At 42.8% G+C, this 56627-nt stretch carries 60 protein-coding genes, 1 tRNA gene and 3 pseudogenes (1 of these 64 running past the window's edge); 37 read left to right on the top strand and 27 right to left on the bottom strand.

All coding sequences use genetic code 11. The annotated features are described in order from the left end of the window. Both AABK37_RS08515 and AABK37_RS08510 read left to right on the top strand, forming a co-directional pair. Window positions 1–479, top strand: partial view of a YqiA/YcfP family alpha/beta fold hydrolase gene (locus AABK37_RS08515; RefSeq protein ID WP_432551150.1) — the 3' portion only. It extends 157 nt beyond the left edge of the window; 479 of the gene's 636 nt are visible here — the last part of the coding sequence; the start codon falls outside the window, past its left edge; it ends in the stop codon at window positions 477–479. 130 nt (window positions 480–609) lie between these two features. Then, window positions 610–1752, top strand: coding sequence for a histidinol-phosphate transaminase (locus AABK37_RS08510; RefSeq protein ID WP_432551149.1), 1143 nt, complete (start codon window positions 610–612; stop codon window positions 1750–1752). A gap of 103 nt (window positions 1753–1855) precedes the next feature. Here the strand turns inward: AABK37_RS08510 and AABK37_RS08505 are convergent, their stop codons facing one another. Next, window positions 1856–2407 carry a hypothetical protein gene (locus AABK37_RS08505; RefSeq protein ID WP_432551148.1) on the bottom strand — a complete coding sequence of 184 codons (552 nt, stop codon included), beginning with the start codon at window positions 2405–2407 and terminating at the stop codon, window positions 1856–1858. A gap of 434 nt (window positions 2408–2841) precedes the next feature. On the opposite strand from AABK37_RS08505, the gene AABK37_RS08500 reads away from it, so the two are divergent. Continuing rightward, on the top strand, window positions 2842–3063 hold the full coding sequence (locus tag AABK37_RS08500; RefSeq protein ID WP_432551147.1) for a hypothetical protein: 222 nt from the start codon (window positions 2842–2844) through the stop codon (window positions 3061–3063). A gap of 314 nt (window positions 3064–3377) precedes the next feature. After that, window positions 3378–3515: a hypothetical protein gene (locus AABK37_RS08495; RefSeq protein ID WP_432551146.1), complete on the top strand. Its 138-nt coding sequence runs from the start codon at window positions 3378–3380 to the stop codon at window positions 3513–3515. A 5-nt stretch (window positions 3516–3520) separates the two neighbouring features. Here AABK37_RS08495 and AABK37_RS08490 read toward each other — a convergent pair whose 3' ends face one another. Together AABK37_RS08490 and AABK37_RS08485 are read right to left on the bottom strand one after the other, a co-directional pair. Then, window positions 3521–4135 carry a GNAT family N-acetyltransferase gene (locus tag AABK37_RS08490; RefSeq protein WP_432551145.1) on the bottom strand — a complete coding sequence of 205 codons (615 nt, stop codon included), beginning with the start codon at window positions 4133–4135 and terminating at the stop codon, window positions 3521–3523. 145 nt (window positions 4136–4280) lie between these two features. Further along, window positions 4281–4454: a hypothetical protein gene (locus AABK37_RS08485; protein WP_432551144.1), complete on the bottom strand. Its 174-nt coding sequence runs from the start codon at window positions 4452–4454 to the stop codon at window positions 4281–4283. A 1269-nt stretch (window positions 4455–5723) separates the two neighbouring features. Here AABK37_RS08485 and AABK37_RS08480 point away from each other — a divergent pair. From AABK37_RS08480 to AABK37_RS08470, 3 genes are all read left to right on the top strand, one after another. Then, entirely contained in the window at window positions 5724–9374 is a 3651-nt protein-coding gene (locus AABK37_RS08480) for a response regulator (protein ID WP_432551143.1), read from the top strand. A 206-nt stretch (window positions 9375–9580) separates the two neighbouring features. Beyond that, complete coding sequence (locus AABK37_RS08475) at window positions 9581–10993, top strand: hypothetical protein (RefSeq protein ID WP_432551142.1); 1413 nt, start codon at window positions 9581–9583, stop codon at window positions 10991–10993. Window positions 10994–11054: 61 nt separating this feature from the next. Next, a tRNA-Gly gene (locus AABK37_RS08470) sits at window positions 11055–11125 on the top strand. A gap of 140 nt (window positions 11126–11265) precedes the next feature. On the opposite strand, the gene pstB is transcribed toward AABK37_RS08470, so the two are convergent. From pstB to pstS, 4 genes are all read right to left on the bottom strand, one after another. Then, window positions 11266–12072: a phosphate ABC transporter ATP-binding protein PstB gene (gene pstB, locus AABK37_RS08465; RefSeq protein ID WP_432551141.1), complete on the bottom strand. Its 807-nt coding sequence runs from the start codon at window positions 12070–12072 to the stop codon at window positions 11266–11268. A gap of 154 nt (window positions 12073–12226) precedes the next feature. Next, window positions 12227–13135, bottom strand: coding sequence for a phosphate ABC transporter permease PstA (gene pstA / locus AABK37_RS08460; protein ID WP_432551140.1), 909 nt, complete (start codon window positions 13133–13135; stop codon window positions 12227–12229). A gap of 17 nt (window positions 13136–13152) precedes the next feature. Next, window positions 13153–14103, bottom strand: a complete 951-nt coding sequence (gene pstC, locus AABK37_RS08455) for a phosphate ABC transporter permease subunit PstC (RefSeq protein ID WP_432551139.1) — start codon at window positions 14101–14103, stop codon at window positions 13153–13155. 175 nt (window positions 14104–14278) lie between these two features. Continuing rightward, a complete protein-coding gene (gene pstS, locus AABK37_RS08450) occupies window positions 14279–15457 on the bottom strand; it encodes a phosphate ABC transporter substrate-binding protein PstS (protein WP_432551138.1) in 1179 nt (392 codons plus the stop codon). Between the two features lie 797 nt (window positions 15458–16254). Between pstS and AABK37_RS08445 the strand changes: the two genes are divergently transcribed. Together AABK37_RS08445 and lspA are read left to right on the top strand one after the other, a co-directional pair. Next, window positions 16255–16845 carry a biotin transporter BioY gene (locus AABK37_RS08445; RefSeq protein WP_432551137.1) on the top strand — a complete coding sequence of 197 codons (591 nt, stop codon included), beginning with the start codon at window positions 16255–16257 and terminating at the stop codon, window positions 16843–16845. A 79-nt stretch (window positions 16846–16924) separates the two neighbouring features. Beyond that, a complete protein-coding gene (gene lspA / locus AABK37_RS08440) occupies window positions 16925–17449 on the top strand; it encodes a signal peptidase II (RefSeq protein WP_432551136.1) in 525 nt (174 codons plus the stop codon). 243 nt (window positions 17450–17692) lie between these two features. On the opposite strand, the gene AABK37_RS08435 is transcribed toward lspA, so the two are convergent. Beyond that, window positions 17693–18670 (bottom strand): hypothetical protein, encoded by a 978-nt coding sequence (locus AABK37_RS08435; RefSeq protein ID WP_432551135.1) that lies wholly within the window; start codon window positions 18668–18670, stop codon window positions 17693–17695. A gap of 422 nt (window positions 18671–19092) precedes the next feature. On the opposite strand from AABK37_RS08435, the gene AABK37_RS08430 reads away from it, so the two are divergent. Beyond that, window positions 19093–21360, top strand: a complete 2268-nt coding sequence (locus tag AABK37_RS08430) for a transglycosylase domain-containing protein (protein ID WP_432551134.1) — start codon at window positions 19093–19095, stop codon at window positions 21358–21360. On the opposite strand, the gene AABK37_RS08425 is transcribed toward AABK37_RS08430, so the two are convergent. Genes AABK37_RS08425 through AABK37_RS08415 form a run of 3 tightly spaced genes read right to left on the bottom strand, consistent with a single transcriptional unit; the run spans window position 21336 to window position 23630 of the window. Further along, window positions 21336–21542: a hypothetical protein gene (locus AABK37_RS08425; RefSeq protein WP_432551133.1), complete on the bottom strand. Its 207-nt coding sequence runs from the start codon at window positions 21540–21542 to the stop codon at window positions 21336–21338. The genes AABK37_RS08430 and AABK37_RS08425 overlap by 25 nt on opposite strands. Before the next feature lie 7 nt (window positions 21543–21549). After that, window positions 21550–23004 (bottom strand): DUF4335 domain-containing protein, encoded by a 1455-nt coding sequence (locus AABK37_RS08420; RefSeq protein ID WP_432551132.1) that lies wholly within the window; start codon window positions 23002–23004, stop codon window positions 21550–21552. Further along, window positions 23001–23630: a DUF3038 domain-containing protein gene (locus tag AABK37_RS08415; RefSeq protein ID WP_432551131.1), complete on the bottom strand. Its 630-nt coding sequence runs from the start codon at window positions 23628–23630 to the stop codon at window positions 23001–23003. The genes AABK37_RS08420 and AABK37_RS08415 overlap by 4 nt, the downstream gene beginning before the upstream one ends. Window positions 23631–24127: 497 nt before the next feature. On the opposite strand from AABK37_RS08415, the gene AABK37_RS08410 reads away from it, so the two are divergent. Beyond that, the gene (locus AABK37_RS08410) at window positions 24128–24646 is read left to right on the top strand and encodes an adenine phosphoribosyltransferase (RefSeq protein ID WP_039753728.1); all 519 of its coding nucleotides are present in this window, start codon (window positions 24128–24130) and stop codon (window positions 24644–24646) included. Window positions 24647–24730: 84 nt separating this feature from the next. Beyond that, complete coding sequence (locus tag AABK37_RS08405; protein ID WP_432551130.1) at window positions 24731–25777, top strand: ABC transporter permease; 1047 nt, start codon at window positions 24731–24733, stop codon at window positions 25775–25777. On the opposite strand, the gene AABK37_RS08400 is transcribed toward AABK37_RS08405, so the two are convergent. Next, window positions 25774–25944, bottom strand: coding sequence for a histidine kinase (locus AABK37_RS08400; RefSeq protein ID WP_432551129.1), 171 nt, complete (start codon window positions 25942–25944; stop codon window positions 25774–25776). The two genes, AABK37_RS08405 and AABK37_RS08400, sit on opposite strands and share 4 nt — an antisense overlap. Before the next feature lie 23 nt (window positions 25945–25967). Here AABK37_RS08400 and AABK37_RS08395 point away from each other — a divergent pair, with 23 nt between their 5' ends. Continuing rightward, entirely contained in the window at window positions 25968–26249 is a 282-nt protein-coding gene (locus AABK37_RS08395; protein WP_432551128.1) for a hypothetical protein, read from the top strand. A 140-nt stretch (window positions 26250–26389) separates the two neighbouring features. Here AABK37_RS08395 and purF read toward each other — a convergent pair whose 3' ends face one another. Together purF and purL are read right to left on the bottom strand one after the other, a co-directional pair. Then, window positions 26390–27865 carry an amidophosphoribosyltransferase gene (gene purF / locus AABK37_RS08390; RefSeq protein WP_432551127.1) on the bottom strand — a complete coding sequence of 492 codons (1476 nt, stop codon included), beginning with the start codon at window positions 27863–27865 and terminating at the stop codon, window positions 26390–26392. Window positions 27866–28129: 264 nt separating this feature from the next. Next, window positions 28130–30616, bottom strand: coding sequence for a phosphoribosylformylglycinamidine synthase subunit PurL (gene purL, locus AABK37_RS08385; RefSeq protein WP_432551126.1), 2487 nt, complete (start codon window positions 30614–30616; stop codon window positions 28130–28132). A gap of 201 nt (window positions 30617–30817) precedes the next feature. Here purL and AABK37_RS08380 point away from each other — a divergent pair. Further along, window positions 30818–31090 (top strand): annotated as a pseudogene (locus tag AABK37_RS08380) (Npun_R1517 family heterocyst differentiation transcriptional regulator); the annotation flags it as partial. A gap of 236 nt (window positions 31091–31326) precedes the next feature. After that, window positions 31327–31722 (top strand): type II toxin-antitoxin system death-on-curing family toxin, encoded by a 396-nt coding sequence (locus tag AABK37_RS08375; RefSeq protein WP_432551125.1) that lies wholly within the window; start codon window positions 31327–31329, stop codon window positions 31720–31722. Window positions 31723–31809: 87 nt separating this feature from the next. Here AABK37_RS08375 and AABK37_RS08370 read toward each other — a convergent pair whose 3' ends face one another. Continuing rightward, window positions 31810–32628, bottom strand: a complete 819-nt coding sequence (locus AABK37_RS08370; protein ID WP_432551124.1) for an Rpn family recombination-promoting nuclease/putative transposase — start codon at window positions 32626–32628, stop codon at window positions 31810–31812. 543 nt (window positions 32629–33171) lie between these two features. On the opposite strand from AABK37_RS08370, the gene AABK37_RS08365 reads away from it, so the two are divergent. Beyond that, the gene (locus AABK37_RS08365) at window positions 33172–33294 is read left to right on the top strand and encodes a hypothetical protein (protein WP_432551123.1); all 123 of its coding nucleotides are present in this window, start codon (window positions 33172–33174) and stop codon (window positions 33292–33294) included. A 146-nt stretch (window positions 33295–33440) separates the two neighbouring features. Here the strand turns inward: AABK37_RS08365 and AABK37_RS08360 are convergent, their stop codons facing one another. After that, a complete protein-coding gene (locus AABK37_RS08360; RefSeq protein ID WP_432551122.1) occupies window positions 33441–33926 on the bottom strand; it encodes an allophycocyanin in 486 nt (161 codons plus the stop codon). Between the two features lie 81 nt (window positions 33927–34007). Here AABK37_RS08360 and rlmD point away from each other — a divergent pair, with 81 nt between their 5' ends. Next, window positions 34008–35417: a 23S rRNA (uracil(1939)-C(5))-methyltransferase RlmD gene (gene rlmD, locus AABK37_RS08355; protein WP_432551174.1), complete on the top strand. Its 1410-nt coding sequence runs from the start codon at window positions 34008–34010 to the stop codon at window positions 35415–35417. 98 nt (window positions 35418–35515) lie between these two features. Here the strand turns inward: rlmD and AABK37_RS08350 are convergent, their stop codons facing one another. After that, a complete protein-coding gene (locus AABK37_RS08350) occupies window positions 35516–35665 on the bottom strand; it encodes a hypothetical protein (RefSeq protein ID WP_432551121.1) in 150 nt (49 codons plus the stop codon). 173 nt (window positions 35666–35838) lie between these two features. Here AABK37_RS08350 and AABK37_RS08345 point away from each other — a divergent pair, with 173 nt between their 5' ends. Next, entirely contained in the window at window positions 35839–36288 is a 450-nt protein-coding gene (locus AABK37_RS08345) for an ATP-binding protein (protein WP_039753715.1), read from the top strand. Between the two features lie 129 nt (window positions 36289–36417). Here AABK37_RS08345 and AABK37_RS08340 read toward each other — a convergent pair whose 3' ends face one another. Continuing rightward, window positions 36418–36693 (bottom strand): DUF6439 family protein, encoded by a 276-nt coding sequence (locus tag AABK37_RS08340; RefSeq protein ID WP_432551120.1) that lies wholly within the window; start codon window positions 36691–36693, stop codon window positions 36418–36420. Between the two features lie 45 nt (window positions 36694–36738). On the opposite strand from AABK37_RS08340, the gene AABK37_RS08335 reads away from it, so the two are divergent. The 3 genes from AABK37_RS08335 (at window position 36739) to AABK37_RS08325 (ending at window position 39105) form a co-directional block, all read left to right on the top strand. Continuing rightward, a complete protein-coding gene (locus AABK37_RS08335; protein WP_432551119.1) occupies window positions 36739–37098 on the top strand; it encodes a hypothetical protein in 360 nt (119 codons plus the stop codon). Between the two features lie 322 nt (window positions 37099–37420). After that, complete coding sequence (asnS, locus tag AABK37_RS08330) at window positions 37421–38812, top strand: asparagine--tRNA ligase (protein ID WP_432551118.1); 1392 nt, start codon at window positions 37421–37423, stop codon at window positions 38810–38812. A gap of 149 nt (window positions 38813–38961) precedes the next feature. Further along, window positions 38962–39105 carry a type II toxin-antitoxin system ParD family antitoxin gene (locus tag AABK37_RS08325; RefSeq protein ID WP_432551117.1) on the top strand — a complete coding sequence of 48 codons (144 nt, stop codon included), beginning with the start codon at window positions 38962–38964 and terminating at the stop codon, window positions 39103–39105. 294 nt (window positions 39106–39399) lie between these two features. Here AABK37_RS08325 and AABK37_RS08320 read toward each other — a convergent pair whose 3' ends face one another. Then, window positions 39400–40077 carry a response regulator transcription factor gene (locus AABK37_RS08320; RefSeq protein ID WP_039753708.1) on the bottom strand — a complete coding sequence of 226 codons (678 nt, stop codon included), beginning with the start codon at window positions 40075–40077 and terminating at the stop codon, window positions 39400–39402. A 1037-nt stretch (window positions 40078–41114) separates the two neighbouring features. On the opposite strand from AABK37_RS08320, the gene groES reads away from it, so the two are divergent. Continuing rightward, the gene (groES, locus tag AABK37_RS08315; RefSeq protein WP_432551116.1) at window positions 41115–41426 is read left to right on the top strand and encodes a co-chaperone GroES; all 312 of its coding nucleotides are present in this window, start codon (window positions 41115–41117) and stop codon (window positions 41424–41426) included. Window positions 41427–41658: 232 nt separating this feature from the next. Beyond that, window positions 41659–43296 (top strand): chaperonin GroEL, encoded by a 1638-nt coding sequence (groL, locus tag AABK37_RS08310; RefSeq protein WP_432551115.1) that lies wholly within the window; start codon window positions 41659–41661, stop codon window positions 43294–43296. 123 nt (window positions 43297–43419) lie between these two features. Here groL and AABK37_RS08305 read toward each other — a convergent pair whose 3' ends face one another. From AABK37_RS08305 to AABK37_RS08290, 4 genes are all read right to left on the bottom strand, one after another. Further along, window positions 43420–43620 carry a hypothetical protein gene (locus AABK37_RS08305; RefSeq protein ID WP_432551114.1) on the bottom strand — a complete coding sequence of 67 codons (201 nt, stop codon included), beginning with the start codon at window positions 43618–43620 and terminating at the stop codon, window positions 43420–43422. Then, on the bottom strand, window positions 43617–43802 hold the full coding sequence (locus tag AABK37_RS08300) for a hypothetical protein (RefSeq protein WP_089126159.1): 186 nt from the start codon (window positions 43800–43802) through the stop codon (window positions 43617–43619). The genes AABK37_RS08305 and AABK37_RS08300 overlap by 4 nt, the downstream gene beginning before the upstream one ends. 118 nt (window positions 43803–43920) lie before the next feature. Then, window positions 43921–44970 carry a hypothetical protein gene (locus AABK37_RS08295; protein WP_432551113.1) on the bottom strand — a complete coding sequence of 350 codons (1050 nt, stop codon included), beginning with the start codon at window positions 44968–44970 and terminating at the stop codon, window positions 43921–43923. A 125-nt stretch (window positions 44971–45095) separates the two neighbouring features. After that, window positions 45096–45305 carry a hypothetical protein gene (locus tag AABK37_RS08290; protein ID WP_432551112.1) on the bottom strand — a complete coding sequence of 70 codons (210 nt, stop codon included), beginning with the start codon at window positions 45303–45305 and terminating at the stop codon, window positions 45096–45098. Window positions 45306–45552: 247 nt separating this feature from the next. Between AABK37_RS08290 and AABK37_RS08285 the strand changes: the two are divergent. The 6 genes and pseudogenes from AABK37_RS08285 to AABK37_RS08260 all read left to right on the top strand — a co-directional run bounded on the left by AABK37_RS08285 (window position 45553) and on the right by AABK37_RS08260 (window position 50316). After that, window positions 45553–46338, top strand: a pseudogene (locus AABK37_RS08285) (class I SAM-dependent methyltransferase). A 160-nt stretch (window positions 46339–46498) separates the two neighbouring features. Further along, a complete protein-coding gene (locus AABK37_RS08280; RefSeq protein WP_432551111.1) occupies window positions 46499–47419 on the top strand; it encodes an SPL family radical SAM protein in 921 nt (306 codons plus the stop codon). Further along, window positions 47412–48734, top strand: coding sequence for a photosystem II assembly protein (locus AABK37_RS08275; protein WP_432551110.1), 1323 nt, complete (start codon window positions 47412–47414; stop codon window positions 48732–48734). The genes AABK37_RS08280 and AABK37_RS08275 overlap by 8 nt, the downstream gene beginning before the upstream one ends. Before the next feature lie 19 nt (window positions 48735–48753). After that, the gene (locus AABK37_RS08270; protein ID WP_432551109.1) at window positions 48754–49635 is read left to right on the top strand and encodes an urease accessory protein UreD; all 882 of its coding nucleotides are present in this window, start codon (window positions 48754–48756) and stop codon (window positions 49633–49635) included. Window positions 49636–49677: 42 nt separating this feature from the next. Continuing rightward, window positions 49678–49980: an urease subunit gamma gene (gene ureA, locus AABK37_RS08265; protein ID WP_432551108.1), complete on the top strand. Its 303-nt coding sequence runs from the start codon at window positions 49678–49680 to the stop codon at window positions 49978–49980. Window positions 49981–50010: 30 nt separating this feature from the next. Further along, window positions 50011–50316, top strand: a complete 306-nt coding sequence (locus tag AABK37_RS08260) for an urease subunit beta (RefSeq protein WP_432551107.1) — start codon at window positions 50011–50013, stop codon at window positions 50314–50316. 212 nt (window positions 50317–50528) lie between these two features. On the opposite strand, the gene AABK37_RS08255 is transcribed toward AABK37_RS08260, so the two are convergent. Next, on the bottom strand, window positions 50529–50906 hold the full coding sequence (locus tag AABK37_RS08255; protein ID WP_432551106.1) for a GxxExxY protein: 378 nt from the start codon (window positions 50904–50906) through the stop codon (window positions 50529–50531). Between the two features lie 122 nt (window positions 50907–51028). Here AABK37_RS08255 and ureC point away from each other — a divergent pair, with 122 nt between their 5' ends. Genes ureC through AABK37_RS08240 form a run of 3 tightly spaced genes read left to right on the top strand, consistent with a single transcriptional unit; the run spans window position 51029 to window position 53649 of the window. Next, window positions 51029–52756, top strand: a complete 1728-nt coding sequence (gene ureC, locus AABK37_RS08250; RefSeq protein WP_432551105.1) for an urease subunit alpha — start codon at window positions 51029–51031, stop codon at window positions 52754–52756. Between the two features lie 3 nt (window positions 52757–52759). After that, window positions 52760–53416 (top strand): hypothetical protein, encoded by a 657-nt coding sequence (locus AABK37_RS08245; protein ID WP_432551104.1) that lies wholly within the window; start codon window positions 52760–52762, stop codon window positions 53414–53416. Window positions 53417–53433: 17 nt separating this feature from the next. Beyond that, entirely contained in the window at window positions 53434–53649 is a 216-nt protein-coding gene (locus tag AABK37_RS08240; protein ID WP_432551103.1) for a hypothetical protein, read from the top strand. A 171-nt stretch (window positions 53650–53820) separates the two neighbouring features. Here AABK37_RS08240 and AABK37_RS08235 read toward each other — a convergent pair whose 3' ends face one another. Continuing rightward, complete coding sequence (locus AABK37_RS08235) at window positions 53821–54150, bottom strand: hypothetical protein (RefSeq protein WP_432551102.1); 330 nt, start codon at window positions 54148–54150, stop codon at window positions 53821–53823. A 220-nt stretch (window positions 54151–54370) separates the two neighbouring features. On the opposite strand from AABK37_RS08235, the gene AABK37_RS08230 reads away from it, so the two are divergent. Continuing rightward, a complete protein-coding gene (locus AABK37_RS08230; RefSeq protein WP_432551101.1) occupies window positions 54371–54508 on the top strand; it encodes a hypothetical protein in 138 nt (45 codons plus the stop codon). Between the two features lie 90 nt (window positions 54509–54598). Beyond that, the gene (locus AABK37_RS08225; protein ID WP_432551100.1) at window positions 54599–54952 is read left to right on the top strand and encodes a tyrosine-type recombinase/integrase; all 354 of its coding nucleotides are present in this window, start codon (window positions 54599–54601) and stop codon (window positions 54950–54952) included. Between the two features lie 128 nt (window positions 54953–55080). Here the strand turns inward: AABK37_RS08225 and AABK37_RS08220 are convergent, their stop codons facing one another. Next, window positions 55081–55356 carry a hypothetical protein gene (locus tag AABK37_RS08220; protein WP_432551099.1) on the bottom strand — a complete coding sequence of 92 codons (276 nt, stop codon included), beginning with the start codon at window positions 55354–55356 and terminating at the stop codon, window positions 55081–55083. Window position 55357: 1 nt separating this feature from the next. Beyond that, entirely contained in the window at window positions 55358–55552 is a 195-nt protein-coding gene (locus tag AABK37_RS08215) for a hypothetical protein (protein ID WP_432551098.1), read from the bottom strand. Window positions 55553–55761: 209 nt separating this feature from the next. Between AABK37_RS08215 and AABK37_RS08210 the strand changes: the two genes are divergently transcribed. The 3 genes and pseudogenes from AABK37_RS08210 to AABK37_RS08200 form a co-directional block, all read left to right on the top strand. Then, the gene (locus tag AABK37_RS08210) at window positions 55762–56100 is read left to right on the top strand and encodes a transposase (protein WP_432551097.1); all 339 of its coding nucleotides are present in this window, start codon (window positions 55762–55764) and stop codon (window positions 56098–56100) included. Between the two features lie 3 nt (window positions 56101–56103). Continuing rightward, a complete protein-coding gene (locus tag AABK37_RS08205) occupies window positions 56104–56487 on the top strand; it encodes a hypothetical protein (RefSeq protein WP_432551096.1) in 384 nt (127 codons plus the stop codon). 38 nt (window positions 56488–56525) lie between these two features. Then, window positions 56526–56627 (top strand): annotated as a pseudogene (locus AABK37_RS08200) (Uma2 family endonuclease); the annotation flags it as partial.

Raw genomic sequence — 56627 nt, 5'->3', positions numbered from 1 at the left:
AAGTTGCTGCTGAATTTCCCTTAAATGGTGCTGAGGTGACTTTGATCGGTTCGAGTTTGGGTGGTTTAAGCGCAGCTCATTTAGGACAACAATATTTACAAGTGCAGCGTCTGGTTTTGTTGGCGCCTGCTTTTGGATTTTTATCTCATTGGTTGCCAAAGTTGGGAGATGAAAAGTTGCAGCGTTGGCAACAAGAAAGATATTTAGAAGTTTACCACTATGGTGAAAAGCGATCGCTTCCCCTTGATTACGAATTCGTTACAGACGCGCATCAATATCAAGAAAAAAACCTGCAACGTCCCATCCCTACCCTAATTTTGCATGGAAAAGAGGATGAAGTTATCCCGATTCAAGCTAGCCGCGACTTTGCAATTTTACGTCCTTGGGTAGAATTAATTGAACTTGACAGCGATCACGCTTTAGGCAATGTCACCTCAGAAATTTGGCAAGCAATTAGATTGTTTTGTATATTGCCATAAAGCTGTAAAATATTAAGTTCTCACATAACCAATTTTCGTAAATCAGTAGTCCAAAGTTTTCACACCATTGACTTTTAACTTTTGTACAGATGCGAAATTTCGCGTCTCTACTGCTAACTCCTAACTAACTATGCTGCCTTTTATCCGTTCAGATTTAGCTAAATTTAGCGCTTACAAACCCCACCCCGGTAGTAGCACGGCAGAACCAGTTCCATTGCAGTTGGATCGGCTGGATACGAATGAAAGCCCTTATGATTTGCCACCTGAGTTAAAAGAAAAGCTTGCTTGGGAGTATCAGCAGATAATTGAAACGAACCGTTATCCTGATGGCGGACATGAGACACTGAAGAATGCGATCGCTCTCTATGTCAATGAATCAGCTAATGTCTTTTCATCTTTTTTCACTGCTGCGAATATTTCCGTTGGCAATGGTTCAGATGAACTAATTCGCTCAATTTTAATTGCCAGTTGTGTTGGGGGAGAAGGTTCGGTTTTAGTTGCTAATCCGACTTTCTCGATGTACGGGATTTTGGCGCAAACTTTGGGTATTCCCGTTGTGACGGTGGGTAGAAATGAAGCGAATTTTGAAATTGATTTACAAGCGGCTGATAAAGCTATAGAACAAACGCAAAATCCGCCGATTCGGGTGATTTTCGTAGTTCATCCTAATTCCCCCACTGCCAATGCTTTAACTGCGGCAGAATTAGCATGGTTAAGAAATTTGAGCGATCGTATTTTAGTAGTAATTGATGAAGCTTACTTTGAATTCAGTAAGGATACCTTAGCTAGCGAATTACCACAACGTCCTAACTGGATAATAATGCGGACATTTTCTAAAGCCTTCCGCTTGGCTGCTCATCGCGTTGGCTATTGTCTGGCTCAACCTGAGTTGATCGCTATTCTAGAAAAAGTGCGCTTACCTTACAACCTTCCCAGCGTTTCTATCGCTGCGGCGTTAATTGCTCTGCAAAACCGCCAACTGTTATTGAATTCAATTCCCCTTCAGCTCGTTGAACGAGCCAAACTTATCGAAGCTTTATCTCAATACCCAACATTACAAGTTGCCGAAAGCGCTGCTAACTTTGTTTACCTGCGACTAAAACCAAATGCTTTGAACCAAGAAGACGATTATTTAATAAATCTTACCCAAAAGCTGAGAACTGCCGGCACTCTTGTGCGACACATCAGTGGAGGATTGCGAATTACAGTAGGAACCCCAGAGGAAAACCTCCGCACGCTGAGTCGCCTACAAACTGCTTTAACAAATCTTTAATATTAACAACCAGCTTTCAAAAAGGGGAAAGGGGAAAGGGGAAAGGGGAAAGGGAAGAAAAATTTTTAATACGTGCTGGGAAAGCGCAGTTTATGTTGGCTAGTTAATTAAATCGGGTATACTCATCGCTGCCCAAACGCCGTACTATTCCCACTGTTTGTGGCAGCACACCTACCAAAAGAGCAAAGGCAATATCAGGCAACTTATCCACCGTTTCTGGTGGAAAGTATTGCTCAAATTGATCGAGAATCTTTTGGACTCGTTGCTGTGGCAGTGGGTTTTCTGTAATTTGCTTGATTAACCGAATCCACTGGCGTCTAATCAAGTAAGCTTTCTGACGCTCGTCATAAGAGTCGAGAGTCAATAGCTGCAAATTACCTATCGGCAATAAATTTTGACAATCGCGATCGTAATCACCTCCCACTGCTGCGCCGGGTCCTGCAAATTCTGCATGGTAGCGTTTGAATAGTATTAACCCATTTCGCCGACGACTGTTAACGATAAAGACCTTTCCACTATGCAGCTGTGTGAGGATATCCGAGCCTGGAGATTGCTCAGTTCCATCAGGCATGACAATATAGTCAAGGAAACTAGTTTCAGGGTAACAAGTTGATACCATAGCAGTTTGATAGCGCTGGCGCTTTTCGCTATCCATATTTTTTAAAAGCTTCAAAGAATTTGGTAGTAGTCTGCACTTCAACACTTAACTTGATTTAAATCAAAATGATTGGTTTTATCTTAATTATCAAGACTTTTTGCTTTATTTAACTAAGATAAAATTAAATGGACTTTTTTCAGCAATTAAGTAATCATATTTTATGAGATTTAACTGACTTTGTCTTGATTTAAAGGAGTTGTTTTTTTAAAGTTTTTATAAAGATGAATATCTCAAATGCAAAGTTATTATGAGGAATTTAAACTTCTTTCTCGTATTTTTACTGATATGACAATCACAATCACTTTATTTGTATTGAAATAAAATTATATTTTAATATTTGGATATCTCAAATTCATATCATATAAATAAGCTAAATATTACATGATTATTGAATTTTTATTAATTAGTATATTTCGGAAAAAACTATAAGAGTGATGCATAAAAATAAAGCGTTTTCTCCGTATGATTACTACCACTTAGGTACACTCCTCGATCGCCTAGCGCGTCTTGATAGCGCGACGGTTCGACGGACAGAATCCTCAACAAACGTACACGTCGCCCAGTTGTGCTTTGCACAAATGCCTATGGCAAAGCAACGAGAAAGGCATTTTTTCAAAAATGCCTCGGCAGTATACGGACGATCGCGCTTATAAACCCGATTCGGCACTGAGAGTGTTCGCCGTGTCGATGTGGCATCACAATACGTATAAGCACGTATGCACGTATAAGCATTTATTTCTTCTTTCTTGGCGTTCGCGGAGCGTGTCGCAGACAAGCGCCTCTTTCTTTGGGAGAAGGGGAGATGCGTTGCGCGTTGGTATTATGCGATCAGAAAAATTATTCCTTTTAATTGTCACAAAGTACATATGTGAATGACAAAATCTTTGATAAATTAATATTTTGTAAACTTAATTAATAACTATTTATTTATGCATAAAGAAACGAAAAGATATAATTTATTGTAAAAATGAAGCATTCAGAAAATATCCCTCTCTATTGCCAGAATGCGAACAGCAAGTTACTTGGCGACGCACTCCTGGCGATGCGTCAAGCGGTTGTTCGCATTCAAAGAGTGCGATCGCTCACTGACAATTTACAAAACTGAAAAATTTAGATAGTCTCAGAATGTGGCAAGTACTTGTGCAAGAATATCTGTCGGGAGCGCCCCAGAAAAAAGGTATTCCAATAAGATTCGACTTGATGCACCTGATATCCCGCCTTAAAATAAAGCTGCCGTGCCTGATGGTTATTTTCCAAAACGTGGAGGTATAAGTCTTTAAAACCCCACAACAGGGCAACTTTTTCACAAGCTTTAAGCAACTCCGACGCAGCACCCAGCCGACGATATTTTGGGTGAACAGCTAAATTAGACAAATAAGGAAAACTCTTGCCAACAGCCGTCCAAGAATCACCAAAACGCACACCGAGTTCTACAGTTCCAACTAAGTTATCAGTTGTAGCAGTAGTATCAACGGCAACTAAACAAACGTGATGGGGCGTGCTTGATGCTAAACGATGCCTTAAGTCTTCGTAAATACCCAAACGTAGCAACGGGAAAGCCCATCCCCACATACCATTTGGGGAATGAAAACTTTCGGTAATGATTTCGGCAACATTAGTCAAATCAGCAGGGGTAGCCGCACGAATTTGGAATTGGTTAAAAGGTTGATCGGCGGCAAATACTTGCAGTTGGTGGGATGGGTGAAAAAACCAGGGTGTCGTCAAAGCTAATTTAGTATTGATTTTATTCTGTGGAAAATCTTATATAATATCCCAAAACATCGTCAAATCAGGAACAATAGCGTTTTTCTATTAAGCATTTAACGCACAACGCGCTCGTATTTGAATTTTGGCGCTTTATATGAGGAATTCAGTGTATCCCCAAATTCATTTTATTTGGTGCGATCGCTCTTCGTTGTGTACTTCTACAAAACTTGACAGCAATGCAATTGCGGTTGAAAAGTGAAGCAAAGCTTTGCGTCATAGGGACGCGGTAGCCAATTAAAATGGCAAAAAACCAGTTTGTCAGGACTTTATGCTTCATTTGAAGAAGCTGCATTCGCATCTATCTAAATAAAGGTTTAAACATTCCCAGCAAAGGTAAAAGCATAAAAACCATAGAAATAAGCTTTTTGGTCATATTCTGATGTGTGATTATTTTTGACAATAATATAACTCAATCATCCTAAACTGTGCTTGCAGTATCTGCCATCAATCCGTAGCAAGCGATCCGGATTAAAACTGAGCGCCATCTTTTTTGCTCAAATATTGACATCAAGATAATTTAGCATTTTATTATAGATGTATTTGTCTTCTCTAATAGTTAAGTTTTGTGAAAAAATAACTGGATTGGAAATCAACTTACTAGCGAAATTTTGATCTGATGTCAAGCCCAATTCAGGCTTTGGGTGTTTGACTAGAGGACGCTTACTTATACAATACAATCGCCCGCAATCGCCAAAAACTCGGTTTTTGCGTTCGTTATGGCAGGCGATCGCTCTTCGTGCCGCCAAGAGATTTTCGGAAAGTAGCGTTCGTTTAGCTTGAGAACGCGATCGCGAAATGATTGTTTTCTTAGTAACTAAGTTTCAACAATGGCGCGTATATTCCTAGTAATCTTCAATTTTCCTGCACTACCACCTGACTAATGGTTCTCATTGCTCAATTGTCAATCTTATACTTGTCTAATAGTATACTGAGGTTTGAAATATTATTCTTGTAATATTGCTGATACCATGACTGCCATAAATAAAATTAAGGCGCAAATGTTAGTGCAACTGTTGCGGGGGGAAAACTTAATATGCAGCTCCGACGTGGATTTTTAAGCCAGATTGGAGATCTGTATCGCGATAGAAGGTGAAGGGATTAGCAAGCAAATATGTATTCTGTAACAGTAATGACAACCAAATTGATTGGGGTGCATCAAAGCAAATGGCGATCGGCATCTTCTATTGAGGCGAATTACTGTGAGTAAACGCTTTAGAACGAAGCCGTCATGTAGCCAAACAGCCTATGGAGTCGAAATGTGCTATTACCTGACCGAACTATGCAGGGGAGCAGGGGGCGCTTCGGTGCAGGGGGAAGAAAGAGGATCATCAATATCGCGCCCGTCCCCTGCTCCCCTGCAATATGGTCGCAAGCCTCCGAATTTATTCGTGGAGCCTCCCCTTTTCTCCCCATCCCCCCTACTCATTTGTGGGGTTTCCCCGCAACTTCGAGCCCCCTTCCCCTCTGCCTCTGAAGTGACTCAGAAACATTCTCAAGAGATCGGATTATTCTTTAACCGACTGCCGTTGCAGCAGGAAAGCGGTGCATGAAATCCCAATCAAACAGTAAGCCGAAAATTTTGGTTGTCGATGACGAACCAGACAACCTTGACTTGCTTTACCGCACCTTCTATCGCGACTATAAGGTGCTTAAGGCATCTTCTGGTCCAGCGGCATTAGAACTGCTTCAGCAAGAAGGAGAAGTCTCCGTGATCATCTCCGATCAGCGGATGCCAATGATGAGCGGTACAGAATTTTTAAGCCTAACCGCGACTCAGTATCCAGATATCATCCGGATTATCTTAACTGGCTACACCGATGTCGAAGACCTGGTGGAAGCAATTAATGCTGGTAAAGTATTCAAATATGTCACCAAACCGTGGGAAGCAGAGGAACTCAAAGCAGTGGTACGCCAAGCTTTGGATACCCATAACGTCCTCAAAACCCGCACCCGCGAACTTACCCGCACCCTGCGTCAAGAATCGCTGCTGAACACCGTCACAAACACGATTCGCAGCGCCTTAGACTATCGGCAAATTCTGCAAGCAATTGTGGATACCGTCGGTCATATGCTGGAAGTGGATGTCTGCTTGTTGCGTCCTTTCCAAGATGGGCAGTTGGTGGATGAAAATTTTATTTACCAAAGAGGAGCTCAAGAGGACTTTTTGGAGATAGGGGGACGACTTGGGGACAAGGGAGACAAGGGAGATAAGGGAGACAAGGGAGACAAGGGAGACAAGGGAGACTATTCTTTCTCCCCATCCCCACGCCAGTCGCTACAACGGAGGGAACCTCCGCAACGCGCTGGCTCCCCTCTCCCCATCTCCCTCTCCCCCACTCCCCCCTTCCCCCACTCCCCCCATCCCCCTCTACTAGCGCAGACAGTATGGGAAATCCGGGAAGTGCAGGTGATTCATGATGTAGCAAAAGATGAGCGTATTCAGGGCGATACTGCCGAACTATTGAGTCGGGCTGCTGCTTTTGCTACAGCTAAAATTTGCTCTAGCTTGGTAGTTCCACTGATTTGCCGACAAGAACTTATGGCAGTGCTGGCGCTACATCAGTGCAAGCAGCCCCGTTTGTGGTCAACAGACGAGGTGCAGTTAGTGGTGATGGTGGCGGATCAGGCAGCTTTAGCTTTGTCTCAAGCTTATGCTTACGAGCAAGTGCGGGCTTTGGCGAAACGGGAATCGCTAATTAATACGATTACTAGTGCGATTCGCTCTAGCTTAGATCCTGAAGATATTTTTGCAGCGATCACCCAACAATTAGGACAAGCCTTGCAAGTCGATGGCTGTGTTTTGTCTTTGTGGACAGAGGAAGATGAGTATGTCAAATGTGTGGGTTTGTATGAAAGTTCTTACAGTTCAGAGGATTCTTTCAAACTAGATCATCCTTGGGAAACAGGTAGTCATAATTACATAGACAATCAGGAATTCCCTCAATCTCAGTCACCGATTCAGGGAAATCCAATTCTGCAAGAAATGTTGCGGACACAAGAACCGGTGGTAATTACGGATATGAGCCAATGTCCGCCAGAAATCAAGGGGTTTGATTTGCCCTTAAGAGGAAAAGCACGATCGCTCATGGTGGTTCCTTTATTGGCTGATGGCAAAAGCATCGGTAGTATTACTCTGCGTCAAGATAGCAGATCGCGCAAGTGGCAGGCTACAGAAATTGAGTTAGCAAAAGCAGTCGCAGCTCAAGCGGCGATCGCTGTACAGCAGTCACATTTATACCAAAAAACTCGCGAACAAGCTGAACGCTTGCTGCAATTAGACAAACAAAAAACCGAATTTTTCCAAAATATTTCTCACGAGTTCCGCACGCCTATAACCTTAATTCAAGGACCCCTAGAATCAGCGGTAGCGACAAAAGAAGGATTATCATACGCCCAAAGTGCGATCGCCTTACGCAACTCAAGACGCTTGCTAAGACTGGTAAATCAACTACTCGATTTGCAACGTCTGGATGCTGGAAGAATGCAGCCTAGTTTCCGTCCCTGCGATTTAGTTGAATTTGTCAACCAAATTGTCGAATCGTTTCGCCCCTATTGCGAGAAAAAGGGACTGAATCTGATTACCGAACTAGAAGCATCTCCTAAAGTATATTTGGATATGGAAAAATTCGACAAAGTGGTTTATAATCTGCTGTCGAATGCCATGAAATTTACAGACATAGGTGGTAGTATTACTGTGAGATTGCAATCTCAAGGCGATCGCTGTAGATTGCAAGTACAAGATACGGGAATTGGCATTGTTAAAGAACAAATTCCCCACTTATTTGAACGCTTTCGCCAAGCTGAAGGAACTGAAAATCGCTCTTATGAAGGTAGCGGCTTAGGTTTGGCTTTAGTTAAAGAACTCGTGGAAATGCACGGCGGTAAAGTCACTGTAGAATCAGTTTACGGCAAAGGTACTACCTTTAGCTTATGGCTAATCGCCGGAGGCGCTCATCTACCTAAAGAACAGTTGCTAGAAGCGCCTTGTGAATTGAACATCAGCCGCGCTAACGTTGAATTAGCTGATTTAGAATTACAATCAATAGAAGAATTTGAAAGTATTAAAAAAGACTTATTAAATAGTGTTAACACCCAAGAAAATGAACTGAAAATTGGCGAATCAATTTTGGTCGTAGACGACAACCCAGATTTGCGGACTTATGTATCAGAAATTCTCCGCGCCAACGGCTATCGAGTGCATACAGCGCGTAACGGTTCCGAAGGATTCCTGATGGCTAAGGAAATAATACCACGCCTGATTGTCAGCGACTTGATGATGCCTTTGGTGTCAGGTATGGAGATGATTCGGATGATCCGCAACGAGGAAAAGTTGAAAGGAATTCCAATTATCCTGTTAACGGCGAAAGTTGATGAAGAAACCCGCATCGAAGGTACAGAAAAAGGTGCAGATGCTTATTTAGCTAAACCATTTAACGATCGCGAACTTCTAGCTGAGGTGCGAAATCTTTTAGCTTTGAAAGAAAATGAACGCCGAGTTTTGGAGTTAAATACTTACCTAACAGAATCGGTGCTTAAGCGCTTTTTACCGAGTGCGTTAGTGCAAAAAGCCGCAACCGGAGATTTAGTTTTGGATTTGCGACCGGAACCGCGTTTGATTACAGTTTTGTTTAGTGACATTGTGGGTTTTACCCAACTATCAAACACCCTCAGGTCGCGACGTGTAGCGGAATTGCTTAATGAATATTTAGAATCAATGACCAAAGTGGTCTTTGAGAATGGCGGCACCATCGATAAATTTATGGGGGATGCTATCTTAGCTTTATATGGAGCGCCGGAAGAACTAACGCCTAATGAACAGGTGCGTCGGTCGATCAACACAGCAAGAGGAATGCATCGTTCATTGAGTGAGTTAAACCAGCGTTGGCGAGAACAAGGTATATTTGACTCCGACGGACGTAATGGCTTACAGTTTCGCTGTGGTATCCACCAAGGTACAGCAGTTGTCGGGATGTTTGGTAGCGCCGAACGTGCCGATTATACTGCGATCGGTCCGAGTGTGAATATTGCCTCTAGATTGCAAGTTGCTGCTGTTCCTGGTACTATCCTCGTTTCTGCTGCGGTTGCAGATTATTTAGATGAAGATGAAATCATTAAAGGTAGTCCGCTAGAACTTAAAGGAATAGATGAAACAGTTCTCACGTTTGCTGTCAAACCAGAAGTAACAGTTAGTCGATAATGGTTAGTGGTTAGGAGTTAGGAGTAGGAGTTAGTAGTTAGTAGTTAGGAGTTGTAGAGACGTTCCGGCGGAACGTCTGTACTAAAGTTAGGAGGAGCGGAGTTAGTAGTTAGTAGTTAGTAGTTACTGGTGAATATTTTTTTACCAATTACCAATTACCAATTACCAATTACCAATTACCAACAACCAATTACCAATTATCTAATATGACTCAATCGGTTGACCAAACTGCAATAAAAGATGTAACATCAAGGCGACACAACGATCCGCCGGGTTTGTGGATTGCTGTAGTCACGAGTTCAGTTGCTTTGCATTTGCTGGTGTTCTGGCTAATGCGCTATAGTAATGCGTTTAGTCTGTGGTTTCCACGAGATAGTCAAGCAATTGTTCCGATTGAGATTATCGAGATTTCTCCTTCCTCATCAAAAGCTAAACCAGCTAAACCACAATTAAAAGCTAAAACAGTCTCTCCACCTTCAGCAAATCAACAATCTTCAACAGTCACGCCAAGAAATGAAAATTCTGGCGGGATAAATTTTGGTGCAAGTCGTCAACAAAGAAAAAGAAACACTTTTGTCTCTAAATCTAATACTCAACTCGTTCCTAAACAATCAGTTTCCACACCCACACCGATATTCACACCCACACCCACACCAACACGAACACCGACACAGAAATTCACACCAACACCCACACCAACACCGATACCGACACCAACACCGAAACCCACATCATTTGGTAATCTTCCTTGGAAACGCTTTCGTGAAGAAATCAGTTTAGGAAAGCCGACACCGTTACCAAAATTTACACCAGTTGAACCATCTCAGCCAATTGGGGAAGATTCACCAACTCAAAGTCGGAGAACTCCACGTCAACCAACATCGGAAGATTCACCAACTCAAAGTCGGAGAACTCCACAAAAGCCAATTGGAGAAGATTCACCAACTCAAAGTCGCAGAACTCCACCTCAACCAACATCGGAAGATTCACCAACTCAAAGTCGGAGAACTCCACGTCAACCAACATCGGAAGATTCACCAACTCAAAGTCGCAGAACTCCACGTCAACCAACATCGGAAGATTCATCAATTCCAAGTCGGAGAACTCCACAAAAGCCAATTGGGGAAGATTCGCAAATTCCTCAAGGTCGGAGAACTCCACGTCAGCCAATTGGAGAAGATTCACCAACTCCTACTACCCGCAAAACTCCTCAACCTTCAACAGGAGGAGGATTGATAGCTACTTTGCGTTTTTTAACTCCAAACGAACTAACTCCAGACGAACAGAGGATTTTGAACCGAGATCCTTTACCCGAAGGTCTGATTTTACCGGAACATATAGGTAGTAACTCAAAACAAATTGACTCGCTTTCTATTAAACCTAATTTGGATCTTCCAGATAAAGAGTTCTTAACTACCTTGGTGATTGATAAAGCTGGCAATTTAGTCCAAGTTTTAGTTGAAGATCCAGCGATCGCACCAGCAGAAAGAGCTAAATATCAACAATTCGCTAACTCTATTTTTCAAGGCGAAAAATTTCAGCCTGCTCGCTCCACAAATGGTACACCAGTACCAGATTTTGCTAATCGCTTTGTCCGGGTCAAAATACAGCAGCGTTAATTTTGATTAATTGCTTGAACTATTACCACGCATTGTGTTATATTATTGAGGTTGGAAACTTGCGGGCGTAGTTTAGTGGTAAAACTTTAGCCTTCCAAGCTAATAATGCGGGTTCGATTCCCGCCGCCCGCTTTGTAAATACAACAAATTGGACGTTGTTTCTACCGTCGTATGAATCGTAGAGACGTTCCAGCGGAACGTCTCTACAATACGTTGAATTAATTAACGTATAATGCTGCATTTATTACAGACGCAGCATTATTATACAATTTTTAACCGAAGCGACCGCTAATGTACTCTTGGGTTGCTTTTTGCTTGGGGTCGTTGAAAATTAATTCTGTTCTGTCGTACTCGACTAAATAGCCCATACGAGCGCCTTTTTCTGTGGGTTCTACGTTGAAAAATGCTGTCATATCTGACACCCGTGTTGCTTGTTGCATGTTGTGGGTGACGATGACGATGCTATATTGCTCTTTGAGTTCGTTAATCAGTTCTTCAACTCTGAGGGTGGAAAGCGGGTCAAGTGCCGAACAAGGTTCATCCATCAGGATAACATCTGGCTGTACAGCGATCGCTCGCGCAATACACAAGCGTTGCTGTTGTCCACCCGACAAAGATAAACCACTTTGCTTGAGTTTATCTTTAACTTCATCCCACAAAGCTGCTTTTCTCAGACTGGTTTCTACCAATTCATCCATATCACCTTTGTAGCCGTTTATTTTTGCGCCAAAAGTGATATTGTCATAAATTGATTTCGGAAATGGATTCGGTCTTTGAAACACCATTCCAATTCTACGCCGCACTTCTACCGGATCGATGTCTGGGGCGTATAAGTTATTACCACAATAAAAAATTTTACCTTCTGCCCGGAAGCTGTCAATTAAGTCGTTTAAGCGGTTATAGCATCGCAACAATGTACTTTTACCACAGCCAGACGGACCAATAAAGGCTGTTACCTTGTTTTTGGGGATATCTAGCCAAATGTTTTTTACAGCTAGGAAATCGCCGTAATAAACGTTCACACCCTCCGTCCGCAATACTGTATCCGTGTCTTTTACCGTACCAATGTTAGTAGTCATAAAGGAAGGTTTAATTTTTGTAAAACAGGGTTGCAAGCGTTCATTGTCAGTTTGGCTGAAATATTTCCATCGCTATATCAAAATCTTCCCATAGGAAGATGTCAATCCACAATTATTTTTCCAAATTCTGAATTATATCAATTCGCGCAACTGACTAAACTTTCTGACGAGTCGCCCAACGAGTGATAATGCTGGTTAATAAAACCAACAGCACTAATATTAAAGAAGCTGCCCAAGCTAGTGACTGCCAATTTTTAAATGGAGATATAGCATAATTGTAAACCAAAACAGCAAGGGAAGCTGTGGGTTTGAATAAGCCATCGGGCCAGAATGGAGAAAATAAAGCTGTGAAAAGTAGTGGGGCTGTTTCTCCAGATGCGCGGGCGATCGCTAGCGTCGATCCAGTTACAATTGCGGGTAAAGCTGCTGGCAAAACTACCTGCGATACTGTTTGAAACTTAGTTGCACCAATACCTACAGCTGCTTGTCGCAAATCTTGTGATACTAATTGTAAAGCTTCATCCGTAGTTCGCACGATAATCGGTAACATCAAAATTGACAGAGCAGCGCCTCCGCCCAAAGCTGAGTAAGAACCTAACCCCAGCTTAGTCAATGTCAAAACCACAATCCCGTAAGCAAATACCCCGGCAATAATTGACGGAACTCCACTGAGAACGTTGGTAGCAAAACGTATTACACGCGCTGTCTTGACAGAGCTAAACTCTGTCAAATAAATTGCCGCCATCACTCCCAAAGGAATGCTAATTGCTGCGGCGATTCCTACCATTAAAATTGTTCCCAAAATGGCATTACCAAAGCCCCCACCTTTTCTTAAAGGTGGTGGTGGCAGTTCGGTAAATATGCTGAGATTGAGACTGCTAAAGCCTTGAAAGATAACGTAACCTAGCACCGCAACCAACGGTATAATCGCCATTACCGCACAAATAAAAGCGACAACGGTCATGATTGTGTTGAACATCGTCCGGGGAGACGAAGGAGTGCGAGTTAGACTACCGCTGCTGTATCCGCTGGGAGAATTTTTGGAAGAATTAGTAGAAGCCATAATTTAACATCAATTATTTACAGCCGCTTGACTCGAAGAACGATTAACTCTGCCAAAATGTTGACAATCAGCGTCAAGACAAATAGCACTAAAGCAGCATACATTAAAGCGCCAACTTGTAAACCACTAGCTTCAGCGAATTGGTTTGCCAGTAGAGAAGAAATCGTATTTGATGGGGCAAATAGCGACGTACTAATATTGTTGGAGTTACCAATCAACATGGTGACAGCCATAGTTTCGCCCATTGCCCGACCGAGTGCAAGCATCACAGCACCGACAATGCCAGAAAAAGCTGCTGGGATGAGAACTTTCAAAATTGTTTCCCAGCGAGTTGCACCCAGTCCAATAGCTGCTTGACGCAAGCTAGGAGGTACGGAAATCAACGCATCGCGGGAAATTGCGGTAATAATTGGCAAAGTCATAATCGCGAGGATAAATCCCGCAACCAGCAAATTTGGACCTGTAGGAGGACTGCTAAAAATTGGCAAAAAGCCAAAGGAAGCATTCAGCCATTTTCCGAAGTTAGTTAATGGGGGAACTAACACGAAAATACCCCATATCCCGTAGACAACGCTGGGAATTGCTGCTAGTAGTTCTACTAAGAAAACTAGTACCAGCTTGACTTTAGGTGGAAGAAAATTTTCGCTGAGGACAACAGCGGTACCAACACCAATGGGTACAGCTATCAACAAACCGATAAACGAACTCATGAGAGTTCCGTAAATTTGAGGTAGTACGCCATAATCGTCATTGACTGGGTTCCAAGCGCTTTTACCTAAGAAACTTAGACTAAACTTTTGGATTGCTGGTATAGCTCCGACGAATACTTGGAATGCTATCCATAATAAAGTAAAGGCGATCGCGAAAGCAAAAATCCGAGTCAGCCAAACAAAGCCAATATCTAGTGACTTTTCTGTTTGCGATCGTTGTCTAAGTCCTGATGGAATATTCTGGGGTTGTGTGGTCATACGAACGCAAAAATCAAATAGTTGCGAAAATGCGGGAGCGAACCTTTATTAGTCAATGGTCAATGGTCATTGGTCAAAGTTGGTCATTGGTCATTGGTTTTGGACTCAAGACTATTGACTCTTTGGACTTTCGACTCTTGACTCAAGACTATTGACTCAAGACTATTGGCGATCGTTATTTGCTAGCGCTGTTATTATTGGTAGCTCCAACAGCTATTTTATAATCTGGGCTGATGGCATCGGCTGCTGCTGCTACTTTAGTAACCACCGTTGCAGGTAGAGGAACATATCCTAGTTCTACTGCCTGCTTTTGACCTTCAGTCAAACCGTACTCAATCATGGCTTCCACCGCTTTGGCTTTTGCTGCATCAGCATATTTTTTGTGAGCCAAAATCCAAGTGTAGGTAACGATAGGATAAGAATCTGCGCCTTCTGGATCGCTAATAAAGGCACGGAAGTCTGCTGGTAAAGTTACTGATTCTAAGGTTTTCGCTGCGGACTGTTCGTCAGCGACAACTATTTTGCCAGCTTTGTTTTCCAATGCAGCAAACTTGAGTCCATTTTGTTTGGCATAGCCGTACTCAGTGTAACCAATTGCACCTTGAGTTTGTGTAACTTGCGCTGTCACGCCTTCATTACCCTTTGCACCAACTCCCACGGGCCATTTTACACTTTTGCCATCGCCTACTTTAGCTTTCCACTCTGGGCTAATCGCGCTGAGGTGTTTTGTAAACACGCCTGTAGTACCGCTACCATCAGAACGATAAATAACTGCGATTGGTTGGTTGGGAAGTTTAGCACCAGGATTAGCCGCAGCAATTTTCGGGTCGTTCCAAGACTTAATTTTGCCGAGTAAAATATCTGTGTAAACTGCTCGTGGTAGCTTCAGGTCTGGAACATCTGGCAAATTATAAGCCATAACAATGCTACCAGCAGTCATTGGCAGCAAAAGTACACCTTGATCGGCTGGTATCTTGCTGATTTCTTCATCCTTCATCGCTACGTCGCTAGCACCAAAGTCTACAGTACCTTTGGTAAATTGCTCAACACCAGCACCGCTACCTACTGATTGATAGTTTACTTTCAAGCTGGGATATTTTTTGTTTAATCCATCAAACCAACTCAGATAAAGCGGTGCGGGGAAAGATGCACCTGCACCAGTTAAGGTTACGTTTCCACCTAAATCTAATTTAGCTGGGCTGGAAGCTGTAGTCTCAGTAGCAGTACCAGAAGTAGCACTTGGATTTTCTGCGGTTTGCTGTCCGCCGCAAGCTGCTAGGCTCATGGAGAGTGCTAACACTGAGATTGAAGCTGTTAGACGATTACTTTTGATTACATTTAGCCGTGATAGCATTGCTGTCAACTTTATGTAAATTTTTAGGTAGCGCTTTTAAGATACCGCCCCAAGGTAAACACAAGGTTAACAAAGTAAAAAATACTTAGGTTGTTTATTGAAAAATCAAAAATTAAATCATCCCATTTAGTGATATAATCTGGATGTAAAAGTATCAATTATGACATTGTATTTTTAAATACATATTCAAGTCAGCGTGCGAAAGCGGGAATTTTAGATTATAACCAAGATAAACCCGGTTTATTGTAGAAACCGGGTTTATAAGTAGGGTGCCGTACTCTCGTAAGATCGCACCCTACATAGTTTGAAATATTCGCGTCGATTTACTTATTAAGTTTTAAATTTCAACTATTTGCAAGTGCATTTATTTTGTTGTTGAGTGCGACTTACTCAAGTTTTGACATAAATGGTCGCTCAAATACTAAATAAAATAAATAGGCGATCGCACTACCGTTTTTTGAAAAATTGATGGCTTTATATGGTAGAATACAAAATATTTATTTGAAGAACGGCGATCGCGTCCGGAGCGCTTGTTTGCTTTTTAACTATCGCAAGCCAAAAGCGCTAATTGCTAAATAACTTATAAATTATTCTTAATTCATAAAAGAAGTATAACTACGAGAAACCGCAAGCCTGAGCGTTTTCTCGCTCATGGGGAAAGTGACTTGGCATCGTTATCTGTGTGAAAGCATCTATTCCCAAAAGGCATTTAGAAAATGTGCTACTTCGTAAATCAGCACATACTGCTAAAGTATTAATACTCATACAGCTTATTGCTTTTCGCTATTGCCTTGTAAATGTTTGCTGCTTCCAATCAATTACTATGGTCGATGATTGGCTTACTCCTGACAATAGGTGGCACCTTCCTAGAGGCTTATGGTATCACTTTACCTTGGAGTTGGAGTCAGCATGGAATTGAGACTTTTTCTTTAGGTGTTAAATATCAAATTGGCGCAGTGCTGCTGGTAGGTTGTTTAGGAGGCAAAAATGCGGGTGCGCTATCGCAAATTGCCTATTTAGTTATGGGGTTGACTTTGTTACCCGTTTTTGCTAATGGTGGCGGTATCGGTTATATCAAAGAGTCTCAGTTTGGCTATTTGTTGGGCTTTATTCCGGGAGCTTGGATTTGTGGCTTGTTAGCTTTTAAAGCTAGACCTAAACTAGAAACTTTGGCGTTTAGCTGTTTTTGTGGCTTGTTAATTGTCCACGTTTGCGGTATTACTTATTTGATTATCAGCTATATTTTTCATTGGAAAGGTACAGAAACTCTGCCATTAATGATGCAAGCAATCCTCACATACTCCTGGTTTGCTCTACCAGGTCAACTAGCTGTAGTCTGCGCCGTCACTGTAATAGCATATCTATTACGACACTTAATGTTTTATTAGTTCTAGTCATTTGTTGTTTGTCAAAAGCTCGTGACTAATGACTAATGACACTTGACTTTTGACACTTGACTAATTTGCCATGCGTTTAAAAAATCGCCTCTTTTGGATTGCTGCCTTTGTAATTGTTATCTTAGACCAAGTTACGAAAAACCAAGTAGTGTCAGCCGCAAAATCTTGGCAGTTGGAAACTATAATCGAATCAAAAACAGGAAATATAATATACAGACCTACTTTGCCACTCATCCAGGGGATATTTCATTTTACCTACGTAAAAAACGATGGTGCAGCTTGGAGTATACTTAGCGGACATATAGATTTATTGCGCTTTTTATCACTTGCCGTAAGTTTAGTATTGATAGCGGTAGCGTGCTTTGGTCCAGCCTTACATTTTTGGGATCAACTAGGCTATGGGTTTATTTTAGGCGGAGCGATCGGTAATGGTATCGATCGCTTTATTTTAAGTTACGTAATTGATTTTCTCGATTTTCGATTGATCAACTTTCCTGTATTTAATGTGGCAGATTCATTTATTAGTATCGGCATTGTTTGCCTGCTGATTTCCTCGTTTCAAAAAACGCCAGCTTCAAGTAGGCGATCGCCTTAACATTCCTTCTCCTGTGAGGACTGAAGTCCTCATCTTAACTTTCTTTAGACTGAAATCCTCACAAAATTAAGCCTGCTTACTACTTTGAAAAACCCCAAGAGTAAGCAGGCTTAATTTTATTTTCTGACGTTTTTCGTTTCAACTCTAATCAACACGATCTTTAAATGCCACCATTATAAATTGATAATCGGCATTTAGACAAACCGACTATTCCCTGGTGGCAAGAATGCGATTATGTTTGAATTAGCGTGGTTCTAACATTTTTGCTCCACCAGTAGGAAGTTTTTCCGAACCGGAATTTGGAAGTGTACTTGGACTGGTGCTTGGTTCGATTGTGCTACCTGGGGTGCTCATCGAATCAGGAGTTGTAGTGCTGCCTGGGGTGGTTGAATCCGGAGTTATCGTACTACCTGGGGTACTGTTTTCAGGAGTTGTCGTACTACCTGGAGTACTGTTTTCAGGAGTTATCGTACTACCTGGAGTACTGTTTTCAGGAGTTATTGTGCTGCCTGGAACTGGTGGAGTGATTTTGGTAGGGCTGCTCGAATCAGGAGTTGTCAAACTACCTGGAGTGCTATTTTCGGGAGTAGTAGTGCCAGGAGTGCCGCTATCAGGACTCGTCGTGCTACCTGGAGTAGTTGTGTCAGGAATTGTGGTGCTATCTGGAACCGGAGTGATTTTGGTAGGGCTGCTAGAGTCCGGAGATGTAGTGCTTCCTGGATTGGTCGTGTCAGGAGTTGTCGGGTTGTTGGGAGTGCTGTTTTCCGGAATTGTAGTGCCGGGAGTAGCGCTGTCAGGACCCGTCCTGTTTGGATTGGTCGTGTCAGGAGTTGTAGTGCTTCCTGGAGTGGTTGTGTCTGGAGTTGTAGTGCTTCCTGGATTGTTCGTGTCAGGAGTTGTCGGGTTGCTGGGAGTGCTGTTTTCCGGAATTGTGTTAGGACTTGTCGGACCCGGTGCGGTTAGGTTGGATGGAGTGCTTGGAGTGCTTGGAGTGCTTGGAGTCGCTCCAGTGGTGTCTTTTTGACAACGGGAATTCAGCGGGAAATTTTTACACAAAATTTCCATCGCATCGTCATTTAGCTTGATCTCCGGCGAGGTGCTTGTGGATTGGCTTAGTAGTTCCCTTTGTTCTGGGAATTTGCTTGATTGAGCAACAGCTACATTGCTGGTAACTGCTAGGGTAAAGGCTGTACCTATTAGGGTCAGATATTTTCCCTTCATCTTATTTAACCTCAACGGAACACTCCGCCTATTAAATCAAACAATATAATTTATAAAATCTTCCTAAATGAAGATGTATATTTTGAATTTGAAATTTGTCTAGCTCCTAAAGCTATAAAATTTACAGAAATTGTAGCGTTATTGCTAGTAATTTTCAATACAACTTCAAATAACTATATTTTGTTCGTCATTGAAAAAATAGGGATTAGATAATTTGCATAAGAATTATTGCTGAGATGTTAATGTCACAAAAATAACTTCCTAAATTCAATGCCCTTATATGGTATTGGTGTCAAATGAAATTCCAATAATTCCGTACAGCCAAATTCTACTTTGGCTTATGAGTAAAATGGTGAAATACCAGCATCAAGAGCGCAAATCGACAGTTTACTTGACTAACTAATCGTGGTGTGATATAGCCAATGAGTTCCCCCCACCCTCCTCAAAAGCCAAAAACTTTGCTTGGTCAGGTGACTCAAGCAGTACAAACAATTCAAGCGAGAGTTGATTTTTCCAAACTCGCGTTGCGACCTAATGCCAGAGTACCAGAATTATTGGTGCAGGATTCGGGGGCGGACAAGGCGGAAGTATATCCGTTATTAGGCGATCGCTACGTATTAGGTCGCAGTTCCAAATCCTGCGATATCGTCATCCGCAACCCAGTTGTCAGCCAAATTCATCTGTCACTGTCCCGCGACTCTACTCAACGAACTCCGGTTTTTATCATCAAAGATGAAAACTCAACTAATGGCATTTATCGCGGCAAACGTCGCGTCACTTCCCTAGAACTACGACACGGTGACATTTTCACCCTCGGACCGCCAGAACTCGCTGCTTCCGTGCGGCTGCAATACGTCGATCCACCACCTTGGTATGTAAAAGCTGCTACATGGAGCGCTTGCGGTGTCGGTGGAGCCACAGCGTTATTCGCTTTGGTAATAGGCGTAGAATCACTCAAATTCTCGGTTAGACCTTTACCCACAGCCACCCGTGCCCCGGTAATCGTTTACGCTCGTGATGGACAAAAGCCATTACGCGAACCTCGCTCTACTTCTCACATCGACAAAAAGCGGTTAGAAGACTTTGGTCCTTATTTGCCCGCTGCTGTAATAGCCTCAGAGGATAGCCGTTATTATTGGCACTTCGGAGTTGACCCATACGGAATTTTGCGAGCAGTATTAATTAATAGCCGCAGTGGAGATGTGCAGCAAGGTGCTAGTACTGTAACTCAGCAAGTCGCTAGAAGTTTGTTTCGCGATTATGTCGGCAGCCAAGACTCTTTGGGGCGAAAATTGCGAGAGGCTGTAGTTGCTCTGAAGTTAGAAACGTTTTACAGTAAAGATGAAATTTTACTGACTTATTTAAATCGAGTGTTTTTGGGGGTGGATACCTCCGGCTTTGAGGATGCAGCTCGATTTTACTTTGAGAAGTCGGCAAAAGAATTAACTTTGGCAGAAGCTGCGACGTTAGTAGGAATTTTACCCGCTCCCAACGGCTTCGATTTTTGTGGAGAAAGTGGAAATAAGTTAGAAGCAATTGAATATCGCAATCGCGTATTGAAGCGGTTGCTGGAAATGGGGAAAATCAAACAAGAAGAGTATAACCGCGCTAGGCGATCGCCTATCGAAGTTAGCCCCAAAGTTTGCGAACAGCAAGCGAAAACAATTGCACCCTATTTCTACAGTTACGTCTTTCAAGAACTCAAATCGATTTTGGGTGAAGATTTAGCCACAGAAGGCAACTTTATTATAGAAACTCAGCTAGACCCAGCAATTCAAGCGCAAGCCGAAGCAGCATTGCGAAATTCTGTCAACAACGGTGGCTCGAGTTTTCGTTATTCCCAAGGTGCAGTGGTGACTCTTGATTCCAGCACCGGCGCGATACTGGCGATGGTAGGGGGAACCGATTACAAAAAAAGTCAGTTTAATCGGGCTATCCAGGCAAAAAGACAACCAGGTTCTACCTTTAAAATTTTTGCTTACACCGCCGCCATTGAGCAAGGAATTTCCCCTGGAAGAAGTTATTCGTGTGATTCTTTGCGCTGGCAAGGTTTTACCTACAAACCTTGTCGCAGTGGTGGTGGTAGTTTAGATATTGCTACCGGTCTTGCGCTTTCCGAAAACCCGATCGCTTTACGAGTTGCCAAAGAAATCGGCTTGAATAAAGTTGTCGCAATGGCACAGCGTTTGGGGGTGAAGTCTACCCTCGATCCAGTTCCAGGTTTGGTGCTGGGTCAAAGTGTAGTTAATGTCACGGAAATGACTGGTGCTTTTGGAGCCATCGGTAATCGTGGTGTGTGGAATCGTCCGCACGCAATTAGCCGGATTTTAGATAGCAGTGATTGTCGCGATCGCAATGATTTAAAAACTTGCCGCGTCATCTACTCTTTTGACCAAGTTCCAGAAGCAAACAAGCGCGTACTCAAACCGGAAATAGCCGATACCATGACCAATTTGCTACGCGGTGTCATCGCCAGAGGTACAGGACGCAGTGCCGCTATTGGATTAGGCGAAGCTGGTAAAACAGGCACAACAAATGACAACGTTGACCTGTGGTTTATTGGCTTTATTCCCAGTCGGCGACTCGTGACTGGTATTTGGTTAGGAAACGATAATAATTCTCCCACATCTGGCAGCAGCGCTCAAGCAGCCCAACTTTGGGGAAATTATATGGGGAGAGTTACAAAATAGGGCATCGGGCATCGGGCATGGGGCATCGGGCATGGGGCATGGGGCATCGGGCATGGGGCATGGGGCATCGGGCATGGGGCATAGGGCATAGGGCATGGAAAAAATCTCCCATTGCCCATTACCCATTGCCCATTGCCCATTGCCCATTGCCCATTGCCCATTGCCCATTGCCCATTGCCCATTGCCCAATTACCGATATCCCTGCCAAGGTGTGACTTCTAGATTGCCGTTGGGCTGAAATACTACTTGGTAGTGAGCGAGGGGTTGTTTGGTGTTGGGAGGGGCTACATTTGAACCGTATAGTGCGTTGAATATCTTGGGAAGCGGTGTTTCCCGGAAATAATCAAAAGCTACTTGGTTAAGTGGTTCATAATCGGCGATCGTGCCATCTTTGTTGACGGCGACTCGATACTTCAAATTTTGGGAAAAAGTGGGAGTACCGCTCCAATTTTGGCGAATTGTATCATAAAGCTTCTTATTTAAATCTTTGACGGCGTTGGCATCTGTGATTTTTGCACCGATAACTTGTGGTGTGTTGGCGTATCCGCGCCAAGGACTAACTTGCAGCACACCTTGCTGTGTAAATACTACTCGAAATTGAGCGATCGGTTCATTGTTAATGCCACCACGTTTGGCAGGATTATAAAGTAGTTTTGGCAAGGGAGTTTTTTCTATTGCCTGATTTGCTTCTTTATTTATCGCTTTATAACCGACGATCGCACCATCTGCCGCTACACCAATACGATAGACTAAATCCTCATTTAATCCTGAGCGATTAGCCCAATCAGGATTAATTTGGTTATAGACTTGGCGATTTAATGCCCGCAGTTGAGAGGCATCAGTAATTTCCGGAACTGTTTTTAAAAGAGATTCTAAATCTGTTGTAACTGCGCTTGTTGCAGTCGGGGTGGTAGTTGGTGTAGGAGTAGCATTTGCGATGGGGGCAGCAGATGCTGTGGGGATAGCAGATGGTGTGGGATTTGTAGCATCTGCTGCTGATGAAGTGGTGCTGGGTGTTGTAGAGTTAGTCTGCTGTTGTGGTTGACGCACTTGTGGCGTGGGAATCAAACCGAATGCAAGAGCACATACAGCCAAACTCGATACACCCACACCCGCTGGTACTGCTTGCTTGATAAACGCTTGACTAGCCATGCCAGAACCTTTGCCAACAGGTTGTAATTCGAGTGACAACTCTGGTAAAGTTTGGCTATCAGCAAAAAACTGATCCACCGCTTCGACTAAATCAAACAATTGCACGCTATTCAAATCGATTTGAATTGGTGCTTTACCATTATTAGATTTAGCTTCTGGATTTTTTTGTACTTCTGAATGCACAATCAATCTATGTCGATTGCTGTGAATTTTCTGAAACTGCACTAACTCCGATTCTGTGTTGTGTGCGAGTGGGTTCGGCACATTGCTCAAAAATTCTTGAGCATAACCACTAACGGCTCTTACCAAACTTTCAAAAAATTCCCGCCCTCCCACTAATGGCTGTTTGTAGCCAGATAAATAGCATTCTGCATTTACCAAAATTGATAATTCTGGGCGCATTTCTTGGAAGTGTGCCGCTCTTGTGGCATCACTTAAACCTTCTAAAAGCAGCGTGCAATTAGGTAAACTATACTTACGTTGAATATTCATTCTACTTCACCGTCAAAAAGACTAATCCAGAAGCGTTGCATTCCTGCTGTACCTGTACAAAATAATAATTTACTTAACAAATTCATCGCCAGTTCATCTATTTTTTCATCAGAAGTTAATGCCAAAAAACCAGAACGGCGGGGATTCATCCGGCTTTTAAAATGCGCTCTAAATCGCTCTAGATAATTAGAAAGCCGCAAATTTTGTTCTAAGGGAATTTGTTTATCATTCATTTGTTGATAAATCATTAGCATTTGGCGAATGACAACAGTCAACCGTCGCGCCAAATAGCAAGCGATAACTACCAAAGCTTTCGCCTCGATAATTGTCAAAGGACGGCGAATATTTGCTCTACGTAACGGGTTAGTGCTACGCATTCGCCATAAATTCACCCGATCTTTAATAATACCTTTGAGATCCAATTCTTCAGCAAATCCCAAAATTGCTTCAGAGCCACCCAGTTCTAAAGCTTCAATTGCTAGTAAAATAAGGTCAATTTGCACGCGGGTTGTCCGGGGACATCCTTGTCCGTCAATTGCAGGATCGGGGAGAGTGTCCAGAATCATCGGCGCTGATTTTTGGGTGAGACTACTGTTAAACGGCGTTAAAGAAGCGGAGACATTCATTATAAATACCTTGTGCGATCGCAACAGACTAGGTAAAACTAATTTAAGATAGCTAGTCTAAAAAGTGGACATTTTCACGTGGCAGTAGTAGGACTGCCTGACATATAGATTAATTACTCGTTCTACTCAAAGGTTTCCGTATACTGAAATCGTCAGTTTTTAAAACATAAGTTCAATAGCTACAAAAGGTAGTATAATTCCATCTTTAGCTTGGTGTAGATTCTGATAATCGTCAATGGATTGTGCGTTCTTGAGCAATGATCCCAAGCGTATGACATTATAGTGTACGATTTTTCAGGTATCTAGGATTGGGCATCGGGCATCGGGCATCGGGCATCGGGCATCGGGCATCGGGCATCGGGCATGGAAAGAATGCTATTAGAATAGAACGCGCATCAAAAATCGAGCGTCTTTAATTCCCGTTGCCCATTGCCCATTGCCCATTGCCCATTGCCCATTCCCAATTCCCCATTCCCCATTCCCCATTCCCTATTCTTATGGATTTAAAGTCTCTGATTCGTGACATCCCAGATTTTCCTAAACCCGGAATTGTCTTTCGGGATATCACCACACTGCTGCGCGATCCTCAAGGACTGCGTTACACTATTGACATTTTTGCCGAAAAATGCATTGATGCCGGACTGAAAGCTGATTATATTGTGGGGATGGAGTCGCGGGGCTTCATATTTGGTACACCTCTAGCTTATAAATTAGGAGTTGGTTTTATTCCCGTTCGCAAACCAGGTAAGTTACCAGCAGCAGTTCATTCGGTTGAATATGAACTAGAGTATGGTACGGACTGTTTGGAAATGCATCAGGACGCTTTGCACCCCAATAGCCGGGTTTTAATTGTAGATGATTTGATTGCGACAGGTGGAACCGCGAGTGCGACGGCTTCTTTAATACAGAAAATTGGCTGCGAACTTGTGGGATTTGGGTTTATCATCGAGCTACGGGATTTGCAAGGGCGAAAAAATCTGCCGGATGTGCCGATTATTAGCCTTGTAGAATATTAGTCAAAAGTCCAAAGTCTAAAGATTAACTCTTGACTGTTGACTGTTGACTGTTGGCTTTTGAGTGTTGACCTTTGACAAACTACTATGACTTCTACCAGAATTTCCTTAGAAACAAGTAGAGATTGGCTGTATAGGCTGGTCACTAGCGAAACCTTTATTTATGTCATGAAGCGGCTATTACAGGCGCTTTTGACATTGTTTTTAGCATCAGCATTGTCATTTTTTATTATGCAGCTCGCACCAGGGGATTATGTCAGTTCCTTGGAGGCAAATCCGAAAATTTCTAAAGAACGAATTGACGAACTGCGACGACAGTTTGGTTTGGATAAATCTTGGCTGGAACAATTTGGACTTTGGTTGTGGAATATTTTGACACGGGGCGATTTTGGGACGAGTTTTTCTTATAATCGTTCGGTCGCATCTTTGTTGTGGGAACGCGTGCCAGCAACATTGCTGATGGCGATCGCTTCTTTAATTGTAACTTGGGCGATCGCTATCCCCTTAGGCATCACCGCCGCCGTCAAGCAAAATCGCGCTTACGACCGGATTTTGCAAGTCTTAAGCTACCTCGGACAAGGATTTCCCAGTTTCATTGCCGCTTTGTTTTTACTGTTCTTTGCCCAAATCACCACCCCCCTATTTCCCGTAGGTGGTATGACCAGCATTTATCACACCGACCTCTCCCCAATTGGGAAAATTATAGATATAGGCTGGCACTTAATTTTACCCACCATCGCTTTAAGCATCACTAGCTTTGCTGGTTTACAGCGAATCACTCGCGGCGAAATGTTAGATGTACTGCGTCAAGATTACATCCAAACGGCTCGCGCTAAAGGATTGCCCGAAAACCGCGTTATTTACGTTCATGCCCTTCGTAACGCCATTAACCCCTTAATTACGTTATTGGGTTTTGAATTGGCTAGTTTATTAAGCGGTGCTTTCATTACTGAGCAGTTTTTTAACTGGCCCGGTTTAGGAAAGTTGACTTTACAAGCTTTATTTAATTTAGATGTGCCTCTAGCAATGGCAAGCTTGGTAATGGGTGCAGTACTTCTAATAGTCGGCAATTTAGTCGCCGACTTAATGCTGAAAGCAGCCGATCCGCGCATTCGCCTAGAAAATTTGAATTAGTTGGTTATAGGGCATGGGGCATTGGGCATGGGGCATTGGGCATTGGGCATTGGGCATTGGGCATTGGGCATGGGGCATTGGGCATTGGTAAAATTCCTCTCCCCCTGCCTCCCCATCCCCCCTGCCTCCCCTGCCTCCCCTGCCTCCCCATCTCCCCCTCCCCCCATCTCCCCCTCTCCCCCTCCCCTCCATGCTGTCCGAAGTTTATTATCTGATACGCTCAAAATCTGACGGTAGTTATCTTACTGCCCGTCCTAACTCGCAAGGAACAAGCTATTTGTTGCTATTTGGCGAACATTTTGACGCCCTCAGCTACCTCAACACCCACGCCGCAGAATTGGCAAGCCGCTTTTCTGTAGAATCTATTCCAGGGACGCAGGTAAAAAGTTTGCTGAAACGCTGGGGTTTCAGCGGTGTGGGCATTGTTACAGATCCGTTGTTACCCAATGTAGAATTTTTGCAGCAAACCTAAATTTGGGAATGGGGCATGGGGCAATGGGCAATGGGCATTGAAAATTAAGAATTGGGAATTGGAATAAAGCCAAATCTTGACCCGATGACCCGATGCCCACTTGGACGATGCCCATTGCCCGATGCCCATTGCCCGATGCCCTAGACTGCTGCTTTTTCTAATATCAATTTAGAACCTTTGAGTGCTTCGGGAATTGAGGTGGGGTAATCGCCGGTAAAGCAGGCAGAACAAAAATTATTAGTGTCTTCTCGCGTTGCTTCTAGCATTCCTTTCCAACTGAGATAGGCTAAGGTGTCAACTTCTAGTTGTTTGGCAATTTCTTCTACTGATTTGGTGGCAGCAATTAGCTGATCTTGGGTGTCGGTGTCGATACCGTAGAAACAAGGATGAGTTACTGGGGGCGAGGAAATTCGCATATGCACTTCCACTACACCCGCATCTCGCAAGGTTTTGACAAGTTTTCGGCTGGTTGTACCCCGGACTATGGAATCATCCACAATCACCACTCTTTTGCCGTATAAGACATCTTTGAGGGGATTGAGTTTCATTTTGATTCCCGATTCGCGCATCATTTGTGTTGGCTGAATGAAGGTGCGTCCAACATAACGATTCTTAATCAGTCCTTCGGCGTAGGGAATACCAGAGGCTTGAGAAAAGCCGATCGCAGCTGGTACACCAGAATCAGGAACACCAAATACAATATCTGCTTCTACAGCAGATTCTTCAGCCAGTCGCCGCCCTAACCGCAATCGGTAGCTGTACAATGTTTCATCGTTCATCATACTGTCGGGGCGAGCAAAGTATATCATCTCAAAGATACACAGCTTCTTTTGGGGTTGTTGAGTCCAGGGGAAGGAAGCTAAACCATCTTCGGTAATCCAAACTAATTCGCCCGGTTCTACGTCTCGCAGATAATCGGCACCAATGATATCTAGTCCACAAGTTTCGGATGCGAGTACGTAGCGAACTGGATTTTCTCCCAAAGTGCCAATTACTAAAGGACGAATGCCATTAGGATCGCGAACGCCCATAACACCAGTTGGAGTGCCAATTACTAAACTAAAAGCACCTTGGCAACGGTTAAATGCGCGAATGCAGCCTTCTAACCAGTCTGCACCAGCATTGATTTCTTCGGCGATCGCAAAAGCAATCATTTCTGAATCGGTTGTCGTCACTAAGTTGAATTTGCTCTTTAGCAACTCTTCTCGTAAGTGCCCGGTATTGACTAAATTCCCATTATGTGCTAAGGCTATTGAACCCAAGCGAGTTTCGACAACAGCAGGCTGGGCGTTAACTTTCCGGCTGGAACCTGTAGTTGAGTAACGAGTGTGACCAACGGCTAAGTTACCCGGTAACTTACTCAAAGTTGATTCGTTAAACACATGGGATACCAAACCCATATCTTTGTGCAGGTGTACTTGTTCCCCTGCAAATGTGGCAATTCCCGCTGACTCTTGACCTCGGTGTTGAAGGGCATAAAGTCCAAAGTAGGTCAGTTTGGCAACATCTTCCCCTGGTGCGTAGATGCCAAAAACGCCGCAAGCTTCTTCTGGCTTATCAGCACGGGTTTCAATTTCGGCGTGGTCATCCAAGGAGACGGAATGGTTAGGAATCATGCTACAGCTTTGCTCCAGATGAAGTTTTGAGTCAGTGGGGTGGATATATAAGTGATTGTTTTCAGAAATATTAACTGACCTTAACAAATCGTTAACAATCTATATACATATAACAGTACCTTAATCATGCCTGGGGTTAGCAAGGATTTATGGTGAATAGTTAAGAGTTAAAAGTGAGGAGTGAAAAGTTAGGGGTCACGCATTCACGCATTCACTCCTGAAAAATCATAACTCCGCGCCTTTGCTCCTCATAACTCATAACTCCTAACTCATAACTTTTAACTCCGCACCTTTTAAACGTCTTTCAATCGCATGGGAATAGCGATCGCTCATATCTTCGATCCTAACCTTGATTAAACTTTGGTTATCAGAGGTTAACACCCCCAAATCGGTGTTGGAATTACTAACCTTGCCCAGTTGTTGCCAATAATTAGCCAATTGTTCATTTAATAAAGATTCCCAAACTTCTTGCTGTTCTAACGCTACAGAAACTATAATTCGCGCTCCACCTTCAGAAAACAGCACCTCATCCCATCGAAGTTGTGAATTACTTGATGCTAATCCTAAATTAATTTCGGCACCAAGTTTGCCAGCAATGCAACATTCTGCCAAAGCAACAGCCAAACCACCCTCAGCACAATCATGAGCTGAACGAATCCAACCATTGCGAATTCCTTCACGGCAAACTTTTTGTACACACCTTTCCAATTCAAAATCTACCCGTGGGGGGTGTCCAGCTACAGTATTGTGGATAGTGGCTAAATATTCCGATGCTCCCAATTCAACTTTAGATTTCAATGGCAATCCTAAAAGATAAATAATATCGCCTTCAGCTTGCCAAGCTTGACCGCAAATTTTGCTTAAATCAGGAATCAACCCGACCATCCCCACAACCGGGGTAGGATAAATTGGTTGCGGGTTGCCTTCTGAGTCGAAAGTTTCATTATAAAGTGAGACATTACCGCCAGTAACCGGCGTTGCTAATTCTCGGCAACCCTCAGCCAAACCGCGACAAGCTTCTGCTAATTGCCAATAACCAATCGGTTTTTCCGGACTGCCAAAATTTAAGTTATCAGTCACCGCTAAAGGTTCAGCACCCACACAACTAAGATTGCGTGCAGCTTCAGCCACAACTGCCTTAGCACCCTCGTAAGGGTCAAGATAAACGTAGCGAGGATTGCAATCAACTGTGGCAGCAACGGCACTTTGGGGAGTGGGGGAGTGGGGGAGTGGGGGAGTGGGAGATGAGGCAGTAAACTCTTGCTTGTCCTTCTTGTCCCCTTGTCCTCCTTGTCCCTTTGTCCCCTTGTCCCCCTGTCCCCTCTCCCCCCCTCCCCCACTCCCCTTGTCCTCCTCAAGGGGACGCAACCGGACGACGGCGGCATCAGCGCCACCTGGTAAGATGACGGTGTTATTTTGGACTTGATGATCGTATTGGCGATAAACCCAACGTTTTGATGCGATCGTTGGTGTATCGAGTAAAGTCAAAAGAATATCATTCCAACTTTGCAGGCTTCCTTGAATTTCAATGCCAGCAGTTGTGCAAGCGGGAAGCAAATCAGGTGTCCATTCCCAAGCTTTAATAGCATACTCTGGTGGTTCTGTCAATAATTCTCGTTCATACAGTGGGATATTTTCTGCCAAAGCTTCAGCGGGAATTTCTGCGGCAATTCCACCTTGGAATAATATTCTCACAATCGGTTCCGCAATAACTTCCCCCGCAACAACCGCTTGCAGTCCCCACCGATGGAAAATATCGATTAATTCTTGTTCGCGTCCCTTGTGTGCCACAAACAGCATTCTTTCTTGAGATTCCGAAAGCAGATATTCATAGGGAACCATACCCGATTCTCGCACGGGTATTTTATCTAAATCCAGTTCAATGCCGACACCGCCTTTTGCAGCCATTTCTGATGTAGAACAAGTGATGCCAGCTGCACCCATATCTTGGGCAGCGACGACTGCACCTGTTTTAAACGCTGACAAACAAGCTTCAATTAACGACTTTTCTAAAAAGGGATCGCCAACTTGTACTGCTGGGCGGTTATCTAGTGATTCATCGCTGAGTTCTGCACTGGCAAAACTTGCCCCTCCCATACCATCGCGTCCGGTGGTGGAACCAACATACAGTACCGGGTTGCCTAAACCAGATGCTCCAGATTTGACAATTTCTGGAGTTTCCATCAGTCCCAGCGCCATCACGTTTACTAGGGGATTCCCGGAGTAAGCGGCATCAAAATAAACTTCGCCACCGACAGTGGGAACCCCAACGCAATTACCATAATGAGAAATTCCTGCAACTACACCGCTAAATAGGCGTTGAGTTTTGGCATCTTCCAGGGAACCGAAGCGCAAAGAGTTTAAAAGAGCAATGGGACGCGCACCCATTGTAAAGATATCTCTGAGGATACCTCCTACGCCAGTGGCGGCACCTTGAAACGGTTCAACGGCTGAGGGGTGATTATGAGATTCAATTTTAAAGGCAAGTTGCAGCCCGTCGCCTAAATCGACAACGCCAGCATTTTCACCCGGACCAACGAGGATGCGCGAGCCTGTCGTGGGAAACTGTTTTAATAATGGGCGTGAATTTTTGTAACAACAATGCTCTGACCACATCACCCCAAACATTCCCAGTTCGGCTTTGTTCGGATGACGCCCTAACCTGCGGACAATTTCTTCATATTCTTCTGGCTTTAAACCTTCTGCGGCGATTTCTTCAGCGGAAAAGGCTGGTTTTGAGCTTGCAGTCATGGAAGTTATGCACTCTGGGGGACAGAGAATTATTCTATCGATTTCCGCTCCATTCCCGAAATAATAGACGTAAAGTTGATAAAAAGCAGTGATCTGATATTCTGTACCGATTCTGAAACACTAAAAATCATGCTATATGCCCCAATGCTACAGTGATAATATCCTCAAGCCAGTGCTTAAAAATGGGGATTAATTAAAACTATGAAACATAACTCAGATTCACATAAAATAACTAATATCGAAGTAGGTATTTCTGAGTACGAAATACATCTCAAGTTCCGAATGATTGAGGAAAAGAGTATATTAAGCGATCGCGATCAACTGTTGCAGGTGCTGTTAGAAGCTTTAACAGAAGGGTCTGACGAGTTTCTAGAAACCCTGCACGCATCTGTTAAGGCACAGGAGGATTCTGAATTTAAAGCCTCACCGCAAATGCGACACCAACTAATGCGCTTACGAAACTCAGTGAATGATTTTGAACAGGAAGTCTCGCCCCAAACGCCCTCAGAAAAAACAGATGCAATTTATTTTAAAATTTCAGAAGAACGTCTCCAAAAGTTACAAGAAACTGCCACTCTTCTTGGGATACCAATAGAAGAATTAATGCAAATGCGTGTTGAAGAAATACTAAATAAACCAGAAGCATCTTTTAAAGGTGCTATGGATTACGTACTCAATAAAAATACTGAACTTTATAATCGACTGGCGTGATGCGCTATCTCACCCTACAAGAGGTGTTGGAACTCTATCATCGCATAGTTGAGCAGTCAGGTGGATCGGCGGGTATTTCCAACATGGGTGGATTGGAATCAGCTATAGCCCAACCACAAATGACATTTGCTGGTGAGGAACTTTACCCTACAATAGTTGAAAAAGCTTCTGCCCTTGGTTTTTCGCTAATTAAAAATCATCCTTTCATCGATGGTAATAAACGCATCGGTCACGCTGCGATGGAAGTGTTTCTAGTGTTGAATGGTTTTGAGATTAACGCAGCGGTGGATGAACAAGAGCAGGTAATTTTACAAGTTGGGTCTAGTAAGTTAGGACGAGACAAATTTACCGAATGGCTTCGCAGTCATATCGTACCAAAGCCAGATTTTCTATAAGTTAAGTTATGTGAAAAAAGGTTTGTGTTTAGGCGATCGCACTTCATCACAGCAAGCTTATAAGCGCGATCGCTCTTTATTAAATCACTAAATTCCTGTATCTTCACCTTGGGAATTATCAACAGAAGACGCTTGTGCAGCCTTTCTTACCGCTTCAACATCCAAGCTTAATCTTTCAGCTATCTGTTCGACAGTTAACCCCAACTCCAATAATAGGGGTACTGTTTCTAGTTTGCCCTCTTTTTTGGCATCTTGTGCGACTTCTCGAAAATACCTTGTCTGCTTTAACTCACTTAACCCAAACATAGCTTCTATCTCCTCGCGGCTTAAATTGGTCAACTTATAAACCAATATCGTCTCTATCAATTCTAAAACTTTCTGCCTGAGGGCAACATCTTCAAGTTCCTGCTGTGCTTTCTCAAGTAATTGCCTAGCTTGTTCATTAACTGTGGCTTCCTCCTCAACTACTAACTGCACTATTCCTAAACCAAGGGACGTATTTGCTGTTTCATCTAATTCATCTAAATACACAAATGTGACTTGCTGACTCATCAGCAATCCTCTGTACTGCATCGGTACGCCTGGATCTAAACTTCGTTTGGCAAACACTGCTACTGCACGCCAATCTTGAATCGGTTGGTATTGATTTAAGTAAACGAAAATTTCGGCAAACAATCGCCAGTAAAAATCGGTTTTGGGTTGAAACTGAACTTCGACAAAGTAGATGGGTTGTTCAGGAAAATCCGCTATAGGTAAAAACAAACCATCGAAGCGAAAGGCTAATTCTTTGATTTCAACAGATGCAAACTGATAAGCTTCTGCTTGATTAGCAGATTGACCGATGAGTTCAAAGAGAATACCAGGCAAAGTCTGAAAAAGCTGATAAAATATCGTGTCAGTTCTCACTTTCTTTGATTTGAAAAACTAAAAAATATTATGTGCCGCAAAGTGAATAAGTGACTGTATTGGTCGTCAAGTCTCAGTGTAATCGGGATTTTTTCGCCTTCAACATAAATTACGGCATTTTAGTGTGCCGTCTGTTAATTTTTGAGTTATAACTGGCATCAACAGTATTGGGTGTAGCTGTAATTTTGTCGCTTGTGAAAACTTAATTGGGTATAGTGCAGCCTAAAGAAGTGCTGAGTAGAAGTGTTTTTGCGATCGCGTAGATAATTTTATGCATTTTCCATTAGATGCGTTGATATTTAGATAATTTAATAATATTTAACAAAACAATAAAGTTTATTTTGTCAAAATGTGCATAGGGTAAATCCGAAGTGAAAAATTTCTTTTTAGGTAAATACAGTTAGGCTGCAACAATTATGTGATGACAATCACAGATGCCCATGATTAAGATCGTCTTCTAAAAACGGGTAAACCCGCATAATTACATATAACTGAACTCTAGCCGAGTCATTAATAGGGAACACACTAATTGCCGACAGCCTTTTGAAGAAGTCTGTCGGTTTTTTATTGGCATTCTGCGGGAGTGGGGGAGTGGGAGATGGGGGGAGTGGGAGACAATTTCTTTCTATTACCTATTCCCAATGCCCAATTCCCAATGCCCCTTAAATAAAAGTTCCCCACAACCTGTTGGTAACTTGACAGGAATTCTGCCAGAGCCACTACCAAGTGTGGGGAGGGTACGATCAAATTAGAGATTTTATGGATGCTCTAGTAGACCAAAAGTATACGCTCAAATTAGCGCCCACGCATGATTATGACATCGATTGAATGACGTAATCAAAGTAGGGGGAAGCTTCGGCAGCGTCTTCGGAATTGAGTAAGTCAAGGGAGGCTTTTTTCAGACAAGCGATCGCTTCTACCATTCCTGGTACGGGAACGCCTAAAGAATTGTACATTTCCCGCACGCCAATTAAACCAATTTTTTCAATTGGTTCTTTGTCGCCGGCAAGCACCCCATAAGTAATTAGGCGTAAGTACCAACCGTAATCACGGATACATAAAGCACGTTGACGCTCTCCGAAAGCGTTGCCTCCAGGTGCGATAAAGTCAGGACGCTTTTGCCAAAGCTGTTTGGTTGCTTCCTGAACTATCTTTTTCTCGTTTTCAGTGAGGGTTGTGACAATCCGCATCCGCTGTGCGCCGGTTTGCAAGAAGTCTTTGATGTTTTTGAGTTCACCACTGCTGGGATAACGCAGTTCGTCGTCGGCTTTGAGAATAACTTGGCTAATTACAGTCATGATTAGTAAAATCACGCGACATATTACTTGCTAGTTTAACTAGTCTTAGGTACACAAATAAAGGGAGATTGTAAGGTGTCGATTACAGAATTGCTTCACACTGATGAACATGATTCACCCAAATGGCAACAGGGAGAGTTAATTGAAGTTGAAATTACAGACTTGAGTGATACGGGGGATGGTGTCGGACGTTTCTACTCGCGGGTAGTCTTTGTTCCGGATACTGTACCGGGCGATCGCGCAGTGGTACGCTTACTACACGTTAAACCCAAATACGCCCACGCCAAACTGCATTCATTATCGCAACCATCGCCTCACCGCATCCGCCCTAGTTGCATTGTCGCTGATAAATGTGGTGGTTGCCAGTGGCAGCATATCAGCTATGAGTACCAACTTGAAGCCAAACGCAATCAAGTTATTCAAGCTTTAGAACGAATTGGCGGTTTTGTGCATCCACCAGTAGACCCAGTATTGAGAGCGCCTTCAGCTTTAAGTTATCGTAATAAATCTACATATCCTGTGGGTAAATCGGCAACAGGACAAGTTCAAGCTGGTTATTACCAAAAAGGCAGCCATCAATTAGTTAACTTAAATCAATGCCCCGTGCAAGATGCACGATTAAATCCATTACTCGCACAAGTTAAACAAGATATCCACACATCACAATGGCAAGTTTATAACGAACGCCGTCACACTGGACAAATACGCCATCTTAGTTTACGCATTGGACGGCGCACTGGGGAAATGTTGCTGACAATAATAGTCAAGGACTGGAATTTACCAGGAATTGAAAAGCTTTCCGCAACGTGGTTAAAAAACTTTCCCGGATTAGTGGGAGTCTGCTTAAATCGAAATAGCGATCGCACTAATGCGATTTTTGGTAACGAAACTCGTTGCGTTGCCGGAACTTCTTATCTGCGAGAAGAATTCGCCGGATTAGAATTTCAAGTACGCCCAGATACGTTTTTTCAAGTTTACACCGAAACAGCCGAGGCGCTTTTGCAAGAAATTCAAAAAGAACTGAATTTGCAAGGTCAGGAAGTTATAGTTGACGCTTATTGTGGTATAGGCACGTTAACTTTGCCTTTGGCAAAACAAGTACGTAATATTACGGGGTTAGAAGTGCAAGCCGAAGCTGTGGAACAGGCTATTTTAAATGCGCGAAATAACAATATTAATAATGTGACTTTTGTTGTCGGCGCAGTTGAAAAATTGTTACCGCATCCTGACATTCAGCCAGATATTGTGTTATTAGATCCGCCACGTAAAGGATGCGCTCTGGATGTCATCGAATCCTTACGGCGTAAGCAACCCCCTCGTATCGTTTACGTCAGCTGTAAAGTAGCCACCCTCGCTCGTGATTTAAAACTACTTTGTGCAGATGGAATGTATACCATTACACGAATCCAACCCGCTGACTTTTTTCCTCAAACCGCTCATGTCGAAGCAGCCGCAATTCTAGTTTTATCAGCTTCTGGCAAGGGTATTTAGCCCCTTGACAAAACTCAAATTTTTGATTTTTAGTCTAGTGCATAGGAAAAATGCTAAAATTGAATTAAGCTAAACATAGAATTCATTGAATTCCATTTTTATAAAGAAATTGAAGTTGTATGGGTTACTCCTAAACTTGAATTTGGTTGTTTAAATCCCGAATCGGCAGGTAAAAGAGTATCGCTATACTCTTCTACATTATTGAAAGCATCTTTAGTTGCTAACTGCCCAACTGAAAGTTTATGCAAGCCGTTTTACACAAGCAACCGCAATTCATGAAGATAACCGATGCTCCACAGTATTTTCACAACTTAGTTTTGAAGACGCTAGTTTGAAGGCAGCACGACCACCTCAACTTATATCAGGGTACCTGCGTGTGCAAACTGATGTCTAGCTAACTGAAGGCTATGGGGTTTCTCTTGTGATTACCATTTCGCTCCGTCCAGTTGGACGTAATTGGGGCACAATTAGTTTCGCCTCAACTCTATATCTCTGTCCAATCTTAGATTTACTATTGGCAGAAATTCCCGTGAAGTTGCAAGCCGAGCTGCGACTGGGACTTCAAGAAGCCCTAGTCAATGCAGCAAAACATGGCAATCATCTCGATCCCGGAAAAACAGTAGTAGTGCGTTTTTCCTTAATAGATAATCAGTATTGGTGGATTATATCAGATCAAGGCAGCGGATTTAGTCCATGTTGTACATGCGATCGCGATCCCACAGATTATCTACCCCCAGATGAATCAGAAAACGGTCGGGGTATGACTCTACTGCATCACATTTTCGATCAGGTAGAGTGGAACCGCAAAGGCACAGAATTAAGACTTTGCAAACAGCTAGATAATCGACCGAGATTATCTCTGCGACGTTAAAGGGAAGAGGGGGAGACAAGGAGAGGGGGAGACAAGGAGAGGGGGAGATGGGGGGAAAGAATTGTTCTCCTTGTCCCCCACGCCCGTCGCCCTTGCCTCCTTGTCCCCTTGTCCCCTTGTCTCCCTGTCTTATTTCCCGTGACTCGGACAAGGTGGTGCGGAAATTGAGCGATCTAGCCAACCAGATGCTTGTTGTAATCTAGCAAGAGCTTCAGCAGGTTGATTTTTGAGGAGAAACACAAGAGCGGCGGCGGCTTGTTCGCTGGCGCGAGAATTGCGGTTAGACTTAAGGCGATGCCAATCGTTAGGAGAAATGCTCAACCTCTCCATGAGAGCTTGGGCTAATTCTAAAGTACTTAATTCATCTAATTGACTGGTTTTAGGCAGCTGGGTGGATTGGGACATAACTATTGGCTTTGCTTGCATTTACTTTTACTGTACTACTTGTGCATGAAGTCGCCTAAACAACCGCCACCAGAGTCAAATCAAGAGTTAGAATTTGAAGAAGAATTATTGTTCTTAGAGCGATCGCTTGTTGACTTGAAACAACGCTACACGCAAGTGCAACGCGATCGCATCTCCAAGGCAGAATATGAAAAACGCCGCCAAGAACTTAATCAAAATAAACATTACACTCCAGAAATGAAAGCTGAGTTAAAGCACATCAAACAGCAGTTAGAAGTGCTAGAAGTTAGCTTAGAAAGTCAGTTATTCTCTTGGAAAAGCGTCAAAAAACCTTTTTGGCAAATCATCCGCTTTGGTGGATTGGGCGTTATCATAGGCTGGATATTAAAGTCCTATGTTGGGTAATGTCGATTTTGGATTTTGGATTTTGGATTTTGGATTTTGGATTTTGCGAAAAGTTTGAGCGGAGGTTTCTTCCGATTAAAGCTTTTCAAGACAGATTTTGCGGAAAGTCACAAGCGAAGGAAACCTCCGCTTGTGAGTTCGGTGTCCGTAAATGGATTGTTGAAACGCTTGCATAGCAACAACTTTACAATCTAAAATCTAAAATCTAAAATCCAAAATGGTATAAAATCCGTTGCTCCCCTGGCTGTTTTCATGTAGTTAGCTTGGGAACAAGTCTAAAATGTAAAATTGCTATACTAAATTTTCTTGTTGTATAAAGACTATGGTAAAGCGACGGATAGCAGAAATATTACGAAGTGGTCAACCTGATGAATCTCTTTTAATTCAAGGCTGGGTGCGGACAAAACGCGAGTTGAAAGGATTTTCTTTTATCGAAGTTAATGACGGTTCATCGCTGGCTAGTTTGCAAGTCGTGATGAATCAAGATTTGCCAGATTATGAGGCTATCATCAAAAAGCTGAATACAGGCGCTTCGGTTGAAGTGGCAGGGGTGCTGGTTCCTTCCCAAGGTAAAGGACAGCGGATTGAGTTGAAAGCCGAAACGGTGAAAGTCTACGGTGAAGCTGATCCCGAAACTTACCCGCTGCAAAAGAAACGCCATTCTTATGAGTTTTTGCGGACAATTGGACACTTGCGAAGCCGTACCAATTCCTTTGGTGCAGTTTTCCGCGTCAGAAACGCTTGTGCGACAGCAATTCACCAATTTTTCCAAGAACGCGGCTTTTTGTGGGTACACACACCGATCATCACCGCTAGCGATTGCGAAGGAGCGGGTGAACTTTTCAACGTCACCGGTTTTAACCTAAAAGACATTCCCCGCACCGAGAAGAACGCCGTAGACTACGCTCAAGACTTTTTTGGCAGACCGACATACCTAACAGTTAGCGGTCAATTAGAAGCCGAAGTCATGGCGATGGCTTTTAGTAACGTTTATACTTTTGGTCCTACCTTTCGTGCGGAAAATTCTAACACATCGCGCCATTTAGCCGAATTTTGGATGGTTGAGCCAGAAATGGCATTTTGCGATTTAGATGGCGATATGGATTTAGCCGAAGCGTTTCTTAAACACGTTTTCAAATATGTGTTGGAAACTTGCCCGGAAGATATGGAATTTTTTAATCAACGAATTGATGATACAGTGCTGGCAACGGCAGAAAATATTATTAATAATGAATTCCAGCGTTTAACTTATACAGAAGCAATTTCCCTATTAGAAAAAGCCGATGTCAAGTTTGAATATCCGGTAAGTTGGGGTTTAGATTTACAATCAGAACACGAACGTTATCTAGCCGAACAATTATTTAAAAAGCCCGTCATCGTGTCCGATTATCCAGCAAAAATAAAAGCGTTTTATATGCGTTTGAGCGATGATGAAAAGACAGTGCGAGCGATGGATATTCTCGCACCGAAAATAGGCGAAATTATCGGCGGTTCGCAACGTGAAGAACGTTTAGATGTGTTGGAAAAGCGGATTTTAGCGCAAGGAATGAAGCCAGAAGATTTGTGGTGGTATCTCGATTTGCGTCGTTATGGAACCGTTCCCCATGCTGGTTTTGGCTTGGGTTTTGAGCGCTTGGTGCAATTCATGACGGGTATGGGAAATATTCGCGATGTAATTCCGTTCCCCAGAACACCGCAAAGTGCCGAATTTTAAGCATATTTAGAAACCCGGTTTCTCTGAGAAACCGGGTTTCTTGCTAGCTATTCATCAGATAAAATAGCAACTTCGGTCTATAGCTTGTTTATACTGTATTATCCATCATTGTTTTCAAATTAAACCTACTGACCAGATGGTAAGCGTTGATGAATGTGTCGTTAACTCCTGAGCTTGAACAGTTTATCCAAAGTCAACTTGAAAGCGGTAGGTATGCTTCATCTGACGAATTGATTATTGCGGGGATCAAGCTTTTAGAGGAACGCGATCGCCTGAAACAAAAGTCGATTTGAGGAGCTGCAACAGAAAATTATAATTGGTATTGAAGCTACCGAACGCGGTGAGGTTGTTGATGGGAAAACGGTTTTGCGCGAACTGCAACACCAAGCAAAACAGCGTCGTTAATCAAAATATTGAAGTTGTGCGGAGTAAGTCTCAAAAATTAGGCAAAAAGCCATTTCCAAAGAAAATGGCTGAAAATCTCGATTTAGAATTTAAAGAGTGAGAGAGTGCGATCGCACTCTCTTTGAAGTTCTGAGTGGAGATTTCCTCCCCTCAGATTCTTCTGTTAAATTTCAAATGGGTTTTTACGCCATTTGATTTTCAATTGCCCACCGCGCTAATTCAGTGCGGTTGTGCAAATTGGTTTTGCCCAACATATTGGAAACGTGGCTTTCAACGGTGCGCTGACTGACGTTTAGTTCTTCAGCGATTTCCCGGTTAGCTAAACCCCTAGCAACAAACTGAACTACTTTCAGTTCGGTTGGAGTTAGCTGCACATCGAAGGGAACTTGAATGCGGGAACCGTTTTCTCCTCCTTTTGCTTGGTGTTCTTTCCAGCGGATAGTTTGTTTGAGCGAAGATTCAACTTGGGCAACGAGTTCTTCAGGTTCAAAAGGTTTGACCATGTAGACATCAGCACCTTTATTTAATCCTTTAACTCTGTCGGCACTTTGACCTTTCGCAGAAAGGAAAAGAACGGGAATCCAGCTGGTGCGTTCGTTTTGCCGGACTTGTTCAACAAAAGTATATCCGTCCATTTCCGGCATCATCACGTCGCAGATGATCATGTCAGGGATATCCTGCTCTAAAATTTCCAGAGCTTCCCGACCATTTTCCCCAGTGATGACTTCATATCCCCGGAATTCCAAGTAATCCTTCACCAGCAAGATGAGGTTAGGGTCATCATCAATCAGTAGAAGTCTTTTGTGATCTTTCATGCTGGGCTCTTTCATAGCAGTGGCACTTGTCGCGCTTGGGTCCATCAAGGTCTTGATTAGTTATCCTCTATGGTGGATTATTGAGATGTTGTCCTTTTTTTCCCACTTAACTTGCCTTTGCTTAAGCGATGTCACAAAAGCGATTTTCACTTTTGTGATATTAGTCATTCAAGGGCAAAACTCCAGTAAGGATACGTAGAGCAGTAGTTATATAATGCGCTATTATAGATCGCTTTGTACGTGGCTGGTGGAAAACACTGATTACATAATAATCTTTTGCGTTCACACGTAGGTATTGAGGTTCGATCGCCCTATCTAAAAACCAACCAAGCGCTTTAATTATGCTGACTGCTGTTTCATATCCAGTGGATGTTCGCTCATAAACAAAGGAAGTTTCAAAGCATATGTTGGGTCAAAAATGCATATTCCACCACCATATTGCCTATCAAGTGTTCTTGATTAAGCCGCTTTCCGGGACTTCCGGGGTAACGCAGGCGATACCAGACACCATCCGGGTAAACCACCATTATCGGTCTAGAACAACAAACTCGCAAGCAGTTAATTTGGGTCTTGTGAAATGCAAGTGGGATATTTGTCTTGCGGCTGGTCAAGTTTGAGCTTTTGCAATCGAAGAAGCAAATGTTCCCAAGATTCCAGATTAGCTTGTTTTGTGTAGCTTTTTGGAACTATCTGGTCAGCGCATATAAAAACATGTGGCTGAAGGAATGCAAGTCCTAAAGTTTTTACACAATTTCTTAAGGTTTATTGCCTTTGAACAGAAGTGGTTTTTGGGATTTTCACACCAAGACTGGATCTACTCATTGTTACTCGTTAAGCGGCTCCCTGATTACTGTTCTATATCAATTTTTCAACGCAAGCAAATAAATTTGACTATATAAAAATATTCGTAACTTGCAAAACAAAACCCGGTAAACAAAAAATAATTGAGTATTTGTACTTAAGTATAACTTTGGTTGCTTAGTTCGGGAACCCGTACAAGTCAATTTGTTGCCATTGCATACCGCAGTTAGGTACATTAGCACTCAGGAGTCGAGAGTGCTAATAAGAGGCGAGAAATTCGTATGGCAGCTGTATCTCTAAGCGTTTCTACAGTAAAACCTTTAGGCGATCGCGTTTTTATAAAAGTGAGCGCCTCTGAAGAAAAGACCGCAGGTGGTCTGTATTTGCCCGACACAGCCAAAGAAAAGCCCCAAGTAGGCGAAGTGGTTGCTGTCGGTGACGGCAAGCTCAAAGACGACGGGGGTCGTCAAGCATTGGATGTAAAAGTCGGTGACAAGGTGCTGTACTCTAAGTACGCCGGTACCGACATCAAACTCGGCACTGACGAATATGTCCTGCTTTCAGAAAAAGACATTTTAGCAGTGGTTAGTTAGTCGATAGTGGTTAGTCGATAGTGGTTAGTCGATAGTCGATAGTGGTTAGTCGATAGTCGATAGTCGATAGTCGATAGTCGATAGTCGATAGTCGATAGTCGATAGTGGTTAGTAGAACAAGCAACAACGCTCCAACCAACAACCAACAACGCTCCAACTAACAACCAACAACGCTCCAACTAACAACCAACAATTAACAAATTTACAAATAGCAGGTTGAACTTAGGCAATTATGGCAAAGCGCATTATCTATAACGAAAACGCCCGTCGCGCCCTCGAACGAGGCATGGACATCCTGGCTGAAGCTGTGGCTGTTACCCTAGGTCCCAAGGGTCGTAACGTGGTGCTAGAGAAGAAATTTGGCGCACCACAAATTGTCAATGATGGTGTGACGATCGCCAAAGAAATCGAATTAGAAGACCACGTAGAAAACACTGGCGTTGCTTTGATTCGTCAGGCTGCTTCTAAAACCAACGATGCTGCTGGTGACGGTACAACAACAGCAACCGTGCTAGCTCACGCAATGGTCAAAGAAGGCTTAAGAAACGTTGCAGCTGGTGCAAATGCGATCGCCCTCAAGCGCGGTATTGACAAAGCTACCGGCTTTTTGGTAGAGAGCATTGCTAACCAAGCTCGTCCTGTAGAAGATTCTAAAGCGATCGCTCAAGTTGCGGCAATTTCGGCTGGTAACGACGAAGAAGTCGGTCAGATGATTGCCCAAGCAATGGACAGAGTAGGCAAAGAAGGCGTAATTTCCCTAGAAGAAGGGAAATCTATGACCACCGAATTAGAAATCACCGAAGGGATGCGCTTTGACAAAGGCTACATCTCTCCTTACTTCGCAACCGATCCCGAACGGATGGAAGCAGTGTTTGATGAGCCTTATATTTTGCTCACAGACAAGAAAATCGCTTTGGTACAAGACCTCGTACCAGTGTTAGAGCAAGTTGCTCGTGCTGGTCGTCCTTTGGTGATTCTCGCCGAAGATATTGAAAAAGAAGCTTTGGCAACTTTGGTTGTGAACAGACTGCGTGGCGTGTTGAACGTTGCTGCTGTCAAGGCTCCTGGATTTGGCGATCGCCGCAAGGCTATGTTAGAAGATATCGCCGTTCTCACTGGCGGTCAACTAATCACCGAAGATGCTGGTTTGAAGCTTGACAATACCAAGCTAGATATGCTAGGTAAAGCTCGCCGCATCACCATCACCAAAGACAACACCACGATTGTTGCCGAAGGTAACGACGTTGCTGTGAAGGCTCGTGTCGAACAAATCCGTCGTCAGATGGATGAAACGGAATCGACCTACGACAAAGAAAAGCTGCAAGAGCGTTTGGCTAAACTTGCTGGTGGTGTCGCTGTCGTGAAAGTCGGTGCAGCTACCGAAACCGAAATGAAGGACAAGAAGCTGCGCTTAGAAGACGCTATCAATGCTACCAAAGCTGCTGTGGAAGAAGGTATCGTTCCTGGTGGTGGTACAACTCTCGCTCACTTGACACCTCAGCTCGAAGAATGGGCAAATGGCAGCTTGAAGGGTGAAGAGTTAATTGGTGCTTTGATTGTAGCTCGTGCATTGGCTGCTCCTCTGAAGCGGATTGCTGAAAACGCCGGTCAGAATGGTGCGGTGATTGCTGAACGTGTGAAAGAGAAGGAATTCAATGTTGGCTACAACGCTGCGACTAACGAGTTTGTCGATTTGTTTGGCGCTGGTATTGTTGACCCTGCGAAAGTGACTCGTTCTGCTTTGCAAAACGCTGCTTCTATCGCTGGTATGGTGTTGACAACCGAATGTATCGTTGTTGACAAGCCTGAGCCTAAGGATGCTGCTCCTGCTGGTGGCGGCGGTATGGGCGGTGGCGACTTCGATTATTAAGGTTTATTAACCCCCTTATTTTTGACGGCTGTCTCCTGCGGGAGGCGGCTGTTTTTTTAACGCAAAGGAACGCGAAGGGAGGCGCAAAGGGGCGCAGAGGAGGAGGAGAGAGTATGGATTCATTTAAGATTGAGATTTTGTTTGAGTGTTAAAAACTTGCGCTCCTAGTTCAAAGGCTTCTTTTTTCTCTTCATCAGTTAAATAACGGTTGTCGGCGGGATGGCGAGGATCGCCACCGGCTTCTAGATATCGCTGTCTAGCTTGGGCAAAAATTTCTCTCAGTCTTTGATATTTTTGCTTTTCTAATAATGTTGGTTCTTTCATAGTTCTGATGCCCAAGAAATAGGAGCTATCTCGCCATTTTGCAACAAAAGTGCTGTAGGTAAAACGCGGCTAGGAGTGGTGATGTAGTAAAATCCCCTTTCCTCATCATAAAACATACCCTCAAGGAGTCCTAAAGTTTCTAAAGCATTGAGAACGAGATATTGTGCTTCTGTTGGCTCCATGAATGCTGAAATAGATTGAATGAAAGGAATTTTACAGGAATAGGCACCCAAAAGGCGATCGCGCTACCAACAGCATATTAAATTAACCACACGCCCGCGCAGAGGAGGAAGAGAGAAGTTATTTGTTTGATGAGACTAAAGCTGTAATCTGCTGTAGAATGTCGTTTTGCTCCTGTTTAATTGTTTCGAGCCTGGTTAAAAGTTTTGCCAGTCGTTCGTTGTTTGGCTGCGAGGTTAAGGCAGAAGTGGAATTGTCTGTAAAGATGTTTAGGGGTTTAAAGCTGAATTTGAATAAAGACTGAACGAGTTTGAAAGGGGCAATTAGTGTGATTAATAAACCTTTCTCAATCAAACGACTGAAAGCTTTAATGAATTGCCAGAGAATAAAGATAGTTAACAGTATTATGACTATGCTATAGATTGGGTGATTAACTCCCCACATTAGTGATTTAATTGTCCAGGAGATTGTTGGATGAGCATCAATCCAAAGTTGGAGGGTATCTAATCGATGATTGATGAACTCATTGACAGCCTTTTCAATTGCTGTAGAGGCAGCATTACTCAGTTGTTCTGCTTTTTGAATAGTATCTTCTAGAGAATTCTTACTTTTTTCAAAGGTTTCTACGATAGAACCTTCCGCAAGCTTTGCAGTTTCACTGATGGTATTTACTGCTTTTCCACTTGCTACGCTAAGATTATCAACTGCCTTAGTTGCAGTTTGACTCAATGAATAAGAAGCTTGTTCAGCTGTTTGTGTAACACTAGAAATAGCTGCATTAGTCTTTTCAGCCACCATATCAGTTGCTTTAGCAGCTACCTCAGTTAAAGAGCCTTTTGCTTTGTCCGTAACTTCAGCAACTGTATTTACAGCTTTACCAGTTGCTGAAGTTACGGTACTAACTGCTCTACCAACATTTTCATTTAAATAATTGTTTGTTTTTTCGGCTGTTTCGGATACAGTGCTGAGGGATTTATTAGTTAATTCACTTAGAGAATTAACTGTTTTACCAGTCTTTTCATTCAAAAAATATATGGTATTTACTGCTTTTCCACTTGCTACGCTAAGATTATCAACTGCCTTAGTTGCAGTTTGACTCAATGAATAAGAAGCTTGTTCAGCTGTTTGTGTAACACTAGAAATAGCTGCATTAGTCTTTTCAGCCACCATATCAGTTGCTTTAGCAGCTACCTCAGTTAAAGAGCCTTTTGCTTTGTCCGTAACTTCAGCAACTGTATTTACAGCTTTACCAGTTGCTGAAGTTACGGTACTAACTGCTCTACCAACATTTTCATTTAATTATCCAAATGTTCATCAACTTGCTGACTAGCTTTGTCAATTAGCTGATTCGCCAGGTGATTAACTGCTTGTTGCCCATTTTTAAAGGAAAGATATCCCACCAACCCCACAGCCGCAAAGATTTGCAGCACAAAGGGAACGACAAGAATCAAGCGCAGAGGTATCGATTTAGTTTTCTTAGCAGGATGGGTGTTTCTGGGGTTCAACTGCATTGTCAAAAGGAATGTATAAAGTTACTTCACAACCAATTGAGTTGTGTAAATGCCACAGAACCAGTTTTCTTTCAACCTCTCCTGTTTTTTTATGCATTTTTGCGCTCTCGATTTATCCGTGGCAGGTATTTTTCGGGAGAAGTAACTTTATAGTTCCCGTAAAACTCTGGAAAATATTTATTAGTATGGGTAATTAACTTACCTTAATAAGATTACTAAGATTATTTTCGATTCCACACCAATGAGCCAAACTAACCCGGAAACAACACCGCTATACACCCTCAATCCACTAACCCGATTTTCTGACAGAACAGCGGATTATGTAAACTATCGACCAAGCTACCCAGCCGCAGCAATTGATATTATCTTGGAAGGGTTAGCACCACCGACGCAACTTTTAGCAGCAGATATTGGTGCGGGTACTGGTATCTCCTCGCGGTTGTTGGGTAAACGCGGAGTTAGCGTCATTGCTGTTGAACCAAATGCAGCGATGAGAGAAGCAGCTGAATCACATCCAAAAGTTGAATTTCGAGATGGAACAGCAGAAGTTACTAACTTACCTGATGCATCTGTTGATTTGGTAACTAGTTTTCAAGCTTTTCATTGGTTTAATCCAGAACCAACTTTGCAAGAATTCCACCGCATTTTGAAACCATTGGGAAGGTTAGCGGTAGTGTGGAATCACCGCGATCAAGAAGATACTTTTACTGGTGAATATAACCAATTAATACGCGCAGCATCGAATAGTGAACCAGTACAGGAGCGGATTAAGTCTGTAGAACCAATATTAGCAAGTCTCCATTTTATTAACCTTCGCAAACACACTTTTTTTCATCGGCAATAATTAGATTTAACAGGGCTAATTGGTCGTACTATGAGTTATTCTTACGTTCCTCGTGAAGGACTAATGCAGCAGCAACTCGTTGTTAGTTTGCAAGATTTATATCAACGCTTTGCCAATGAAGATGGTTTTGTTTACATGGTTGATAGCACTAGTGTGCATATTTTAGAAGCAATTGAAAATTAAAAGTAGAAGATAAATTAGGGTGCATTATTTAGTATTTGATTAATTCTCACGCCAAGTCGCATACCGCTAAGGCGGAACCCGAAGGGTAGACGCAAAGTTATTTTTTAGCGTATTTGCGCTAAATTGTTATGATTTATTCAACCTAATATCAAATTTTAAAATGGCAAAAGCTCGTTATGAAGGATATTCTGAAGGCACTCCGACAAAGTTAGTTAAAGAAACTTTTGGTGATACTAAAATTTATGCTCAAAATGCTAAATCTATACTAAATCCGGCAACTGGTTTTATCGCTGCTTATGATTTTACTTTAAATCCTTATCGGGGTTGTCAATACGGATGTAGTTATTGTTATGCTGCGGCTTTTAGTCCTAATTCTCAAATGCGGCAAGATTGGGGAAAATGGGTAATTATCAAGGAAAATGCTGCACAAGTTTTAGAGAAGGAGTTAGAAAACTGGTATAAGAAAAATCCTCACAAATTTCCGAAAATTTATATGAGTAGCGTTACAGATCCTTATCAACCAATTGAGTCTAAACATCAGCTAACGCGCTCTTTGTTAGAGGTAATGCTTGAATATCGTCCAACGTTGGTGATTCAAACTCGCAGTCCAATTATTACCAGAGATATCGATATTTTACAACGATTTCAGCGGTTGCGAATTAATATGAGTATACCCACTGGGAGCGAGTCTGTAAGAAGAGATTTTGAAGCGCGATCGCCTAGCATCAAAGCTAGAATCAATGCTATTACCAAAATCAAACAAACTATTGACCCTTTAAAAGGTTTTATTCCGAAAGTTTCTATCACCATTACGCCTCTACTTCCCACTTTACCACAAGACGAAGCCGCTTTTATTGAGAAATTAGCGATCGCAGATAGAATTGTCATTCAGGAATTTCACGCAAGCCATAATCGTTCGCTTGTGGCAGGAACCCGCGAAGAAGCACAAGGTATTAAGCAAAAATACGCTTGGTGGTATGACTTAGAACAAGTAAATTATATAAAGTTTAAGGAAACTTTAATTTCTCGTCTTCCTGACGTGGAAATCAAAGAAGGAAAAGACGGCTTTGGTTATGAGTAATGCTATAGCAAATTGGTGGCGAAGTCAGCAATTTAAATCTGCGCTGAAGCGTGGCAATACGCAACTTGCAAGAAAATTGTTGCAAGAAATTCAAAAATCTGGAGCCAAATTTTCCTGGTTAGAGAAGCTATTTAGAGATAAGCTTCAGTTAGAAAGTTATTCGCAGCAAGACAAAAGAGAGGTAGCCAATTTAAGTTTTAAATTAACTGAAGCACTTCAAAAACTAGAAAATTTAAATACTGAAGTAGCTTTTGATAAACAAGATAATTTTATATTCAAGCCAGAAGTCGAATTTATCAATTTTGTCTCCAAAGCATTTAAGCTAATAGAAACTGATGTCAACAAGCTACAATCAACTAGTCTGGATGAGCGTATATTTGATGACTTTGAAGCTCGATTAGTTGAATATATCAAAGAAGAATTTAGTCGGATACCTGACAATAAGTTAAAAATTAAAATAGAAGATGCTCTGGAAGATATTAATAGCTTAAAAAGTGGACAAGATCCAGATTACCGTTTTAGTCTGACTCCCCATGTCTACTTTATGAAGTATTTTTTAGAAAATGTCTACTGCATTTACCTAGCTTGGTTTCTGATATACAAAGCTGGTTTACTACCAACTAAGATTAACATACTTGATATTGCCGCAGGTCCGGGAACAGTTGCTTATGCTTTAGCTTTGTTTTTACAGAGTACTAGCGGCTTTTTCGATATTCAGCAAATGCATATATCTTACTATTCTTTAGAAAAACAAGATGCTTTTCAATTTCGAGGGTTACAATTTTGGCGACGATATATAGAATCGCGAAAAACGCCTGTAAATGCTTACTTTCGCTTTGTAACTGACGACATCTTTACTTGGAATTCTCAATCTAGTAATATCCCAAAAGATTTTTTTGACTTTATAACTGTTTCCCATTGTTTTTTTAACACTCCAGTTAAAAGCCTTCAAGCAAATAATATCTACAAACAAATATTTGCTACTAGATTAAAGCCACAAGGTTATGTGCTGCTAGTTGTCCAAGATAAGAAGCTATTTAAAGCTTATGATGCTTATCAAGTAGAAGACCAAGAACAGGAAAAAAAGGTGGTAAATAAATTCTTGGCAGAACTTGGGTTAGAACTTGTGTGGTATAAGTATCTTACATCGACAGGCTCAAGAATACCTTATTCGGCTGTTGAGTTTGCAAAATTTGCTAAAGATAAATTACATAAGCAATTGTATATGAGTTCGATGATTCAAAAGTATCTTGGTCATAAGTATCAGCCATGCTATACCTTAGATGATTATGTAATATTGGCGAAAAAATCTTAATATTAATTTATGATAATTTGTGAATCAATGTAACTATCAAACAGCAGAACCAGAAAATGGCTGGCATGGCAAACTTAATTTAGTGTACGCCGATCGCCTGGGTACAACTGCCCTAATTCATAACTCGCATCAAGCCCCACTGAAGGTACAGCGCCCATTTTACCCAGAAGGACAGCAAATTTGTCATAGCGTCATTTTACATACCGCTGGGGGCGTTGTGGGAGGCGATCGCATGACTCTTAATTTCCACCTTCAACCGAATACCCAAGCATTAATTACTACAGCCGCTGCTAGTAAAATTTATCGCAGTAACGGCACTCAGGCAAAACAAAGCGTCAATATACAAGTTGATGCTGGCGCTTGTTTGGAATGGTTTCCTCAAGAAACTATTGTTTTTAACGGGGCAATTTATCGGCAAGATTTACGGGTAGAATTAGCTACGAAAGCTAGTTATTTAGGCTGGGAAATTACTCGATTTGGTCGCAGTGCTAGAGGTGAGAAATTTGTGCAGGGAGAATGGCGCAATTATACTGAAATTTGGCAAGAAGGCAAACCGTTGTGGATTGATAGACAATGGCTACCTGGTAGTGAAGAAGTTTTTTATAGTCCTCACGGCTTGGCTGGGCAACCAATTACAGGTAGTCTAGTTTGGGTGGGAAGTGCTGTGAGTGCGGAAATTGTGGAAAAAGCCCGAAATCTATGGAAAAGTTCCACTCCTCACTCCCCACTCGCTACTTCCCATTCCCTAGCAGGTGTTACTCGTTTGGAAAATGGATTTTTGTGTCGATATCGTGGTTGTTCTACGTCTGAGGTGAGAAACTGGTTTATTGATGTTTGGCAGTTGCTGCGGATGTCTTTTTTGAATTGTGATAAGTGTGTGCCGAGGGTTTGGCAGATTTAAACGAACCGCGAAGACGCGAAGAACGCGAAGGAAGAGAGAGAGATGCAACTTACGCCGCAGGAGAAGGATAAGCTGTTGATTTTTACGGCTGCATTGTTAGCAGAAAGACGTAAGGAAAGAGGTTTGAAGTTGAATTATCCGGAGGCGATCGCTTATATTTCTGCTGCTATTTTGGAGGGTGCAAGAGATGGACAAACTGTTGCAGATTTAATGAGTTATGGTACAACTCTATTAACAAGAGATGAGGTGATGGAAGGTGTGCCGGAAATGGTGCATGAGGTGCAAGTGGAGGCAACTTTTCCTGATGGGACTAAGTTGGTAACTGTGCATAATCCAATAAGATAAATCTCACGCAAAGACGCAGAGGCGCAAAGTATGATACCTGGAGAAATTATTACGTCTGATGGCGAAATTGAATTAAATGCGGGGTGTTCTACTGTAAGATTGCTGGTGGCAAATACAGGAGATAGACCAATTCAAGTTGGTTCGCATTTTCACTTTTTTGAAGTTAATGCAGCTTTAAATTTTGATCGGGAACAAGCAAGGGGAATGCGTCTTGATATTCCTGCGGGGACTGCTGTGAGGTTTGAACCAGGAGATGAAAAAGAAGTTACTTTAATTCCTCTTGCTGGTAGCCGGCAAGTTTACGGTTTTAATGCCAGAATTAATGGCAACCTCTAAAAACCCTTTGCGTACCTCTGCGCTTCCCTCCGCGTCCCTTTGCGTTTAAAAAAGATTATTTTCTAATTTGGAACGGTAGAAACAAACATCAAATTCTAGGAAAAAATTGCTTTGTCCAAGAATCAAGGTAGGGCTGCTTACCCATGCAAATACTAACTACTATTTTTCAACGCAGAGGGACGCTAAGGTAAACGCAAAGGTACGCAAAGAAGTTAGAGTTTGTTTGCCACACGTTTGATGCCTTCTTTGAGGTGGAGAACGTTAAAGTTGAGAATAAGACCAAGTTTGCAATTAGCTAGTTTGAGATAAGTTAAAAGTTGTACTGAGTGAATTGGTTTAATAGATTCTACAGATTTGACTTCAATAATTACTTTATTTTCGACTATTAAATCCAATCGATAAACACAATCTAATTTCACCTCTTCATAAATAAGCGGTAATGGAACTTGCTTACCAACATTTAATCCCTTCTTTGTCAACTCGTAATACAAACACTCCTCATAAGCTGACTCTAATAAACCCGGTCCCAACGCTGTATGCACTCGCATCCCACAGCCAATTATCACCCCACTCAAATCATTCTCATCCATCCTCAGCGAACCCTTTGCGCTTACCTTCGCGCTACGCCATATTGGCAGAGGGCACAGCCCCTGCCAAATGGCTCCCCTTTGCGTTTAAACTCGATTTTAACCTCCATTACTAAAAGTGCATTATGCCTTACAGAATGTCCCGTCGCGCTTACGCAGAAACTTTTGGTCCCACTGTCGGAGATAGAGTCCGACTTGCTGATACAGAATTATTTATCGAAGTTGAACAAGATTTCACAACTTACGGCGATGAAGTGAAATTCGGTGGTGGTAAAGTTATTAGAGATGGGATGGGACAATCTCCTATTTCTAATGCTGATGGTGCGGTTGATTTAGTAATTACCAATGCTTTGATTCTCGATTGGTGGGGTGTTGTCAAAGCAGATATTGGCATTAAAGATGGCAAAATTTTCAAAATCGGGAAAGCTGGAAATCCTTATATTCAAGATAATGTAGATATTATTATCGGTCCTGGAACTGAAGCTTTAGCGGGGGAGGGAATGATTCTCACCGCTGGGGGTATCGATACCCACATTCATTTTATTTGTCCGCAACAAATTGAAGTGGCGATCGCTTCTGGTATCACGACGATGATTGGCGGCGGTACGGGTCCCGCAACAGGCACAAATGCCACCACTTGCACGCCTGGACCCTGGAATATTTACCGAATGCTGCAAGCTGCTGATGCTTTCCCCATCAATTTGGGATTTTTAGGCAAAGGCAACACTAGCCTACCTCAAGGGCTGGTAGAACAAGTTAACGCGGGTGCGATCGGCTTAAAGTTGCACGAAGATTGGGGAACTACGCCAGCAACAATTGATACTTGCCTCCACGTTGCTGATGAATATGATGTGCAAGTGGCAATTCATACCGACACTTTGAATGAAGCCGGGTTTGTAGAAGATACGATCGCTGCTTTTAAGAATCGCGTTATCCATACATACCACACCGAAGGCGCAGGTGGAGGACACGCACCAGATATTATCAAGGTTTGCGGTACGCCGTGCGTGTTACCATCTTCTACCAATCCGACACGCCCTTACACGGTGAACACTTTGGATGAACACCTGGATATGTTGATGGTGTGTCATCATCTCGATCCAGCGATCGCTGAGGATGTCGCTTTTGCTGAGTCGCGCATTCGTCGGGAAACAATCGCCGCCGAAGATATTTTACACGACTTGGGCGCGTTTAGTATGATTTCTTCCGATTCCCAAGCGATGGGACGGGTAGGGGAAGTGATAATTAGAACTTGGCAGACGGGGCATAAAATGAAGGTGCAACGGGGAGACCTCTCCCCAACCCCTCTCCTACAAGGAGAGGGGCAAAGAGCGGATAATTTTCGGGCGAAGCGGTATGTTGCCAAGTATACGATAAATCCGGCAATTACTCATGGAATTGCTGAGTATGTCGGTTCGGTGGAAGAGGGGAAAATAGCAGATTTGTGTTTGTGGCGTCCTGCTTTTTTTGGCATCAAGCCTGAGATAGTAGTTAAAGGGGGAATGATTGCTTGGTCGCAAATGGGTGATGCTAATGCGAGTATTCCCACACCGCAACCTGTACACATGCGTCCGATGTTTGGTAGTTTTGCAGGTGCGCGTCATGCCACATCGTTAACTTTTGTTTCGCAAGCAGCGTTAGAAAGAGAAATTCCCAGTCAACTCGGTTTGCAAAAGCAAATTGTTGCAGTTTCCGGGACACGTCAATTGAGTAAGCGGGATATGAAGTTGAATGATGCGTTACCTCACATTGAAGTTGATGCGGAAACTTATGAAGTTAGGGCTGATGGAGAGTTGCTGACTTGCGAACCGGCGACGATTTTACCAATGGCACAAAGATACTTTTTGTTTTAATTCATGACCGAGCAATTTACTGATTATGATAGTCCTTGGAAAGAAGTTATTGAAAGCTTTTTTCCTCGCTTTTTAGAATACTTCTTTCTTGATGCCTACATTGTTATTGATTGGGAAAGAGACTATGAATTTCTCGATACTGAACTGCAACAGTTAGAACCTGATGCAGAAATTGGCAAGCGTTTAGTCGATAAAGTAGCGAAAGTTTGGCTGCTGGATGGTGAAGAAGCTTGGGTATTAATTCATGTGGAAGTCCAAGGGCAATATGACAGCAACTTTGCCGAAAGGATGTATACATATAATTATCGCTTGTTTGACCGTCATAAAAAGCAAGTTATTAGCTTGGCGGTTTTAGCGGATGAATCAGCGAGTTGGCGACCTTCAAGTTATAACTATCAACTTGGGGGATGTCGTGTCAGCTTAGAGTTTCCTATCGCGAAACTTTTAGACTATGAAGCTGACTGGAAAAGCTTGGAACAAAGCACCAATCCCTTTAGTATAGTCGTCATGGCACATTTAAGAACAAAGGCGACAAACCGAAACCCCGAAAGCAGGCTACAGTGGAAATTGAGCTTAGTCAGAATCCCCAGAGCGCCAAGTCCCCAAAAGCTGGGCGAAATCCCCAATTTCCAAGTAAGTTATAATCCAAAAAATCACTAAAGCCACAAACTGCAAAAATGGTTTATACTACGTCGTCAAGTTCTACTGACAGTCAAGAAATATTCCCCAAAATAGAAATTAGTTATGGGAGAAATTCACGTCCCGAAGAAGTTGACGTTGTTGTTACCATGTCTAATATCCCCCGACCGCAAATAGAAGCCGCGTTATATAAAATTCAAGAACACGTACGCACAAATATTCCCACACTTTTTGGGCAACCACCCCGCTCTTAAATATGATTAAATCTCGGTAGAGCGCCTATTCGCTTCAGGCAGTAGTTGACCCAAATACCCACCGACACCAACTTTCGCCAAGTCGCCAAAGGTGGGGCGGAAGTATAGAATCTACATCAGGTTTTTTGTAGGCAGCACCCTCTCCAAAAATTTGAGCAAAAGTTAAGCGCATTAAAAATCTACTGGATTAACGGCGGTAGCGGTATCGAGTTTTTGCATCTCGACTATGTACTGGTATTGGCGGTAGCTTTGGTTGTTGCGGGTTACTAAACTGCCAAAGCCTTCGTTAATGGTGACTTGAATATCGTTATTGGTGCTTTGGTTGGTTTCATTAAGATACCTCGCGGCTTTCAGCATCAACGCAACGAATAAGCTTTCAGCGGTGTTACTACTTGAAGCGGTTAAGCCGATCGCTGCTAAGTCTGCTTTAGAAATTGTTAAGTTACTAGAGTCTTGTGTAGCGTTATCACCAAAAACTTGAGCTAGTGTTGGTTCTGCCATTTGTCAATACTCGGATTTAACGAAGTGAATAAATCAGTTTTATTTGTTATTCAAGTAAGTGTAAATGTTCCGGTTTTATGTAAATACAGAACAATTAATTAGGCGTTGTAAGTATTGCCACGATTACATTAGATACGATTTTAGTTAATAGCTAAACACAAAAATATTCTGGTTTAACCACTGTCAATGGTTAAACAATAAGTCTCAAAAAGATAAAAATATGAAAATTGATGGAGAAGGACAAGCTTGTACTTTGTCCGATTCTGACTATTCTAAAATTCGCAAGCAGATTAAATCTAAAAAATATAAATTGCTTTTAGATTTAGCACAGGAACCGGGGAAAGGTGGGGGGCGTTAGTGCAGCTGCGGGTTGAGGATTGTTACAACCCGGACTTATCGCCACGCGAGTATATCAATTTCCGCGCTCGGACTCGTAAGGCTAGCCCCGATGGAAAGCGGCAAACACGCATCTGTGTTTGTACACGCGGTTTTGAGGGAATCGCTATCTAACTACAAGCCGGAGTCAAACTCGCCCTGGATGTTTTGCGATCGCACCGGTGACAAACCAATAACTCTAAGATGGGCTGACATGATTCTCCGCGCAGCTGTAGAGAAAGCCGGTCTTGCGGCTAAGGGCATCTCGACTCACAGCACCAGGAGGAGTTTCATCACCAAGCTACACCGCAACGGAACTGATTTGTACACCATCAAAAAAATTACTCCTCACAAGGATGGAAAGGCTTTGGAGCGTTATGTGGAAATTGACTCTGACCGTGTAAAAGGAGCAATCGCCGCGCTATGAAGATTCTTTTATTTCACCAGCATCTGCTAAGATGTCCAGATTTAATTTCAGGACGCCTGCTGTTACTAGATTCCGAGGCAACGGCGATCGCCAATACTTACATTGCCACTAGTGGGCTTTTTAATTTTTTATTCTTGAGAAAGTCGAGAAGCGATCGCGCTCAGTTGTTGCATCATCTCCGGGTGATCCAGAAAAAGGGTGGGTAGATTGTGCAAGCAAAATGCAGCCGTCTGGGTGGCGGTGGTTCTATCGATATCGGGGTTGTGATACTGAATAAAGTCGATAAATCTAGCCAGCTCAGTACCCGCTCGTTCGGTCGCTTTGTAAAGTGGACTTAGAGGGTAAATCAGACTTGGCGGACGCAATTTAGCCGCATAAGACTGGGAAAAAAAGCGATCGCCCACGCTAAATCTTTGAAAAATAACGACCTTGTTGATTGGTTAAAGCTCGACCGGTTGCATTGTTTGCTTGACGATAGTCCTTGTAAGCTCCCAAGTTACAGGGAAATGAAGACAGCATCATCCCGGTATGGTTCAACCATGCTGCCTGGTGGGAGCTACAACGCGATCCAGCCCCAAAACGAGGTTGAAAATGCCCCAAAAAGCGCTCACCAGGCGGGTTTGGAGTCAAATTGTTCCGACGAGTCTAGGCTTCTTTGGCGGATGATCCAGCGATTTGGAGCCGAAAAATCCGACAGTGCGATCGTTACTGAGGTTTTGGGCTTCACTGGGAAACGCTACTCCAAAGGCGTAAGCGTGCTTGAGAAGTTGCGGCGGAATTTCGGATAATTTTGGAGCGTTCGCGAAGCGTTGCCGTACTCGGCATCGCGCTCTGTGTGTGCAGAGTATGCGTTCGCGAAGCGTTGCCGTACTCGGCATCGGCTTGCACCGTCCCTGGAGGCATCGGGAGATAAAAGTAAAATTAAGATCCAAGGTGGTTCTGATTTGTGCCGTATCGCCTTCTGGCAGTGGGTTTTCACCCGCATCGAGGTTAAGCGCTGCCGTCTTGATAATGAGATTGGTGCAATCCTGGGCGCTCAATTGGACGCTGAAAAAGCAGCCGGTCGTCCGGTAAGATTGGTGCGATCGCGCGTCTTTGTGAAAGCTGCCAAGTTACTATTTAGGGAATTGGTTAAAGCTCTAGAGTGAAGCTTGTTTGAAAGAGGATATGACCGAGAATACATTTTGGGATTATTTCGGTTTATTGACTGGGTGATGGTACTTCCAGAAGAACTGGCAAATAATTTTAAAACAGAATTGAGAAGTTACGAAGAGGTAAATAGAATGCGGTACGTAACAAGTATTGAAAGGCTAGCAAAAGCAGAAGGAATTGAACAAGGTATTCTCCAAACAAGTCGAGAAAATTTGATTGAAGTTTTAGAAACGCGGTTTGGACTCGTGCCAAGTTCGATTGTGGAAGTTGTTAATCAAATTCAGGAATCGGCTGTGTTAAAAATGCTTCTCAAAAGAGCGATCGCTATTCCTTCAGTTGCAGAATTTGAACAACTTTTGTCAAGCATTGCATCTCAAGAATAACCACCGATAATTAAACGGCGTAATGAGGTAGTAGCATTATGTTAGCTAATTCAGCCACATTTGAAGTTACCTGGGAAAAGTTACCAGACGATTTTATTTTAGATGACGAGCCAGTGGATAATATTAATCAACCACCTTTA

This window comes from Tolypothrix sp. VBCCA 56010, from assembly GCF_050875635.1.
In the GTDB taxonomy this organism is placed as follows: Bacteria; Cyanobacteriota; Cyanobacteriia; order Cyanobacteriales; family Nostocaceae; genus Hassallia.
This window is presented reverse-complemented; position numbering and strand designations above follow the sequence as displayed.

Coding starts and splice junctions, on each gene's coding strand:
- AABK37_RS08225 (WP_432551100.1), top strand. CDS start 54,599: ATGGAAAGCGGCAAACACGCATCTGTGTTTGTACACGCGGTTTTGAGG.
- AABK37_RS08320 (WP_039753708.1), bottom strand. CDS start 40,077: ATGGACCCAAGCGCGACAAGTGCCACTGCTATGAAAGAGCCCAGCATG.
- AABK37_RS08475 (WP_432551142.1), top strand. CDS start 9,581: ATGACTCAATCGGTTGACCAAACTGCAATAAAAGATGTAACATCAAGG.
- AABK37_RS08335 (WP_432551119.1), top strand. CDS start 36,739: ATGAAGTCGCCTAAACAACCGCCACCAGAGTCAAATCAAGAGTTAGAA.
- AABK37_RS08260 (WP_432551107.1), top strand. CDS start 50,011: ATGATACCTGGAGAAATTATTACGTCTGATGGCGAAATTGAATTAAAT.
- AABK37_RS08325 (WP_432551117.1), top strand. CDS start 38,962: ATGAATGTGTCGTTAACTCCTGAGCTTGAACAGTTTATCCAAAGTCAA.
- AABK37_RS08375 (WP_432551125.1), top strand. CDS start 31,327: ATGCGCTATCTCACCCTACAAGAGGTGTTGGAACTCTATCATCGCATA.
- AABK37_RS08505 (WP_432551148.1), bottom strand. CDS start 2,407: ATGGATAGCGAAAAGCGCCAGCGCTATCAAACTGCTATGGTATCAACT.
- AABK37_RS08240 (WP_432551103.1), top strand. CDS start 53,434: ATGGTTTATACTACGTCGTCAAGTTCTACTGACAGTCAAGAAATATTC.
- AABK37_RS08430 (WP_432551134.1), top strand. CDS start 19,093: ATGAGTTCCCCCCACCCTCCTCAAAAGCCAAAAACTTTGCTTGGTCAG.
- AABK37_RS08360 (WP_432551122.1), bottom strand. CDS start 33,926: ATGACTGTAATTAGCCAAGTTATTCTCAAAGCCGACGACGAACTGCGT.
- AABK37_RS08340 (WP_432551120.1), bottom strand. CDS start 36,693: ATGTCCCAATCCACCCAGCTGCCTAAAACCAGTCAATTAGATGAATTA.
- AABK37_RS08300 (WP_089126159.1), bottom strand. CDS start 43,802: ATGGAGCCAACAGAAGCACAATATCTCGTTCTCAATGCTTTAGAAACT.
- ureC (WP_432551105.1), top strand. CDS start 51,029: ATGCCTTACAGAATGTCCCGTCGCGCTTACGCAGAAACTTTTGGTCCC.
- AABK37_RS08280 (WP_432551111.1), top strand. CDS start 46,499: ATGGCAAAAGCTCGTTATGAAGGATATTCTGAAGGCACTCCGACAAAG.
- pstC (WP_432551139.1), bottom strand. CDS start 14,103: ATGACCACACAACCCCAGAATATTCCATCAGGACTTAGACAACGATCG.
- AABK37_RS08305 (WP_432551114.1), bottom strand. CDS start 43,620: ATGAAAGAACCAACATTATTAGAAAAGCAAAAATATCAAAGACTGAGA.
- AABK37_RS08395 (WP_432551128.1), top strand. CDS start 25,968: ATGCTGTCCGAAGTTTATTATCTGATACGCTCAAAATCTGACGGTAGT.
- AABK37_RS08435 (WP_432551135.1), bottom strand. CDS start 18,670: ATGAAGGGAAAATATCTGACCCTAATAGGTACAGCCTTTACCCTAGCA.
- AABK37_RS08445 (WP_432551137.1), top strand. CDS start 16,255: ATGTTTGCTGCTTCCAATCAATTACTATGGTCGATGATTGGCTTACTC.
- AABK37_RS08420 (WP_432551132.1), bottom strand. CDS start 23,004: ATGAATATTCAACGTAAGTATAGTTTACCTAATTGCACGCTGCTTTTA.
- pstS (WP_432551138.1), bottom strand. CDS start 15,457: ATGCTATCACGGCTAAATGTAATCAAAAGTAATCGTCTAACAGCTTCA.
- AABK37_RS08405 (WP_432551130.1), top strand. CDS start 24,731: ATGACTTCTACCAGAATTTCCTTAGAAACAAGTAGAGATTGGCTGTAT.
- groES (WP_432551116.1), top strand. CDS start 41,115: ATGGCAGCTGTATCTCTAAGCGTTTCTACAGTAAAACCTTTAGGCGAT.
- purF (WP_432551127.1), bottom strand. CDS start 27,865: ATGATTCCTAACCATTCCGTCTCCTTGGATGACCACGCCGAAATTGAA.
- AABK37_RS08400 (WP_432551129.1), bottom strand. CDS start 25,944: ATGGGGGGAGGGGGAGATGGGGAGGCAGGGGAGGCAGGGGAGGCAGGG.
- AABK37_RS08295 (WP_432551113.1), bottom strand. CDS start 44,970: ATGGTGGCTGAAAAGACTAATGCAGCTATTTCTAGTGTTACACAAACA.
- AABK37_RS08230 (WP_432551101.1), top strand. CDS start 54,371: ATGAAAATTGATGGAGAAGGACAAGCTTGTACTTTGTCCGATTCTGAC.
- AABK37_RS08245 (WP_432551104.1), top strand. CDS start 52,760: ATGACCGAGCAATTTACTGATTATGATAGTCCTTGGAAAGAAGTTATT.
- AABK37_RS08485 (WP_432551144.1), bottom strand. CDS start 4,454: ATGAAGCATAAAGTCCTGACAAACTGGTTTTTTGCCATTTTAATTGGC.
- AABK37_RS08425 (WP_432551133.1), bottom strand. CDS start 21,542: ATGGGCAATGGGCAATGGGCAATGGGCAATGGGCAATGGGCAATGGGC.
- AABK37_RS08495 (WP_432551146.1), top strand. CDS start 3,378: ATGAAGCATTCAGAAAATATCCCTCTCTATTGCCAGAATGCGAACAGC.
- groL (WP_432551115.1), top strand. CDS start 41,659: ATGGCAAAGCGCATTATCTATAACGAAAACGCCCGTCGCGCCCTCGAA.
- lspA (WP_432551136.1), top strand. CDS start 16,925: ATGCGTTTAAAAAATCGCCTCTTTTGGATTGCTGCCTTTGTAATTGTT.
- AABK37_RS08275 (WP_432551110.1), top strand. CDS start 47,412: ATGAGTAATGCTATAGCAAATTGGTGGCGAAGTCAGCAATTTAAATCT.
- AABK37_RS08235 (WP_432551102.1), bottom strand. CDS start 54,150: ATGGCAGAACCAACACTAGCTCAAGTTTTTGGTGATAACGCTACACAA.
- asnS (WP_432551118.1), top strand. CDS start 37,421: ATGGTAAAGCGACGGATAGCAGAAATATTACGAAGTGGTCAACCTGAT.
- AABK37_RS08410 (WP_039753728.1), top strand. CDS start 24,128: ATGGATTTAAAGTCTCTGATTCGTGACATCCCAGATTTTCCTAAACCC.
- purL (WP_432551126.1), bottom strand. CDS start 30,616: ATGACTGCAAGCTCAAAACCAGCCTTTTCCGCTGAAGAAATCGCCGCA.
- pstB (WP_432551141.1), bottom strand. CDS start 12,072: ATGACTACTAACATTGGTACGGTAAAAGACACGGATACAGTATTGCGG.
- pstA (WP_432551140.1), bottom strand. CDS start 13,135: ATGGCTTCTACTAATTCTTCCAAAAATTCTCCCAGCGGATACAGCAGC.
- AABK37_RS08480 (WP_432551143.1), top strand. CDS start 5,724: ATGAAATCCCAATCAAACAGTAAGCCGAAAATTTTGGTTGTCGATGAC.
- ureA (WP_432551108.1), top strand. CDS start 49,678: ATGCAACTTACGCCGCAGGAGAAGGATAAGCTGTTGATTTTTACGGCT.
- AABK37_RS08255 (WP_432551106.1), bottom strand. CDS start 50,906: ATGGATGAGAATGATTTGAGTGGGGTGATAATTGGCTGTGGGATGCGA.
- AABK37_RS08415 (WP_432551131.1), bottom strand. CDS start 23,630: ATGAATGTCTCCGCTTCTTTAACGCCGTTTAACAGTAGTCTCACCCAA.
- AABK37_RS08510 (WP_432551149.1), top strand. CDS start 610: ATGCTGCCTTTTATCCGTTCAGATTTAGCTAAATTTAGCGCTTACAAA.